The following is a 55,713-nucleotide window of genomic DNA, read 5'->3' on the forward strand; positions in this document are numbered from 1 at the left end:
AAGAGGTCGGTCTCGAAGGCTCCTGGACCGCGGTCGACTCCGCGGCGCAGCGTCCGGCCCGCACCGCCGGCACGATCGTCAAGGACGAGGGCGAGGGCGGCAAGCAGCTGGCCGAGTTCCTGGCCGGCCAGAAGTTCATCTAAGAACTTCAGCCCCCTTAGTAGCCCCCAGACACTTCGCAATCGCAGGAGAGCAGTCCCATGGCTGAAGTTCTCGTCTACGTCGACCACGTGGACGGCGCCGTCCGCAAGCCCACCCTCGAGCTGCTGACGCTGGCCCGCCGCATCGGCGAGCCCGTCGCCGTCGCCCTCGGCGCCGGTGCCGAGGCCACCGCCGCCGTGCTCGCCGAGCACGGTGCGGTCAAGGTCCTCACCGCCGACGCCCCCGAGTTCACCGAGTACCTCGTCGTACCGAAGGTGGACGCGCTCCAGGCCGCGTACGACGCCGTCTCCCCGGCCGCCGTGCTCGTCCCGTCCTCCGCCGAGGGCAAGGAGATCGCCGCCCGCCTCGCCGTGCGCATCGGCTCGGGCATCATCACGGACGCCATCGACCTGGAGGCCGGTGACGAGGGTCCGGTCGCGACGCAGGCCGCCTTCGCCGCGTCGTTCACCACCAAGTCCCGCGTCTCCAAGGGCACCCCGGTCATCACCGTGAAGCCGAACTCGGCCCCGGTCGAGGCCGCTCCGGCCGCCGGCGCCGTCGAGGCGCTCGCCGTCACCTTCGGCGCCCTGGCCACCGGCACCAAGGTCACCTCGCGCACCCCGCGCGAGTCGACCGGCCGTCCGGAGCTGACCGAGGCCGCGATCGTCGTCTCCGGCGGCCGTGGCGTCAACGGCGCGGAGAACTTCCACATCATCGAGGACCTCGCGGACTCCCTCGGTGCGGCGGTCGGCGCCTCCCGCGCCGCCGTGGACGCCGGCTGGTACCCGCACTCCAACCAGGTCGGCCAGACCGGCAAGTCGGTCTCCCCGCAGCTGTACATCGCCTCCGGCATCTCCGGCGCGATCCAGCACCGCGCCGGCATGCAGACCTCGAAGACCATCGTGGCCATCAACAAGGACGCCGAGGCCCCGATCTTCGACCTGGTCGACTACGGCGTGGTCGGCGACCTCTTCGAGGTCGTCCCGCAGCTGACCGGCGAGATCAAGGCGCGCAAGGGCTAACCCCCGGGTCACTCGCTGACCTGCGTACTCTCCGCCTCCGGGGCCGTGTGGTGATTGTCACCGCACGGCCCCGAGTCGTTTGTCCAGGACGGCGGAGGCACCATTGACGGAGCGGAACCCCGTGGCTAAATTCTGCTATGCGGATCTAAGCTTCCGTGAAGCGGAAAAGAGGAGAGTGCACGATGGGTCAGCAGGAGAAGGTGGCGACGAGCCTCGCAGGCGCGGTCAGCGAGGGCATCAGCGCCTCCCTGGCGCCGGTGGACGCGGAACTCGCGCGTCACTACCCGGGCGACCCCGGCACCCGTCAGCCCATCCACACCGTCTACGTGCCCGGTGACGTCTTCGCCGCCGACACCATCCGCTCCTGGGGCGACCAGGCCCTGGCGGCCCTCGACGAGCACGCCCCGGACGCCGCCACCTTCGCCAAGGTGCTCGGCATCTCCGACGAACTGGCCGTTCCCGTCTACGACCGCGTCCGCGCCAAGCTCGCCTCCGAGCCCATCGAGGACCTCCGCGTGGACTTCGAGGACGGCTTCGGCGTCCGCTCCGACGAGGAGGAGGACCAGGCCGCGGCGCGCGCCGCCCGCCTCGTCTCGGAGGCCTTCGCCAACGGCACCAACGCCCCGTACATGGGCATCCGCATGAAGTGCATGGAGTCCAACGTCCGCGACCGCGGCATCCGCACCACGGACGTCTTCCTCTCCGGCCTCCTGGAGCACGGCGGCCTCCCCGAGGGCCTCGTGCTGACCCTCCCCAAGGTCACCTACGCCGAGCAGGTCAGCGCCTTCGTCAAGCTGCTGGAGGCCTTCGAGACCAGCCGCGGCCTGCGCCCCGGCCGGATCGGCTTCGAGATCCAGATCGAGACCAGCCAGTCCATCCTGGCCTCGGACGGCACCGCCACCGTCGCCCGGATGATCGAGGCCGCCAAGGGCCGCGCCACCGGCCTGCACTACGGCACCTTCGACTACAGCGCCTGCGTCGGTGTCTCGGCCGCGTACCAGGCCAGCGACCACCCGGCGGCCGACCACGCCAAGGCGATCATGCAGGTCGCGGCCGCCGGCACCGGCGTACGCGTGTCCGACGGCTCGACGAACGTCCTGCCGATCGGCACCACCGACAAGGTCCACGAGGCCTGGAAGCTCCACTACGGCCTCACCCGCCGCGCCCTGGCCCGCGCCTACTACCAGGGCTGGGACATGCACCCCGGCCACCTCCCGACCCGCTACGCCGCGGTGTTCACGTTCTACCGCGAGGGCCTGGAAGCCGCGGCGGCGCGCCTCAAGGCGTACGTGGCCAAGATCGAGGGCGACGTGATGGACGAGCCCGCCACCGCGAAGGCCCTGGCCGGCTACCTGGTCCGCGGCCTGGACTGCGGCGCGGTCGGCGCCGACGAGGTCACCGCCCTGACGGGCCTGACCCGCGCCGAACTCGACGCCTTCGCCATCCCCCGCCGCTCGGCCACCCTGACGGCGACCGCCTGACCGCCCGCCGCCGGGGATGCCGAGCGTGCGGGACAAGCCCCGCAGGCTCGCGGACATCGCGCAGAAGTGCGACCGCTTCGTCAACGCGGCCGGCGTTCCGACCTCGACGGGGCCGGCGGGACGCCCCTCCGGCAGGCGGAGCGGGTCGCCTGCGCCCGTTCCCTGCGCGACCGGCCCGGTGAGGGGGAACGGCCGCAGCCGCCGGACGCGCCCGGTGCCGCACTCGCCCGGCGTCTGACGACGTTGCCGGACCTGGAGCCTCCAGGAGGCGCCCGCACTGGCCGGCCAGGCGGTCCTCCTGGGGATCGACCACGCCCTGGCGCCGCTGCTCGGGGCTCAGTAGACCGGCGGGAGTTCGCCCGAGCCGCGGGGGATCAGGCGGGTGGGGAGTTCGAAGCGGGACGGGGGCAGGGTGGCGCCGGCCAGCCGCTGGAAGAGCCGGTCGGTGGCCACCCGGCCCAGGGCCGCCGCGTCCTGGGCCACCACCGTGACCCCCGGGCGCAGCAGGTCGGCCAGCTCGAAGTCGTCGAAGCCGACCAGCGCCACCGGGCGCGGGCGCTCGGCCAGGACGCGGACCACCGTCACGGTCACCCGGTTGTTGCCCGCGAAGACCGCCGTCACCGCATCGGGTCCCTCCAGCATCGACCGCGTCGCCGCCGTCACCCGGCCGGGGGCCGTCGCGCCGAGCGACACCCACGCCTCGGCCACCGGCAGGCCCGCCCGGCCCATGGCCTCGCGGTAGCCGCGCAGACGTTCCGTGGCGGTGTGGATGCGGGGGTTGTCGCCGATGAACCCGATCCGCCGGTGCCCGCCGGCGATCAGGTGGGCCACCCCGCCCAGGGCGCCGCCGAAGTTGTCGGAGAGGACGACGTCCGCCTCGATCCGGCCGGCCGGACGGTCCACGAACACCGTGGCCACGCCCGCGCGGATCTCGGGCTCCAGGTAGCGGTGGTCCTCCCCGGCCGGGATCACGATCAGCCCGTCCACGCGGCGGGCGCACAGCGCGAGCGCCAACTCCTTCTCGCGGTCCGGGTCCTCGGCGCTGGAGCCGTTGATGAGCAGGGCGCCGTGCGTCCGGGCCACCTCCTCCACGGCACGGTTGAGGGGACCGTAGAAGGGGTCGGCGAGGTCCTCCAGGACCAGGCCCACGGTCGCGGTGCGGCCCTTGCGCAGCACGCGCGCGCTGTCGTTGCGGCGGAAGCCGAGGGCCTCGATGGCCTCCCGGACCCGCTGCTCCGTGTCGGGGGTGACCCCCGGCTCGCCGTTGACGACCCGTGAGACCGTCTTCAGGCCCACGCCCGCCCGGGCCGCCACGTCCTTCATGGTCGGCCGGTTGCCGTAGCGGGGCTCGGACGGCTGGCGGGTCTGCGGCACGGCGGGGAACCTCCGGAAGTGACGGCGGCGGGGCTTCGATCCCGCCGCTGACCCTGAGGATAAGCACTCGGCCGGTGAGCGGGTTTCCGTGGCAGGGTGGTGCGGGCAAGCCTCAGGGGGCTTCGGAGGCGAGCCATGGGGAGAGGGGTAGACGTGATTGTCTGGATCAACGGCACGTTCGGTGCCGGGAAGACCAGCACGGCGCGCGAACTGGCCGGGCTCCTGCCCGACGGCACCCTGTACGACCCGGAGGTCGTGGGCGACGCGCTGCGTCGGCTCCTGCCGCACAAACGCCTGGCCGAGGTCTGCGACTACCAGGACCTGCCGAGCTGGCGGCGGCTCGTCGTGGACGCGGCCGCGGCGATGCTCGCGGAGCTGGGCGGGGTGCTGGTGGTGCCGATGACACTGCTGCGCCAGGAGTACCGCGACGAGATCTTCGGTGGCCTGGCCGCGCGCCGGATACCGGTGCGACACGTGCTCCTGGCCCCGGCGGAAACGATCCTGCGGGAGCGCATCGCGCGGCGTCAGGAGGCGGAGCCCGAACCGGCGGACCCCCGGGACAAGACCTGGGCGTACGACCACATCCCGGTGTACAGGCAGGCGCTGGGCTGGCTCACCGCCGACGCGCACGTCATCGACAACGGCCCGCTGACGGTACGGGAGACCGCCGAGCGGATCGCCGAGGCCGTCCGCAGCGACGCGGCGGGGATCTGCGACATCGTGCAGACCCCGGAGCCGACGCGGGAGACGGTGGCCGCGGGGGTGCTGCTCTTCGACGACCAGGACCGGGTGCTCCTGGTGGATCCGACGTACAAGCCGGGCTGGGAGTTCCCCGGCGGCGTGGTCGAGGCGGGAGAGGCGCCGGCGTGCGGGGGCGTACGGGAGGTCGAGGAGGAGCTGGGCCTGACGCTGGACCGGGTCCCGGGGCTGCTCGTGGTCGACTGGGAGCCGCCCCGCTCACCCGCCTACGGTGGCCTGCGGCTGCTGTTCGACGGCGGCCGGCTGACGGAGGCGGACACGGCGCGCCTGCGGCTGCCGGGACCGGAGCTGCGCGCCTGGCGGTTCGTCACCGAGACCGAGGCCGCCGGGCTGTTGCCTCCGCAGCGCTACGAGCGGCTGCGCTGGGCCCTGCGCGCCCGCGAGCGGGGCCACCCGCTGTACCTGGAAGCGGGCCGCCCGACACCGTGACACCGGGCCGCCCGCCCCGGTCGGCGGGGCGTGAACCGCGGCCCCGGCGACCGGCCCCGGCGACCGGCGCCGGCGCGGATGGAGGTCCGTGCGCGGCCGCGGTTCGGTCCCGTTCACCCGGTCAGGCCCGCTCCGTCCGGCACGCCCGCGGCCCGTCGGCCGGCGAGGGAGCGGCCGTACGCGGCGAGGGCGAGGGCGGTCGTGATCAGGGCGGTGGCGACCGCGAAGGTGGTCCGCGTTCCGGTGGCGACGGCTTCCGGGCCCGCCGTCGAGACGTCCGCCGCCGACGAGGCGAGGGCGAACACGGCGCCCATGACCGAGGCTCCGGTGACGAGCCCGAGGTTGCGCGACAGGTTGAGCAGGCCGGAGACGACGCCCCGCCGGTCCGGGTGGACCTCCGCCATGACGGCGGTGTTGTTGGCCGTCTGGAACACCGCGTAGCCGAGGGTGACGACCGCGAGCGGGCCCACGTAGCCGGGTATGCCCAACCGGGCGGGCAGCAACGACAGGAGGCCGGCGCCGGCCGCCATGGTGATGAGCCCGGCGAACGTCGTCCGCCGCGCGCCGAACCGGTCCACGAGGCGGCCGGCCGGCACACCGGCCGTCGCGGCGACCAACGGCCCCGCCGACAGGACGAGTCCGACGAGCGCCGTGCCGAGCCCGAGCGTGCGCGAGAGGTAGAACGGGCCGACCACCAGCGTCGACATCATCACCGTGGAGACGAGCGCGCTCATGGCGAGGCTCGTGCTCAGCACCGGATCGCGGAACGCCGCCGGCCGGATCAGCGGCGAGGCCGCCCGCGCCTCGACGCGTACGAAGACCACGGCCCCGCAGCCGGCGCCCGCCAGCAGGAGGAGCGTGAGCGGGCCGAAGGAGCCGCCGCCCCGGGTCAGGGCGAGCGCGTACGCGCCCAGGGTCGCCGCCAGCAGCAGGGTGCCCAGCCGGTCGAAGCGGGCCCGCCCCGCCCGGGACTCGCGACGGTCGGCGGGCAGGTGCCGCCGCGCCAGGAGGAACGTGAGGACGCCGAGCGGCACGTTGACGAGGAAGACCGCCCGCCAGCCGGGTCCGGCGAGCAGCACTCCGCCCAGCGACGGGCCCAGGGCGGTGCCGATCGCCGAGGTGGTGCCGAGCAGCCCCATGGCCCGGCCGGTGGCCTCCTCGGGGACCGTCTCGCCGACGAAGGCCATGGTCAGGGCCATCATGACGGCCGCTCCCAGGCCCTGCGCCGCCCGGGCGGCGATCAGCAGCCACAGGCCGGGCGCGACCCCGCACAGGACCGAGGCCCCGGTGAACAGCAGGATGCCCGCCAGCAACAGCCGCCGCCGCCCGATGAGGTCACCGAGCCGTCCGACGCTGACGATCAGGGTGGTGACGGCGAGCAGGTATGCGAGGACGATCCACTGCACTGCCTGGAAGGAGGCGTCGAACGCCTGCGCGAGGGCCGGTAGGGCGACGTTGGCGATGCCGGCGCCGAGCGAGGACAGCAGCATGGACAGGCCGAGGCCCGCGAGTGCCCACAGCGCCGCGTGCCGTGGCGGCTCCGGCTTCATCGGGCCGGACGCGTTCCGGCGAAGACCGTGGCGGCCGACAACAGGAAGACGTCGGGGCGCCGCCGGAGGCCCTCCGGCGCGGCCGGGTCGAGCAGGCGGTCGAGGGTCTCCATGTCCGGAGCGTCCAGGGAACCGTCCGACGCGTCCCGCAGCCGCGTCAGCTGGGAGTGCAGGAAGTCCCGGCCCGGCTCGCCCAGGGGGGCGGGCAGGTCGAGCAGGGTGGTGAAGGCCCTCGTGCCGGTCAGCCCGGCGCGGCGGAGCATCGCCGGCCAGTCCTCGACCACGGGGACGCTGCCGGGCAGACCGGCCCGCATGGCCTGGTACCGGTCCTCCTGCAGGGCGTCGAGCCGGGTCTGCAGCCCCGGCCTGCCGAAGCCGAGGTCGCGGGGGAGGAAGCGCATCGGCAGGCCGCCCTCGGCCACGGCGAGCATCCCGCCGGGGCGCAGCACGCGGACCAGGGCGTCCAGGGCGCCCTGTTGGTCGCCGAGGTGGTGCACGGCCTTGCTGCTCCAGACCAGGTCCGCCGTGCCGAGGGCGTCGTCGGCCAGGCCCTCGGGCAGCCGGGCGTGGCGGACGCTCACCCGGCCGGCGAGGCCGAGGCGCTCGGCGCGCGCCAGGGCGCGGTCGAGCAGCGCGGGCGTGCCGTCGACGGCCACGACCTCGGCGTCCGGGAAGGCCTCGGCGAACACGCAGGTCATGACGCCGGGCCCGCTGCCGATGTCGAGGACGCGCCGGACCTGACGGTCGGGACCGACGAGTTCGCGCAGGCGGGCCGCGGTGCTGCGGTGGGCCGGGAGGTGCAGCTCGCCACCGGTCTCCAGGTGGGTGGCCAGGAGCTCCCAGTCGAGGTCGTCGGCGACGGTGTTGTGGGTGTGGCCGTGGGTGTGGCCCTGGGTGTGGGAGCCGCCGTGCCGGTGGGCGTGGCCCGGGGCGTGGCCCGGGGCGTGGCCGGGGTGGTCGTGGTGCTGTCCGGGATCCTTCGGTGCGTTCATGCCGAGGAGGGTGCGTCCGGCGGAACGGATCCGGCAACTCCTGTTGCCGATTCCGGGAAACCGGGGTGGAATGCCCGCATGGACACACCGGCCCCGTACCAGACGGTCCTCGACGAGGTGGCTCCCCGGCTCAAGCGGCTGCGCGCCCAGCGCGGCCTCACCCTGGCGGCGCTCTCCGAGGCGACCGGCATCTCCAAGAGCACCCTGTCCCGCCTGGAGGCCGGGCAGCGCCGTCCGAGCCTGGAGCTGCTGCTCCCGCTCGCCGGCGCGTACCGGGTCCCCCTCGACGACCTCGTCGGGGCGCCCGAGGTGGGGGACCCCCGGGTCCGGCTGAAGCCCCACCCGCTGCCCAACGGCGGTACGTTCGTCCCCTTGACCCGGAGTCCGGGCCCCCTCCAGGCCTACAAAATGATCATCACGGACCGGGGCCCCGAACCCGACCACCGCACGCACGAGGGCTACGAGTGGCTCTACGTGCTCAACGGCCGGCTGCGGCTCGTCCTCGCCGACCACGACCTCGTCCTCGGGCCCGGCGAGGCCGCCGAGTTCGACACCCGCCTGCCCCACTGGTTCAGCAGCGCGGACGGGCGGCCCGTCGAGATCCTGAGCCTCTTCGGGAGGCAGGGCGAGCGCATGCACGTACGGGCCAAACCCCAGGACCAGGCCCAAGACCAGGCCCAAGACCAGGCCCAGGACTGACGCCGCGCCGGCAGTGTCCGGCCTGTCCGGCCCGCTCGGTCCGCCCCCCGGGGCGCCCGCTCAGTCCGCGTGCGCAGGGGCCTGCGCCGCCGCCCGGAGGGTGGGCGCCGTGTCCGTCACCCAGGGGTCGCCGTGGCCGAAGCAGGCCACCGCCGGGTCCAGGGCGGCGAGGCGCCGGAAGGAGGCGAGCGCCTCATCGGGGTCCACGTTGATCACGCCCAGCATCACCTGTCCCACCCCCGCGATGCTGTCGCCGGTGAACAGCACTCCGTGGCGCGGCAGATGGACGCCGATGCTGCCCGGGGTGTGGCCGGGGGCGTGGACCACGACCGCCCCGTCGCCGAACGGCAGCACCTCCCCGTCCCGGAGTTCCCGGTCGACCGGGGTCGGCGGGGCCTCGGGGACCGTGAGGCCGTTCACGTGGATCGGGACCTCCCAGTCCAGCACGACCGGCTCGGGAACCGGCCGGTCACCGCGGATGACCGGGGCGTCCAACCGGTGCGCCGCCACCTCGGCGCCCCAGCGGGCGGCGAGTTCACCGGCCGCGCCGACGTGGTCGCGGTGGCAGTGCGTGAGGACGATCAGCCCCAGGCGTTCGGGCGCGAGACCGAGGGACCGTATCGCCCCCTCGATGGCGTCGGCGTGCCCGGCGTGCCCGGCGTCGATCAGCGTCAGGGCACCCTCGTCCTGCCAGAGGTAGGCCTGCCCGATGGGGAAGCGCAGCATGTGGAGCCGGTTCGGGATGACTTCGACGAGTTCCATGCCGCGAACGTACACACCCGGCCCCGGCCCCCGCACGGGACTTCGCCGGGAGCGGAGTACGCGCAGAGCGCAGGGTCCACGGGAACCCGGGGCTGCAGGCGTCCGGGCATCGAGGCGTCCGGGCGTCCGGGAGGGCCGCCCGGCCCGTGTGTCCACGGGCCGGGCCGGTGCCCGCGGGAATCAGACGCGCTTGGACTCCGCGTAGTTGACGAGGAAGAGGGCCTCGGCCACCGACAGGCGCTCCAGCTCCTCCGGGGAGACGCTCTCGTTCACGGCGTGGATCTGGGCCTCCGGCTCGCTCAGGCCGATCAGCAGCATCTCCGCCTCCGGGTACAGCGACGTCAGCGTGTTGCAGAGCGGGATCGACCCGCCCATGCCGCTGACCTGCATCTCCTGGCCGGGGTACGCGACCTGCATGGCCGCGGCCATCGATGCGTACGCCGGGCTGGAGGTGTCCGCCCGGAACGGCTGCCCCTGACCCACGACTTCGAGCTCCAGCTTCGCCTGCCACGGGGTGTGCGCGATCAGGTGCGCCTCCAGCAGCTTGATGGCCTCGGCGGTGTCCACGCCCGGCGGCACGCGCAGGCTGATCAGCGCACCGGCGCTCGCGTGCACCGAGGGGGTGGCACCGACCACCGACGGGCAGTCGATGCCGAGCACGGTGACGGCCGGACGGGCCCACAGCCGGTCCGCGATCGTGCCCTCGCCGATCAGGCCGACCCCGTCCAGCACCTTCGCGTCGGCCCGGAAGTCCGCCTCCGGGTACTGGAGGCCCTCCCACACCGCGTCCGAGGCCAGTCCGTCGACGGTCGTCGAACCGTCCGCCGAGCGCAGCGAGTCCAGCAGGCGGATCAGCGCGGCCAGTGCGTCGGGGGCGACGCCGCCGAACATGCCCGAGTGCAGGTTGCCGCCCAGCGTGTCGATCTTCACCTTGACCAGCGTCATGCCGCGCAGGGTGGCCGTCACCGTGGGCAGGCCCAGGCGGAAGTTGCCCGCGTCGCCGATGACGATGGTGTCGGCGGCCAGCAGCTCCGGGTGCGCCTCGGCGTACTGCTGGAGGCCGCCGGTGCCCTGCTCCTCCGAGCCCTCGACGATCACCTTCACGCCGACCGGCACGCCGCCGTTCGCCTTCAGCGCACGCAGCGCCAGCAGGTGCATGATGAAGCCGCCCTTGCAGTCCGCCGCGCCGCGTCCGTACCAGCGGCCGTCGCGCTCGGTCAGTTCGAACGCGGGGGAGACCCAGGCGTCGTCGTCCAGCGGGGGCTGCACGTCGTAGTGGGCGTACAGCAGGACGGTCGGGGCGCCCTCGGGGCCGGGCAGGTAGCCGTACACCGACTGGGTGCCGTCGGGGGTGTCGAGCAGGGCCACGTCCTGGAAGCCCTCGGCGCGCAGGGCGTCGGCCACCCAGTTCGCGGCGCCCTCGCTCTCGCTCTTGGGGAACTGGGCCCAGTCCGCGACCGACTGGAAGGCCACCAGCTCGGCGAGCTCCGCCTTGGCGCGGGGCATCAGCGAGGCGATGGTCTCGGCGATCGGATTCTGGGACATGGGCACGCTCCTCGTGGGTGCGACGTTGGTGTAGGTGCCGGGGTGCGGCGAAAGTAAGGCGAAAGACAGTGCCGATCCTCGCACAGAGGGGCGGGAGGCACTCTCGCCGTAGGATTTCCACGGCATCGGAGCAACCGCGTGATCAGGAGCAGCAGCACATCGTGAGCAGCGACGACGACGTACACGGCGCAGGCGCAGGGCAGGTCGCTCGGGGGGCGGACGCAGGGACGGACGCCGGGGCGGCGACAGGGGCGGACACAGGGGCGGACACGGGGGCCCGGAAGGGTCAGGGGGACGGGACGGCCGCGGGTGCGGCCGAGGTGACGGTGGGGGTGACGTCGGAGACGGTCGCGGCAGCGGCGGCGGACGAGGACGCGGTTGCCGGCGGGGCCGCCGGGGAGGTCCCCGTACCGGTCCACGTGCCGGCTCCCGTGCCGGCCCCCGACGGGCTTCCCGAGACAGCCGCTTCCGGGGCGGCACCCGAGGGCACCGGCGAGGTGTGGGACGTCGTCGTGGTCGGCGCGGGACCGGCCGGCGCCTCGGCGGCCTACGCGGCGGCCACCGCGGGGCGCCGCGTCCTGCTGCTGGAGAAGGCCGAACTGCCCCGGTACAAGACCTGCGGCGGCGGCATCATCGGCCCCTCGCGCGACGCCCTCCCGCCGGGCTTCGTCCTGCCCTTCAAGGACCGCATCCACGCGGTCACCTTCTCCTACGACGGGAAGCTGGCCCGCACCCGGCGCTCGAAGGGCATGCTCTTCGGGCTCATCAACCGGCCGGAGTTCGACGCGGCGCTGGTCGCGGAGGCCGAGAAGGCCGGCGCGACGCTCCGTACGGGTACGGCCGTGTCCCGCGTCGAGCAGCACGGCGCGGCGGTGCCCGACCGGCGCACGGTCGCTGTGGTCCTGGCCGACGGCGAGACGGTGCTCGCCCGTGCCGTGGTCGGCGCGGACGGCAGCGCCAGCCGGATCGGCGCCCACGTGGGGGTCGAGATGGACCAGGTCGACCTCGGCCTGGAGGCGGAGATCCCCGTCCCGCAGACTGTGGCCGACGACTGGAAGGGCCGCGTCCTCATCGACTGGGGTCCGCTGCCCGGCAGTTACGGATGGGTCTTCCCCAAGGGCGACACCCTCACCGTCGGGGTCATCTCGGCGAAGGGCGAGGGCGCCGCGACCAAGCGGTACCTGGACGACTTCATCGCCCGGCTGGGGCTGGCCGGCTTCGAACCGGCCGTCTCCTCCGGGCACCTGACCCGCTGCCGCAAGCCCGGTTCGCCGCTCTCGCGCGGCCGGGTGCTGGTGGCGGGGGACGCGGCCGGACTCCTGGAACCGTGGACCCGTGAGGGCATCTCCTTCGCGCTGCGCTCGGGGCGGCTCGCGGGGGAGTGGGCCGTCAAGATCTCGGAGGCACAGGACGCGGTGGACGCGCGCCGCCAGGCGCTCAACTACGCCTTCGCGGTCAAGGCCGGGCTGGGCGTGGAGATGGGCGTCGGCAAGCGGATGCTGAGCCTGTTCGAGTCCCGCCCCGGGATGTTCCACGCGGCGCTCACGGGTCTGCGGCCCGCGTGGCTGGCCTTCGCCCGCATCACGCGGGGGTCGACGACGCTGGGCGACCTGGTGCGTACGTACCCGCTCGCGCGAAAGGCGCTGCACCTGCTGGACGCCCGCCAGGCCCGCACCGGCCGCGGCTGACAGACACGGCTCCCTCCGTCCCTGCGGGCCGACCGGCCGTCTCCCGGGGATCACCTCGCGGCCCGGACGTGCGGGCCGCGAGGCGGAGGGCCGCCTGGCCGATGGTCGCCCGGTGGATGGCCGTAGTCGTAGTTGTGGTCGCCGTGGTCGCCGTGGTCGCCGCCGTCCTCGTCCGCGGGGAAGGGGGGCGTCCCCGACCCGTCCCGACAACACGCCTAGTGGGCCGCGCGGCAGGCTCCGTTCGAGTCGTTCGTGGAGATGCCGGCCTGCTGGAGGCTCGCGACGCAGCTGGTCTGGTTGCCGATGGATCCCTGGTAGCAGGCCTGGGAGGTGTCGGCCGTCGCCGACTTGCCGTGCGATACGAGGTACTGCTGACAGTCCTGGACGCTGGCGGAGGCGGCCGGGGCCGCGAAGAAGGCGCCGCCGGCGGCGAGGACCAGGCCGGCGAGGATGCTGGGGATACGAGCCGAACGACGCATGCGGATGCACCTGCTCTCTCGGTCGGTCACGCGATCCGAGGGTGCGCCGGACCGCGGGCGGGGGCGGCGCGGAGCGGGCGCTCGGGGGGCGACCGGCTCGACGCATCGGTCACCCCCGCCCTTTCGACGCTAGAGCACCGCACCGGCACCCGCACCACGGCCGAACGGGGGCCCGGGCCGCCCCTGCCCCCGCCGTTCTCGGCGCGGCGCGCGGCCGGTCGGCCCCGCGGGGTGGGGCGCTGGGGCGGTGGTGCCGGGCGGGAGGTCTCCGGCCTGGTCGTCGCGCGTCCGTCCGGGGGCGGGCGGCCGGCCGTGTGGGCCTCGGGGCGGCCCCGCCGCGCTCGGGGTGGCGTACGGGTGGCGTGCCGGGCGGCCCCGGGTGCGTGAGCGCGTGGTGGGGCGGGATCCGGGGAGCGCGGGGCGGTCTGCTCGGCGGTGGCGTGCGCTGCTGCGTGAGTCCGTTTGGTGGGTGGGCGTCAGGTTCCGGTGGCCGGCCGGGTGTCGGCGCCGCGAGGCGGACGGCCGGTGGGCCGGCCGGGTGCCGCCGGTGTGGGCCGCGTGTCCGGCGGGCGGGATGCCGGGGGCGTCGGCCGGGCAGGGGGACCGGGGGCCGTCGTATGCCCGCCGTTCGGGTGGGGGAGCGGCGGGTCGGCCGTTCCCGGGGGTCAGTTCGACACCGTGATGCGGAAGACCGGGTGGTCCCCGGCAGCCGCCTGGAGCTCGGCGTCGGAGGACTTCGCGGTGACGCCCTGGAAGAACCGGTTGACCTCCCAGCCCCACTTCTCCAGGTAGGCGCGCAGTACGACGGCCTTCTGCGCCGGGTCCGTGAGCTCCGTGACGGTGAAGGTCCGGATCTTGCGGCCCACGCGCAGCTCGCCGCCGCCCGCCACCCGCATGTTGCGGACCCACTGGGAGTGGCCCCGGGCCGAGACCAGGTACTGGGCGCCGTCGTGGGTGTGCGGGTTGACCGGGATCCGCTGCATCTCGCCGGACTTGCGGCCGCGCACCGAGAGCTCGGCCGTTCCGGCCAGGCTGATGCCGAGCCGGGCGAGCCGGCCGAAGAGGGCGTTGAAGCGGATGCCGAGCGGGCTGGCCTGGACGTAGTAGGGGGCGGACGCGTTCACGGGAACCTCCGGAGCGGATTGGGAGAGCGGTGCTCTCGCTTGAGACCAGTGTGCACGGATCGCCGCACCAAAACAAGAGCAGTGCTCTCGCAAGTGAGCGCCGCTCACGTTTTTGTGCACTGCTCCATATGCATGGCACACTGACCTGCATGAGCACTGTGCGAGGAGCCAGGGAACGGGCCCGCCTTGAGGTCACCGCCGCCATCAAGGACGAGGCGCGCCGCAGACTCGCCGCCGAGGGCGCCGCCAAGCTCTCGCTGCGCGCCGTCGCCCGCGAGCTGGGCATGGTATCCTCCGCCCTCTACCGCTACTTCCCGAGCCGCGACGAACTGCTGACCGCCCTGATCATCGACGCCTACGACAGCGTCGGCGTCGCGGCCGAAACGGCCGGCGCGGCTTCCCTCGCCGCGGGTGCCCCGCCCCGCGCCCGCTGGATCGCCGTCTGTGAAGCGGTGCGCGCCTGGGCGCTCGCGCACCCGCACGAATACGCGTTGATCTACGGTTCCCCGGTCCCCGGCTACAGCGCCCCCGCGGACACCATCGGCCCCGCCTCCCGGGTCGCCAACGTCCTCATCGGCATCCTCCGCTCCGCCTGCGAGGGCCGCGGCCTGTCCCTGCCGCCGCTGCCCCCCGCCCTGCGCTCCGAAGCGGACCGGATGACCGCCGATTTCGCCGAGGGGCTGCCCCCCGAGGTGACCGCCGCCCTGGTCGCGGCCTGGGCGCAGCTCGTCGGTCTGATCTCCTTCGAGCTGTTCGGCCAGTTCAACCGGGTCGTCGAGGAACGGGACGTGTTCTTCGCGCACGCCGTCGACCGGCTGGCGCACGAGGTGGGACTGCCCGTCGCCTGACGGGGCGCGCGCCGGCGGGGCGCGCGTCGACGGGGCGCCTCCCGCCCGCCGGCGCGGGTTCGGATGATGAGGTGACAGATCGCTTTTCTGTTCCTCCCGTCAATGTGGGTGGTTCGCCCTTCACCGACTTGCCGCGCGTCTACTGTTCCTCGGGTCGCCCCCCTGCCCGCCGGAGGAACAGCCCATGGCCCGCGCCCGCGCCGTGAAGGCCCTGTACGCCGTTCTGGTGACCTGGCTGCTCACCGCCCCGGCACCCGCCCCGTCCGCTGCGCCCGTCCCGGCCGAGGCGGCCCGTGCCGACCGTGCCGACCGGGCGGCCCGCGCCGACCGGGGCCCGTCACCGCACCCCGCGCCCTCCAGACCCGGCGGGGCGGAACCGGACATGGCTTCCGCCCCCTCGCCCGCCTCCGTACCCGCCCCCGCGGTCACGCCGGTACCCCGCCGTCCCGGCGTCCGCGGTCTGGAGATCGCCGTGCCCGCCTACGTCTGGGCGGACGACCCGGTACTGGCCGACCTCGCCGCCACCGGCCCGGCCCCCTCCGTGGTCGTCCTCAACCCGGGCAACGGGGACGCCCCCTTCGACGCCCCGTGGCAGGCCCGCGCGGACGCCCTGCGCGCCGGGACCACGGCCACGGGCGAGAAGACCAAGGTCCTCGGCTACGTCCACACCGACCACGGCAGCCGGGACCCCGCCGCCGTCAAGGCGTCCGTCGACAACTACCTCAAGCCCTCCGGCAACGGGGACGGGCGCCTCCACGTGGACGGCATCTTCTTCGACGTCGTCAGCCGCGACTGCGGCCCCGGCAACGCCACTCGCGACCGCTACGCCGCCCTGCGCCGCTACGTCCAGGACACGATGCACGCCGCCGACCCGGACGCCGCCGAACTGGTCGTCGACAACCCCGGCACGGCCATCGCCGACTGCTACCTCGAACCCGGCCACCGCACCGCCGACGTCTTCGTCACCTTCGAGGACACGTACGCGGCGTACACCTCGGGCGGCTGGCGGGGCGGCAACGTGTTCGACCCGCTCGGCGGATACCGCGCGGGCACCGAACTCGACCCGAGCGGGACCGCGTTCTGGCACCTCGTCCACGACGTCCCCGACGCCGCGGCCATGCGCACCACCCTGCGCACCGCCTTCGAACGCGGCGCCGGCTACGCCTATGCCACCAGCGCGGTCATGCCCAACCCCTGGAACGCCGCTCCCGAGTGGACGTACGGCCTCCAGACCGGTTACGCGGCCACCCTCGGCTGAACCGGCCCGACGGCCCCGCCCTGGTTCGCCCCCGCCCCACCCCGCCCGACGTCCGGACGTCCCGACGTCCTACGGCGCGTCGGCCCCGCCGGCCCGCGCCGAGGCGTCCCCGAAGTACCCCACCGCGAAGTCCGCGAAGCTCCGGGCGCCCGGGGACGCGTAGGCGCCCCCGGCCCGGACGAGGCGCAGTTCCCGGCGGGCCTCGGGCGAGGCCAGCCGGGCCCAGGCCACGATGTCCCGGGTGCCGGACTCCCGGGCGAGGGCCGGCACCAGCGCCACTCCGAGCCCGGCGGCGACCAGGTCCAGAACCGCTCCCGGCTCGTCCCCCTCGCACACGACCGTCGGCCGCACCCCGGCGCGCTCGAACAGCCCGTCGGCCAGTACCCGTTGCCAGTGCCCCCGCCCCGGGGTGACGAACGGCTCCCCGGCCAGCTCCGTCACCGCCACCCGCTCCCGCCCGGCCAGCCGGTGCCCGCGGGGCACCGCGAGCAGCACCTCCTCGGTGAGCAGCACCACCGACTCCAGAGCGGACGCGGCGAGCGGCTGCGAGGCGAAGCAGAAGTCCGCCTCCCGGGTCCGCAGCAGGCGCGCCATCGTCTCCGCGGACGCCTGCCGCAGCCGGACGTCGACCCCGGGACGGGCCGCCCGGAAACGGGCCAGCAGCCCGGTGAGGGTCAGCAGGGTCTCGCTCGCCACCGTCACGCTGCCGCCCCCGCCCCCTCGCGCGGCGTCCGCCAACTCGCGCCGCCCGTCCTCCAGTTCGGCGAGCGCCCGGTCCACCCGCAGCAGGAAGGCCGCTCCGTGCCGGTTGAGTTGGATCCGGCGGCCCCGCCGGTCGAAGAGCGGCACCCCCAGTTCGGCCTCCAGCCGCGCGATCGTCCGGCTCACCGACGGCTGGGCGGTGCGCAGTTCGTCCGCCGCCCGGCTGATGTGCTCGTACCGCGCGACGACCTGGAAGCACCGCAACGACAGCAGGTCCACCGACCGCCCCTTTCATAACCCTGCGAGCACGTTCTCATGGCGGAACCGGTCTTGGACGACATGAGCGAGCGCCTCCTAACCTCCGAGGACGACCCCGCCCCTCCCACAGGACCCCAGAAGAAAGGGGCAGCACCGTCATGTCCGGATCCCCGCGACCGCACAGCGAGAGCTACGTGGACGCCCTCCTCGCCGTCCTCGCCCGCCCGGAGCTCCCGCCCGCGCGGACCGTGCTCACCACCGCCGACCGGACCGTCGACGCCCGCTCCCTCCGCACCGGCATCCACCGGGCCGCACGGCTGCTGGCGGCCCACGGCGTCACCCGCGCGAGCACGGTCGCCCTGCTCACCGGGAACCACCCCGAGACCCTCATCGCCCGCTACGGGGCCAACCTGCTCGGTGCCAGGGTGGTGCACCTGAGCCCCACCGCGCCGGCCGCGGCGCGGGCCCGGATCCTGGAGGCCACCGCCGCGGTCCTGCTCCTGGTGGACCCCGCCACGCGGGAATTGCCGACCGGGACCCCCGAGCCCCTCCGGCTGACCCTGGAACCCGGCCTGTTCACCGACGACCGGCCCGGCCGGCTCCCGGACCGGCACACCGTACTGACCCCGGCCGCGGTCCGCCCCGAGGACGACTGGTGCCTGCGCTTCACCGGCGGAACCACCGGTCCGCCCAAGCTGGTCCGGCTGGCACACGGCCCCTACCGGAGGATCCTGGCCGCGCACGCCGCCCACATCCCCTCCGGCGCCCCGGCCCGGTTCCTCGCCTGCACCACCCTCGCGCACCTGGCCGGCATCGTCTCCGACGCCACCCTGCTCGCCGGTGGCTCCGTCGTCCTGCAGGAGGGCTTCGAGCCGGCCGCGGTCCTGGCGGCCGTCGAGCGGCACCGGGTGACCGACCTCTGGCTCCTGCCGCCGCTCCTCCACGAGCTGCTGGACCACCCGGACCTCGCCACCACCGACGTCCGCGCCCTGCGCCGCCTCTTCTACGGGGGCACGCCCGCGTCCGCCGCGCGGCTGCGCCGGGCCGCGGAGGTCTTCGGCCCCGTCCTGCACGGCTCGTACGGGCAGACCGAGACGGGCCCGATCGCGGAGGTACTCCCGCACGAGCACGTCGTCACCGGCCCCGGCGGCCGCGTCACCGCCGGCCGGCCGCTGCCCGGCGTCGACATCGAGATCCGGGACCCGTCCGGCGCCGTGCTCCCTCCCGGGGGTACGGGGGAGGTCCACGTCCGCACGCCCACGGCGATGTCCGGCTACTGGGGGCGCCCCGAACCGGCCGCGGAGGTGGTCCGCGACGGCTGGGCGGCCACCGGGGACCTGGGACTCCTCGACGGCCAGGGCTACCTCCACCTCGTCGACCGGCTGAAGGAGACGGTCATCGTCGTGGGCGCCCATCTCCATCCGGCGGAGGTGGAGGAGGTCCTGCACGCGCACCCGGCCGTCGCCCGCTGCGCGGCCTTCGGGATCCGCGCGGCGGACGGGAACGAGGAACTCCACGTCGCGGTCGTCCCCACCCCGGGCCGGGCCCCGGACGCCGCCCGGCTGCTCGCGGACTTCGTGACCGCCCGCCTGGGCACGGCGTACGAACCGGCCGCGATCCACGTCATGGACCGGCTGCCGCTCACCGAGGCGGGCAAACCGGACAAGGTCCGCCTGCGGAGCCGGTTCGGGGGAGGGGCGGAGGAACAGGCCCGGCACGCCCCCGGCCCGGTCGGCTGACCCCGCGGCACGCCGGACGGATGATCATCCGGTGGGTACGCGGAGCCGGGGGAGCGAGGGGGCCGGGGCGGGTCCGCCGCGTCCTGCGGCCGGCCGGTCCGCCGTCCCCCGACCCACCGCGGGCCGCCGCGCAACCGACGTCAGGCAGGTCTGGGAGTGCACCCGGGACAGGGGCCGGTGAAGGGCGGGCGCTTGCGCGGGGAGTACTCCGCGGCCGGCATCAGCCGGCACGCGCCGTCCGCCCGGTCGATGAACACCGGTGCCCCGACCGACACCCCGCCGACCGGGGCGATCTCGAACACGTACCCGTCCTCACGGGACGCCCACTCGTTCCATTTCAGCGTCCAGCCGTCGTCCGTCCATCCCCGGATCCGACCGCGCAGAAAGACGCGCGCGAGTCGCTCGGCCTCCTCGACCGTCACGTCCCCCACGTCCCCCACCCCTGCCGTCAGCTCCTTCGCCGCGTCGGTCCAGCCGTCCCCGCCCCCGGCGGCCTCACGCTCCATGGCCGGAATCGGCCGGGCCCTCCCCGAACGGCCCGTCCTTCGCGAAGGCCAGCTCGGCGAAGCGCTCCCCGATCCGGCGGTGGCCGGCCGGGTCCGGGTGCAGGCCGTCCGGCAGTGGGAACTCGGCGAAGTCGGCCTCCCCGTAGAGGGAGCGGCCGTCGATGTAGTGCAGGTGCGGGTCGTCCGCGGCGCGCTCGGCGGTGATGCGGGCGAGCTCGCGGCGGACGACGGTGAGCGTGAGCCGTCCGGCGGCGACCTCCGCCGGATCTCCCAGGGCCCGCAGGTTCAGCTTCCCGTCGCGCAGGTCCGGGGCGAGCGGCCCCGGGGTGTCCTCCTGGAGCGGGCACAGGACGGGCGAGACGACCAGCAGCGGAGTGTCGGGGTGTCCCTCGCGGATGGTGTCGAGGAAGCCGTGCACCGCCGGTCCGAAGGCACGCAGCCGCATCAGATCGGTGTTGACGATGTTGATGCCGATCTTCACGCTGATCAGGTCGGCGGGGGTGTCCCGCAGGGCGCGCGCGGTGAACGGGTCGAGGAGGGCGTTGCCGCCCAGCCCCAGGTTGACCAGCTCCACACCGCCCAGCGAGGCGGCCAGCGCCGGCCAGATCGTCGTAGGGCCCGCCGCGTTGGAGCCGTGGCTGATGGAACTGCCGTGGTGCAGCCACACCCGGCGGCCGTGATCCCGCGGCGGCTCGACGGGAGCATCGCCGCGCAGCGCGATCAGCTCGATGACCTCGTTGTACGGCAGCCAGATCTCGACGTCCTTGAGCCGCGCGGGCAGCCCGTCGAAGCGGACGGTTCCGACCGGACCGGGCACGAGTTCCGCGGAGCCGGTGGCCATGTCGACCATCAGGACGTTGCCGCCGTTCGAGGTGGCCCGGCCGGCCGGGTGGCCGTCCACGAGCAGTTCGTACACGCCGTCGGGGCGGGGCGGAACGTTCCGGTAGCCGTTCTTGGTGCGGAGCGCGTCGAGTTCGACGGCGGTGGCCCGCGTGCGGAAGGCCAGCCGGACCCCGGAGGGCTGCGTCTCGACGGTGGCGAGGTAGGCGTCGGGGAACTGCCGGCGGGCCCGTGCCGGCAGCCGGTGCGGCAGCACGCCGCGCGCGGTGCGTTCCACCTCCAGGGCGCCGCGCAGCAGGTCCGCCCCGATCGGCGTGGTGGTCCATCCGGCCGCGCCCGGGGTGTGCGGATCATCGGTCGCGTCGTTGAGCTGGGAGTTCATGCCCACCACCCTGTCAACCGGGTTCCCGATCCGCACATACATTTTCGCGGCGCGTTCGCGCCCTTCCGAGGCCGGCCGCGGCCTCCCCTCCCGGGGGAGGCCGCTCCAGCCGTCAGACGCGGCCGGTCTCCTGCCAGAGCGCCGTCAGCGAGGCGTCGCCGCTCACCTCCGGGCCGGCCAGCGGGAGCCGGTTCCACAGGGCCGCGTACAGCCAGGACGCCGCACCGGTCAGCTCGCAGTCCACCGGGTCGCCGGTGTCGCCGCGCACCGTGCGCGCGGGCTCCTTCGACAGGTGCACCGTCCACACCGCACCGGTGTCCGCCGCCCGGATGCGCAGCACCTTCGGCTCCTCGGTACGCACCCGGCTGCGCGGCCGGGCGTGGAAGCCGGTCAGCAGCTCGTCCACCCCGTCCTCCGCGAACTCCGGGGTGACCGACGAGAAGCCCGGCCCCAGCGCGGACTCGGCGTCGAAGCGGTGCACGGTCGTCTCGTGCGCCTGCCGCCGGGCCCAGAACGCCAGCGCCGACGGCGGTGCGGTCGGCAGGAAGGTCCAGCACACCAGCTCCGCCGGGGCCGCGGCCAGCGCCCGCACCAGCTCCGCGTGCCCCTCCCGGAACCAGGCCAGCAGCTCGGTCCCCGACAGCTCCGGCGCGTCCGGGAACGGCACCGGCTCCACCAGGCCGTCCGCGACGAAGCCCGTCGCCCAGCGGTGCACCGCCCCGGTGTGCCGCAGCAGGTCGCCGACCCGCCACCCCGGACAGGTCGGCACCAGGGCCTCCGTGCCGGTCCGTCCGGCGGTGTCGGCCAGCAGCTCGCCCTCCCGGGCGAGGGTCTCCACGTATTCGGTGATCTTCATGCCGCGAGTGTGCCAGCGCACCCCGACAATGGAGGGGTGGTCGGTGAACTGTTCCCGCGCGAGCGGGCCGAGATCGCCCCCGGTGCCGTCCATCTGCCCGACTGGATCGGCCCCGGGCGCCAGGGCGAGCTGCTCGCCGCCTGCCGGGAGTGGGCGCGCCCGCCCGCCGGACTGCGCACCGTGCGCACCCCCGGCGGCGGGACGATGACCGCCCGGCAGGTGTGCCTGGGGCTGCACTGGTACCCGTACGGATACGCGCGGACGGCGGTCGACGGCGACGGGGCCCCCGTCAAACCGATGCCCGCATGGCTGGCCGCACTGGGCCGGGAGGCCGTCCTCGCCGCGTACGGCACACCGCTGCCGCCCGGGGAGGAGTACGACATCGCGCTGGTCAACCTCTACGCCGGCGACTCCCGGATGGGCATGCACCGGGACGCCGAGGAGCGGTCCGGGGCCCCGGTGGTCTCGCTCAGTCTCGGCGACTCCTGCCTCTTCCGCTTCGGCAACACCGTCTCGCGCACACGTCCGTTCCGGGACGTCGAGCTGCGCAGCGGGGACCTGTTCGTCTTCGGCGGACCGAGCCGGCGGGCCTTCCACGGCGTGCCGAAGGTCCTGCCCGGCACCGCGCCGCCCGGCCTGGGGCTGACCGGGAGGCTCAACATCACCCTGCGCGTCGGCGGCCTCGGGCCGTAGCCGGGCACCCGGTGCCTCCCGATCATGCGAGGATCCATGTCATGAACGGCAACGGGGCCCCGCCGCGGGTGGGGGATGTGACCACGGTGTCCACGACGTCCACGGCGGCCGGGGCCGCGGATACGGCGTCCACCGCTTCGGGGACCTCCGGGACTTCGGGGACCTCCGGGACATCGGCGGCCTCCGAGGCCTCGGCGGCCTCGGCGGCGTCCGCGAGGACCAGGCTGGAGCGGGGCCGGGGCGCGCTCGGCCCCGCGCTGGAGCTCGTCCACACCGGCCGGGCCCCGACCCGTGCGGTCCTGACGGCCGAGCTCGGCGTCACCCGCGCCACCGCGGGCGCGGTCGCCGCCGAGCTGGAGGCGCTCGGCCTGATCCGCGTCGACTCCCGCCCCGGCGGGGCGGGCGGGGCCCAGGGCCGTCCCTCGCACCGGCTGTCGGTCGACGAGAACGGGCCGGTGGCACTGGCCGCCCAGGTGCACCCGGACGGGTTCCGGGCGGCGCTGGTGGGCCTCGGCGGGCGGATCGTGGCCACCGCGCCCGGCAAGGTCACGGTCTCCGCCGACCCGGCGCAGGTCCTCGGCGCGGTCGTCGACGCCGGCGCCGCGCTGCTGGCCGAGTCCGGGCGGCGCTGCGTCGGCGCCGGCCTGGCCGTGCCCTCCGCGGTCGCGGAGCCCGAGGGCACCGCCCTGAACCCGCTGCACCTGGCCTGGCCGGCCGGTGCTCCCGTACGGGCCATCTTCGCGGAGCGCGTCAAGGCGGCCGGGATCGACGGACCGGCCCTGACCGGCAACGACGTCAACCTCGCCGCGCTCGCCGAGCACCGGCACGGCGCGGGCCGCAGCGCCCAGCACCTGCTCTGCGTGGCGACCGGGCACCGTGGCGTCGGCGGGGCGCTGGTCCTGGACGGCCGGCTGCACAGCGGGAGCGCGGGGCTGGCCCTGGAGGTCGGCCACCTCACCGTCAACCCGGAGGGGCGGGCCTGCCACTGCGGCAGCCGGGGCTGCCTGGACGTGGAGGCCGACCCGCTGGCCTTCCTCACCGCCGCGGGCCGCATCCCCGGCCCCGAGGTGTCCCTGCTCCAGCAGGCCCGTGACCTGTTGCGCGCCGAGTACGCGGACCCGGGCGTGCGGGCCGCCGCCGAGGAGCTCATCGACCGGCTCGGGCTCGGGCTCGCGGGGCTGGTCAACATCCTGAACCCGGACCGGATCATCCTCGGCGGACTGCACCGGGAGCTGCTGCACGCCGACCCGGAGCGGCTGCGCGCGGTCGTCGCCGACCGCAGCCTGTGGGGGCGCAGCGGCGGCGTGCCGATCCTGCCGTGCACCCTCGACCACAACAGCCTGGTCGGGGCGGCGGAGCTGGCGTGGCAGCCGGTGCTGGACGACCCGCTGGGGGCCTTGGGCGCGGCTGCCTGAGGCGGTGGCCCGGAGGGCTTACCAGGCGGGATTCCCGAGACGGGCTTCCGAGCGGGCGGCCCGAGGCGGTGGCCCCGGGGGTGGCCCGCGGCAGGGTGCCGTGAGGCGGCCCCAGGCGGTGGCGCCGGGCGGCGGTCCGGTGGTGGGCCGGGGACGGGCCCGGGTGCCCTCGGGGTGCGGCGGGGCGGGCGTCCGGGCCGGGTCCGCGGGTGTGCGGCCGGGGGCGTCACCCGGGCCCGGTGCCGACCGGGACCGGTACCGGCACGGCGACCGGGACGGCCTGCGCGTCCACGGCGGTGAGCACCGCCCGCGCGGGTTCCCGTACCGGCTTGTTCACGCCGATACGGACCGTGCCCATGGGCACCGCCGGCGCGGGGGCGGCCCGTAGAGAGAACCACACCACCTTGCCGGGGCCGTCCGGCAGGAGCCGGGCCCCCCAGGCCTCGCTCACGGCCTCCACGAGCGCGAGCCCGCGCCCGCAGGTCTCCAGCTCATCGGCGGCCCGGACCACGGGCAGCCTCGGATCGCTGTCGGAGACGGAGACGGTCAGCCGCCCGAGGCGCAGTTCGATCTCGACCGTGCAGACCTTGTCGGGCTGCGCATGGCGGTGGACGTTGCTGAGCAGCTCCGTCACGCCGAGCGCAGCCCGGTCTATGAGCGGATCGAGCTGCCAGTGGCGCAGTTGCGCGGAGACGATTCTGCGGACCTGACCGATCCGCGCTGGCAAGGCCTGCAGTTCGACGACGCAGTGCCTGCGGGAATGACTGATCACGGCTGCGACTCCCCGACATCAGTGTTACGGGTGCTGCACCCTCGGTAGCGCACCACCAGGGTCACCCACGGTGGCCTCCGGTGCAACCGAACGCGACCGAAAGCGATCCGCATGGAAACCCAAAGTAACCATTTGTGCAGGTGGGAGGGGTACATTGCGAAAGCAGGGGGCCACGGAACCGACAAAGGAGCAAGGCGCATGAGCACCACCGGTACCACCGGTACGACGGACGCGAGCGTGGCCGCGAACAAGGCCGCGGGCGCGGTCATGACGACGGTCGACGTAGACCGGAGCGACGCGGAGTACCGCGTCTGGCTCAAGGAAGCCGTCCGCAAGGTCCAGGCGGACGCGAACCGCTCCGCCGACACCCACCTGCTGCGCTTCCCCCTCCCCGAGGCGTGGGGCATCGACCTGTACCTCAAGGACGAGTCCACGCACCCGACGGGCTCCCTCAAGCACAGACTCGCCCGCTCCCTGTTCCTGTACGCGCTCTGCAACGGCTGGATCCGCCCCGGCCGCCCGGTCATCGAGGCCTCCAGCGGCTCGACCGCCGTCTCCGAGGCCTACTTCGCCAAGCTGATCGGTGTCCCCTTCGTCGCGGTGATGCCGAAGACCACCAGCCCGGAGAAGTGCCGCCTCATCGAATTCCACGGCGGCACCTGCCACTTCGTCGACGACTCGATGAAGATGTACGAGGAGTCCGCCGACCTGGCCGCACGCACCGGCGGCCACTACATGGACCAGTTCACCTACGCGGAGCGGGCCACCGACTGGCGCGGCAACAACAACATCGCGGAGTCGATGTACCAGCAGCTCCGCCTGGAGCGGTACCCCGAACCGGCCTGGATCGTCGCGACGGCCGGCACCGGCGGCACCTCCGCCACCATCGCGCGCTACGTGCACTACATGCAGCACGACACCCGCATCTGCGTCCCCGACCCGGAGAACTCCTGTTTCTTCGACGGCTGGACCCTGGGCGACCCCCACGCGAGCAGCGACTGCGGCTCGCGCATCGAGGGTATCGGGCGGCCGCGGATGGAGCCGAGCTTCGTGCCGGGCGCCATCGACCGCATGATGAAGGTGCCGGACGCGGCGAGCGTCGCCGCGTGCCGCGCCCTGGAGCAGGCCATAGGGCGCAAGGCGGGCGGCTCCACCGGCACCGGACTGTGGAGCGCCCTGAAGATCATCTCCGAGATGGTCGCGGAGGGCCGCACGGGCAGCGTCGTCACCCTGCTCTGCGACCCGGGCGACCGCTACCTCGACAAGTACTACTCGGACGAATGGCTGGCCGCGCAGGGCCTCGACATCGCCCCGTACGCCGAGACGATCGAGACGCTCCTGCGGACGGGGGACTGGCGCGAGCCCACCGCCTGAGCCGGCGCGCGGTGAGGGCCCGCCCGGTGGCGGTCCGTCAGCCGCGGGTGCGGCCCGCCAGGCGGGCGTCGAGCGTGCGCACCGCGGTGCGGAAGGAGTGGCCGAGGGCCGGGCGGGAGGCGGCCAGCGCCAGCCGGAAGGCGGGCGGGCCGTCGGCGGCGAAGGTCCAGCGGACCAGGGTGCCCGGGGCGGCGTCGCCGGCGGTGACGGGCGCGGCGGGGGTGGCGTGGGCGGCAGGCGCGGCGGGGGTGGCAGGCTTGCCGGACGCGGACGCGGACGCGGGCGCGGTGCCGGGGGCGCGGTCCGCCGGGGTCAGGAGCCACTCCTCCAGCAGGGCGCGCACGGCGGGCACGTTGGTCTCGTCGACCCGGTAGGCGTAGCGCCGCCCGGGATCCGCTGCCATGACCGTCTCCCGGAAGCGGACCCCGCCCATCAGCCGGACCTCGCGGCCCCCGCCGCCGCGCGTGGGCCGGGCCAGCGTCACGGCCCGGAACCAGGACGGCCAGCCCGTCACCTCCTCCGCGAGCGCCCGGTACACGGCGTCGGGTGCGGCCGAGGCGCGGGCGGTGAACACCAGGCGCGTCGGAGCGTGTTCGGTGAAACCCAGCCCCACGGGGCGGAGTCGGCGGGTCATGTCGTTACCCCCTGCGCGGTGCGGGGCGCGGGGTGCGCCGCCGCCGCGCCACCATAACCGGCGGCCCGTCAGAAGTCTCCGGACGGCCGGGACATCGCCCGTCCCGGGCCGTGCAGGGCTCCGCACGTCCTTCACACGCACGGGGCCTGGGCAGGGACGCCCCGGGGCGGGATGCTGAAGGGGCCGCCCCGCGCGCACCAGCCCCTCACCTGCGGAGGCCCCATGCCGGACCCCGTCGCCGCCTCCCAACCGCCGCCCCCGGGCCCGCCGCCCGCGCTCGAACTGCTCGTCCACGGCGTGGGCGGAGCCTCCCCCGCGGAGCTGCTCCGGGACCCGTACCCCGTCCGGATCACCGGCGACTCGACCGCCGCCGTGTTCCGCCGCCCCGAGGACGCCGACGCCGAGGACCGTCCCGGACGCCACGGCGGCCGCCCCGTGCCCGAGGCCTACTGCTGGTCCCGCCTCACCTCCGGCAACGGAGCCCGGGCCCTGTGGCTGCTGCTCCTGCCGTTCATGGTCGCCAACCTCGCCCACTGGGCCCGGCCCGCCGCCGCCCCCGGCAAGGCGGCCGCGCGGGCCGTGCGCACGTACGGACTCCTCGTACGGGTCCTCGCCCTCAGCCTCACCGTCCTCCTCGTCGCGGCGGCCTGCGAGGTCGCGCTGGACCTCCTCGCCTGGCAGTGCGCGGGCAACACCGCCTGCTCCGGCTCCCGTTCCCCGCTCGGCGTCCTGCGGCCCGGCACCTGGTGGGGTCAGCCCGGACGCCGCCTCGCGGTCGGCGCCCTGGTCCCGGCCGCCCTGACCGGCCTGCTCTGGTACCTCTCGACCCGCACCTGGAGCGCCTACGAGTCCCAGCCGCCGCCCGCCGGCTCCGCCACCCCGGGCGCCCCCGCACCGGGGGAGGAGGAGGCGCCGCTGGGGCAGCCCGGGTTCTGGTACGGGCGGCGGATCGTGGCACGGCTGCGCGCCGCGCACACCGCCGCCGGACTCCTCACCGTGGCGGTGGCGGTCGCCGCCCCCGCCGTCCGCCACGACCGGGCCGCCACCGCCACGGCCCCCGCGCTCCAGGCCGCCGGGTGGGCCGTCCAGGCGCTGCTCGCCACCGGCGGCGCCATCGTCCTGTGGGTCGTCTGCCGGCGCGGCCGCACCGAGGCCCGGCCCGACCACCGGCTCGACCGGGCCGCGATCACCCTGCTGCCCGGCGGCGCCCTCGCCCTGCTCGCCACGGTCCTCCTCTACGCGGGCTGGTCCCGCCCCGGCTGGGTCTCGGCCGGGCGTCTCCCGGGGGACTTCGCGTTCGGGGTGCTCATGCTCGGCCAGGGCTGCTGCGCGCTGGCCCTCGCCTTCGTCGCCCACCGCCTGCACCGCGGCACCCCCCAGCCCGGCGCCGCCCTGCGGGGCCTCGGCGGCCCCGCCGTCGCCGTACTCGGCTGCGCCCTCGGCGGGGTCATGTCCGGCGGGGTCGCCCAGCGCGTCGCCGACTGGCTCGACGGGGGCGCCACACCGGGCGCGCCCGGGGCCGCGCTGCCCGGACCGCCCGTCCTGCTGTCCTGGCAGGCCGCCGTGCTGCCGCCGCTGCTGATCGCCCTGCTGCTGCCGGCCGCCTGGGCCGTCGCCCGCGCCGCCCTGCACCGGCGCCGGACGGCTGCGGGCCTCGCCGCCGAGTACCCGGGAGAGCCCGCCGACCCCGACCGCAGCCGCCGGATCGCCGGGGCGCGGGCGGCCGCCGCGCTCACCGACTCCGCGCCGTGGTTCGTGGGGGCCGTCGCCTGGATCACCCTGCTGCTGGGCACCGGCGCCCTCGCCGGAGCATGGATCAGCGGACGGGTCCCGGCCGAGGCCGCCCGGGGAGCCCACCCGCTGCTGGCCGGTGCCGCCCGCGCCGCCCAGGACACCGGGTCCTGGCTGATAGGGCTCGGCGTCGCCGCCTTCGTCGCGTGGGGCCGGCGCGCCTACCGCGACCCCGCCGCCCGCCGGACCGTCGGGATCCTCTGGGACGTCGGCACCTTCTGGCCGCGCGCCGCCCACCCCTTCGCCCCGCCCTGCTACGCCGAGCGGGCCGTCCCCGACCTGACCTGGCGGATGACCGGCTGGACCGCCCGTACCGGGGGCCGCCTCGTCATCTCCGGACACTCCCAGGGCAGCGTGCTCGCGGCGGCCGCCGTCTGGCAACTGCCGCCCGAAGTGCGCGGCCGCGTCGGGCTGCTGACCTACGGCTCACCGCTGGCCCGGCTCTACGGCCGCTGGTTCCCCGACTTCTTCGGCCCCGGCCGGCTGGCCGCCCTCCACCGCGACCTCGACTGCTGGCGCAACCTGTGGCGGGCCACCGACCCCATAGGAGGGCCCGTCGAGACCGGCGCCGCCGTCGGCGAACCCGTCGACCGGGGCCCCCTGCGCGACCCGCTCGCCTACGGGCGCAGCCCCCGGTACCCGCTGCCCGCGCCGATCCTCGGCCACGGCGACTACCAGGCCGATCCGGCCTTCACCGCCGAACGCGACGCACTCCTCGCGCGACTGGACGCCGCCGCGCGTGCCGACGTACACGACACCCGGGAGGTTCCCGGCCCGCGGATCAGCACGGTGCGGACAGAGCCGGCAGATCCGCCGGGAAGAGCAGGGTGAGCTCGTCCGTACTCGGCTCGGCCAGCTGCGCCACCCGCCCCGCGTGCCGTTCCACCATGGACTCGAAGGTCTGGCGCGCGGTGCGGCCGTTGCCGAACGCCGGACCCTTGGGCAGCTCCGTGAAGTACGTCAGCAGCGCCTCGCCCGTGCCCTCGCCCAGCCGGTACTCGTGCTCCTCCGCCTGCTGCTCCACGATCCGCAGCAGCTCCCGGGGCCCGTAGTCGCCGAAGGTGATGGTGCGGGAGAAACGCGACGCCACCCCCGGGTTGACGGTCAGGAAGCGCTCCATCTCCTCCGTGTACCCGGCGACGATCACGACCACGGCGTCCCGGTGGTCCTCCATCAGCTTCACCAGCGTGTCGATCGCCTCGCGCCCGAAGTCCCGCCCGGAGTCCTCCGGCGCGAGCGCGTACGCCTCGTCGATGAACAGCACCCCGCCGCGCGCCCGCTCGAAGGCCTCCTGCGTACGGATCGCGGTCGAGCCGATGTGCTCACCGACCAGGTCCACCCGGGACACCTCCACCAGGTGGCCGCGCTCCAGCACCCCGAGGGAGGCCAGGACCTCCCCGTACAGCCGGGCCACCGTCGTCTTGCCGGTGCCGGGGGAGCCCGTGAAGACCAGGTGCCTGCGCACCGAGGCCGCCTTCAGGCCCGCCCGCTGCCGTCGCCGCCCGACCTCGATCATGTCGGTGAGGGCCCGGACCTCGCGTTTCACGCTCTCCAGCCCGACCAGCGCGTCCAGCTGACCCAGCACCTCGCCCGAACCGCGGCCCGCTCCCGCGGCGGCCGCCGCGGGAGGCGCCGGGTCCGGGGGCCGCTGCCCGGGCACCTCGGCGGGCACTGCCGCCCGGTCCTGCACGGCCGACGCCGTTCGGATCCCCGGCTGCGCCCCGGCGAGCGTGTCGCCCGAGGCCGCCCGCGCGCCGAGCCGTGCCCCCAACTCGTCGCCGGTGCACCCCTCGGCGAGCGGGCCGTCCTCCGCGAACTCGTACCCGCCGCGTGCGCAGCGCTCGGTGTGGCAGCGGGTCAGAGTGGTCCGGCAGCCGTCGATGACGTGGAAGCCGAAACCGGAACTGCCGCTCACCCGGCAGGCCGTGAACGTGCCGCGGCCGCCCGCCGACACGTAGAAACCGGCCTCGGCGGCCGAACCGACGGTGCACCGCTCCACCACCGGGTCGGCGCCCTTGGTCACGATCACGCCGGACTGCACGTTCTCGATGGTGCAGTTGGCGAGGGTGCCGCCGCTGCCGTGGTCACGGAACCACGCCCCGGTGCCGGCCTCCCGGATGCGGCAGTCGTCGAGCTGCGCGTCGGCGCCGTCGCTGACGGAGACGGCCGTGTTGCGGACCTGCCAGAGGTCGCTGTCGACGACGTCCACGCGCGAACCCCGGTCCAGTACGAACAGGGCGTCCGGCACGTCGTGCACCCGGCAGGAGTCCAGGGAGACCGTGGCCCCGTCGCTGATCCACACCGCCGGGTAGTCACCCGTGCTGTCGTGGATCTCGCAGGACTCGGCATCGACCCGGGTACCGGGATCCCACACCGACAGGCCGTTGCGCCCGAACCGGCGGACCGTGCTGCGGCTGAGGGTCAGCACCGAACGGGACCGCAGGTCGACCGCGTTCTCCGGGATGTCGTGGATGTCGCAGCCGGCGAGGGTGAGCACGGCGTCGGTGTCGAGGGTGACCCCGTCGGCGGAGGTGCGGTGCACCGCGCAGTCCGTGAGGCGGGCCGCGGCGCGCGCCGCGATCTGCACCCCGGTGCCCTTGATCTCGTACACCTCGCAGCCCAGCGCCTCCAGGCCCGAGCCCTCCCCGGTCACGGCGATGCCCGCGCCCGTGGCGTGGTGGACGCGGCAGCGCTCCAGCCGCGGGTGCCCGCCGCGCACCGAGACGCCGGCCTGCCCGGCGGCCACCACCTCGCACTCCTCGAACACCCCGCCGCCGCCGTCCAGGACGGAGATGCCGACCCCGGCCGGATTCTCCACCGTGCACCGGCGCACCAGCGGCCGGGCCCCGCCGCGCACCTCGATGCCGGCCGAGGAGCGGGTGTGCACGCGCAGGTCGATCAGCTCCGGACAGCCGTCCTCGACCAGCAGCGCGGGCGCCGCCCGGTCCGCACCCTCCAGGTGGAGGTCCTGGACCACCGCCGATGCGCGCACCGTCAGCGCGACCCCGTCGAGCGGGGCGATCCGCACCGAGCCGGCCACGGCGCCCTCGGGCCCGCGCAGGGTGACGGCATGACGCAGGACCAGGTTCTCCCGGTAGGTGCCGGGGGCGATGGACAGGACGTCGCCGTCGCCCGCGGCGGCGAGCGCGGCGCTCAGCGTCGGATACTCACCGGAGCGCCGCCGCCACCGCGAGGCCCCGCCGTGCGTCACCTGGACCGTGCCCTGAGCCATCGCGCTGCCGTGCCCCCACCCTCGTACTCGTGTTGCAGAAGTTCCCGGAGCGGCCGGAGCCGTCCCCTGCGGCCGAAGCGGCCGGACCGGACTCCGGCTCCACGGTAGCGCGCGCGGGGCCGGTGAGTTGCCAGGTCAGCTGCCCGCGCCCGCCCGGCCCCAGTCGGGTCCGGCCGCGGCCCACGCTCGGTCCAGACGGGTGTACCGCCGATGCATGAGCCGGCGTACGACCAGCCGCCGGAGCGTCTCCGCCAGCGCGGCCGCCGTCAGCGCCGCGGCCAGCCCGGCCACGCCCGCGTGGAAGGAGGCGGCGGACGGGTCGAGGGGCTGCCCCACCAGCCGCCCCCGGATGTCGGTCCATATCCGGAACCGGTCGCCGGGAAGGGGCGGTTCCTCCGCCGCCGGGACCGTGCCCTCGTGGCTGCTGCCGTCGGGCGCGGTCCAGGAAGCCACGATCCGCGTCCGCTCCGGGGCCTGACGCCCCGCGCCCGGATCGGTGGCCGAGCCGGCGACCGGATCCGGCGTCGGCCGGACCACCACCGCCGGGACCAGGTACCGCTCGTGCCGCTGTTCGCGCGCGGCCCGCTGCAGCGTGCCGTCCACCTTCAGGCCCGCCGCGCAGCCGAGGGCCGGAGCCACCAGCAGTACGCACACGAGCGCGGCGAAGGCCACCCACGCCTCGAAGAGATCGGTCGGCCTGCGCAGCGGATTGCGCCGCCAACGCCACACACCCATTGCTGTCCGCACGGTCCCGGCTCCCCCTACTTGCGCCAGCCATCCGTCTGTCTGCGCGTCCCAGCCTTCCGCATGCCCGGCGGACGCGCATTCCGGGACGCGCGGGACCCGTGCCACCCGATCCGGTACGGACGGTCGCGGTGGGTGTTCACACGTCCTGTCTGTTCCAACGGCCCCGCCCCGCCCGTTGGTTCCATCGGGCACCCGGAGCCCCTCGAAGGTGTCATTCCACCCGCCGTGGTCAGCGGCGAGCGGGGCTCTGCCGGGTCCTGTGGGGCCGTGCGGGGCCACCGTGGGATCACTCCAGCACGCGCACCTCGTCGCCCACCCGCACCGTACCCAGGACCACCGGCACCAGCTGCCTCCCGAAGGCGAGGGACTTCCCGATCCGCCGGTGCACGGCCAGCGTCTTCAGCGGCTCCCGGCCGCGCTCCGCCGTCTCCTGGTCGGTGGTGGTGATGATGCAGCGCCCGCACTCGCGCACGCCGCGGAAGACGGCGTCACCGATCGCGATCCGCCGCCAGCCGTCCTCGGCCCACGGCTCAGCCGGGCCGCCGACCACCAGGTTCGGGCGGAACCGGTTCATGGGCAGGGGTCCCTCGTGGGCGTCGTCGCCCCCTGCGATCAGCTCGTTGAGGGCGTCGAGCGAGGCGGCCGTGGTCAGCAGCAGCGGATAGGCGTCGGCCAGGCTGACGGTCTCGCCGGGGAGCGCGTAGTCGGGGTCCACGGGACGGCGCACGGCCGGATCGTCGAGGTGGACCAGCCGCACGGGCTGCCCGAGGTAGGCGCTGAACCAGTCGGCGGCGGTGCTCGCCGCGACGACGGTGTCGATCTTCTTGCCGAACAGGACGACGGGCTCCAGCGGGCCCGGCTCCGGCACGTCCACCACCAGCTCCGCCATCCCGGGCCCGGACAGCGCGACCCGCCCGTCCGGCAGCGGACGGGCGGAGGCCAAGGCCAGTCGCGCCTGCTGGCGTTGGGTGATGACCGCGCCCGCCGTGTCGACCACCGCCCAGCGGCGGTCCCCGGACAAGCCCCAGGGCTCCACGGTCACCTCGTCGGGAGCAGTCCCCGCTACCGACTTGACGGGATGGACATGGAGCGACTGGACGTACAGATTCGACATGAGTGCATTTTGCCAGCCTTCCGTGCCGGAGCCCCAGCCCGTTTTCCGCGGGGCCCGGCGGCGGGGTGCCGGGTCAGTAGCCGCGCCCCTGGAACTGGCGGCCGTACGGATCCTCGTAGGAGGGGACCTGCGCGGGGGCCGCCACCGGACGGGGCGCCGCCGGGCGCATGGCCTCGTAGCCGGTGCCCATGGCGGCCGGGCGCGGCTGCTGCTGCGGCTGGGGCTGCTGGACGTACCCCGCGCGGGCCGCCATCGGCTGCTGCTGCGGGATGTACGGCGCGGGCGCGTTCTGGAGCGGCACCGGCATCGCCATCGGCATCTGCTGCTGGGGTGCGGCCTGCTGCTGGTACTGGTACCCGTACCCCGGGGACCCCTGCTGCTGCGGCGCGGACGGCGCGGACGGCAGGGCGGGAAGGGCGGACGGGAGGGCCGGCAGGTACCCACCGCTCGAATAGCCGGCACTGGGCGACTCGTAGGCGGCCGGAACGCGGATGGGGGCGATCTGCGGAGTGCCGCGTTCGGCTACGAGGGAGTCGTAGATGGGGGTGTCTTTGAAGGAGGGCGCGGAGTAGTAACCGCCGCCATAAGTGGAGCGGGGGGAGGTCATGGGACCTAAGTTAAGCCCACGACTTCACCGGGTCCATAGCGAGGTGTCGTCAACACCGCCCTGACCTGCATATTCCCAGGTCAGCGCCTCGGCTTTCACTTGAAGTTCACCTGCACGATTCGTCACTTGCACCCCGGCTTGTTCCTACTCGTACTCACCGGTTGGGTGTTGCACCTATCTGGTGCTGACGCACGGTCACAATGCGATGACCTCGGATGACGTTCCCTCAGCCGGCGCGCGGACCGGGTCCGCGTGCCGGAAGCCGGACGATTCAGGCATCACCGGGCCGGGCGTAGGTGCGCCCCTTCCACGCGGCCCCGCGCCCCCGGTAGTGCAGGACCGCCGAGTCGACGGTCATCAGCAGGTACAGCAGCGCGGTAAGCGGAAGCAGCGGGGCGAGCAGCGGCGACTGGCGGTAGTGGCGCAGCATCGGCAGGTAGGTGCCGGCCATCAGCAGCCAGGCCAGGCCCCCGGCCCAGGCCACGGCGGGCCGCCCGGCGGCGAGCCCCGCGCCGAGGGCGGCCGGGGGCACCAGGTAGACGAGGACCAGCCCGGCCACCGTCCCGGCCAGCAGCAGGGGCCGGTGGCGCAGTTGGGCGTACGCGCTGCGCGACACCATCCGCCACAGGTCGCCGAGGCCGGAGTACGGGCGCACGCTGTCCACCCGCTCCGCCAGCCCGAGCCAGATCCGGCCGCCGGCGCGGCGGACCGCGCCGGCGAGGGCGACGTCGTCGATGACGGCCTGATGGATCGAGTCGGGGATCCGGGCCCGGACGGCCGCCTCCGTGCGCAGCAGCACGCAGCCGCCAGCGGCCGCGGAGGTCCGGGCGCCGGGCCGGTTGATCCGGCGGAAGGGGTACAGCTGGGCGAAGAAGTACACGAACGCCGGCACGACGAGCCGCTCCCACACGTTCACCACGCGCAGGCGGGCCATCTGCGAGACGAGGTCGAGGTCGGCGGAGGTCGCGGCGGCGACCAGTTCGCGGAGGCTGTCGGGCTCGTGGGCGATGTCGGCGTCGGTGAGGAGCAGGAACTCCGGCCCGGGGCGGTGCGGGCCGTCTTCGCCGCCGCCTCCCGGGCCGCCCTGCGCGTGCCCGGTTCCGTGCCCGTGCCCGTTGACGTGTGCGCGGGTGTGCTCGGTGCGGACGTGGGCGATGCCGTGGCGCACGGCCCACAGCTTGCCCGTCCACCCGGGCGGGGGATCCCCCGGCGAGACCACGGTGAGGGGCAGGCCCGGCTGCCCGTCGGCCAGACGGGCGGCGAGGGCGGCGGTGCCGTCGCCGCTGCCGTCGTCGACGAGGACGATCCGGGCCTCGCCGGGATAGTCCTGGGCGAGGAGGGACGGAAGGCTGAAGGGGAGCACCTCGGCCTCGTCACGCGCGGGGACGATGATCGCGACGGAGGGCCAGCGGGCGGGGGCGGAGCGCGGGGGGAGACGGACGTCGGTGCGCCAGAACATGCCCTGGGCGAAGGTGAGCCAGAGCCAGGCGGCGAGGGAGGCGTACGCGGCGATGAGGAGGCCCATGTCCGCAGTGTGCCGAACCCCGCGGACCCTGTCGCGCACCCCGCCGGTACGGCGCTCCCCCGCGCGGCGGGGGGCGGCGGGAGCAGGGTCCGCCCGGGGCGCCGTCCAGGCCCCGTCCGCTTCGGGTGCCCTGGGTGGGGGGTGCGCTCGTCCACCTCGCCGGGGGCGTCCGGAGGGGGCCCGCCGCGGGCCGCGGCGGCGGGCCTTCGGCCGTGCGCGCCGTCCGGCTCCCGGCCGTCCCGGTGACCCCCGGGGCGTCGGGGCATCCCGTCCGCCTGAGGGTGTGCGGCCCGGACGGGGGCGCGGCGTCGATTAAGGTGACCAGGTGAAGATCGCCCTCATGGACTCCGGAATCGGCCTCCTCGCTGCGGCCGCCGTCACGCGTCGGCTGCGGCCCGACGCCGATCTGCTGCTGTCCTCGGATCCCGACGGGATGCCCTGGGGGCCGCGCACGCCCGCCGACCTGACCGAGCGCGCCCGCGGCGTCGCCCGGGCCGCCGCGGCCCTGGGTCCGGACGCGCTGATCGTCGCCTGCAACACCGCCTCCGTGCACTCCCTGGACACCCTGCGGGCCGACCTGGAGCCCGGCATCCCCGTCATCGGAACCGTGCCGGCGATCAAGCCCGCCGCCGTGGCCGGCGGGCGCGTGGCGATCTGGGCCACTCCCGCCACCACCGGCAGCCCGTACCAGCGCGGCCTGATCCGTGATTTCGCCGCCGGGGCCCGGGTCACCGAGGTGCCCTGCCCCGGACTCGCCGACGCCGTCGAGGCCGCGGACGAGGCCGCCATCGTCCGGACGGTCGCGGCCGCCGCGGCACTCACCCCGGTCGACGTCACCGACGTGGTCCTCGGCTGCACCCACTACGAGCTGGTCGAGGAAACCATCCGGGCCGCCCTCGCCGCGCGCACCGGCGGCGCCGAGCTGATCTACCACGGTTCCGCCGGGGCGGTCGCCGTCCAGGCCCTGCGCCGCATCGGCGCCGAGCCCGCACCCGGTCTGCCCCCCACCGGCCGGCTGACCGTCCTGCACAGCGGGAGGACGTCCGTGCTGTCGGCGGCGGCACTGAGCTACGCCGAGGGCCGGCTGCTCGCCGGGCGGGAACACGGCGCACCCGTCGCGGGCTGACCCCGCGACGGCCGGGCGGGAATCCCCGTTCCGCGGTGGCCCTGGCGCTCCCATACTGGGCCGGTGACCGCCTACGCCAAGCACCTGCCCACCGGGGCGACGCCGGCAAGTGACATCGGTACCTGGGGAGTCGAGGCGGCCGAGCGCTGGCGCGCGGCACGCGCCCCGGCCGTCTTCGCCCCCGGCGCCGGAAGCCGGATCCTCGGCCTCCTCGTCGTCCTCGCGCTCACCCTGATCCTCTGGAACGACGCACCCGGCCCACCGGCCGGGACGGCATGGCGGGCCTATCCCGACGCGGTGCTGCTCGCGGCGCTGCCGCTCTGGTACCGGTACCTGCCGGGGGCGACCGTCGTGTCCGCGACGCTGCTCGCGGTGGAGTCGGCCGTCACCCTTCCCGCACGCCCCGCCACCGACACCGCGGGCCGGACCGGGCTGTTCCTCGTCTGCCTGCTGTCGCTGTGGGCGCTGACCGGGGCGGCGCTGCGGCTGCGGGCCCGCCGCAGGCAGACCCTGCTCGCCCGCGCCGCGGCCGGCCCGGACCGTTTCCCGGTCCCCGTCCGGCTGCCGACCGGGCACGACCGGCGCGGCAACGGGCGCCTCCTGGGCGGTGCCTTCCTCTGCCTCGTCGGCGCGGGCATCCTCCTCGACGGGATCCTCGGCGACTTCGGCGCGCACGGCGGCCCCCACCCGTACGACGCCGTCGGCCAGCAGTGCTTCGCCCTGCCCCTGCTGGTCCTCGGGAGCACCCTGCTGGGCGCGGGCTGGAGCGCCGACCTGGCCGCGCGGCGCCTGCACCACGCACCGCAGCCCGTGCTGCTGGTCGGCGTACGGGCCGCCCCGTCGGGGCACTTCTGGCTCTACCCGGACGCCGACACGATCGCCGGGCGGCCGCTGATCCCGTACCGGCCGCGCCGCGAGGACACGCTCGGCTCCGTACGGCTGCTCGCGCGCGGGGCGCAGATATCCCTCCCGCGCGGACTGCACGACATAGACGCCCGCGCCGAGCCCTTCGAGGCCGTCCTGTACGGGGCCCCGTACGACGGCGCCGAGGTGGTCCTGGAGTACGCGGTCCACGGCGGAGCCGGCATCTCCGCATCCGTCACGGCGGCCGCCCTGCTGCCGCGCCGACGGCACGGGCTCGACCGGTGGATCCCGGCCGGCGTCTCCTACGAGAAGACCCTGGAACGGCGTCGGGAACGGGAGCGGGAGCGGTTCCGTACGGTCGACCCGCCCACGTGGCGCAAGCGGACCACCCGGGGCACGGCGGCCACCACCGGCGCGGGCGCCGCGGCCACCGGCGGCTGCGGAGGCGACGGCGGGGGCTGCGGGGGGAGCGGGTGCGGGGGCGGCTGCGGCGGGGGCTGCGGAGGGTGCGGCTGCGGCTGACCCCGACACGCGGCGAGCGGGGACGGACGGCCGGATCCGGCACCCCGTCAGGCCACCCCGGTCCGGTCCCGGGTCCCGGTCCGGCCACCGCCCTGGCGGTCCTGGGCCGGTCACCGCTCCGGTCCGGTCACGGCCGCGGTCCGGTCACGGCCCAGTCACCACGTCGGCCCAGTCACCACCTCGGCCCAGTCACCATCTCGGCCCAGTCACCGCCCCGGTCCGGTCACGGGCCTCCGGTCCCCGGGCCCCGCGTCCGCGAGTCGCCGGGCCAGGGCACGCAGGGCTTCGGCGTCCAGGACACGGTCCGGCACCCGGCCGCTGCCGTGCTGCCCCCGGTCCGGCCCCGCCCCGGGCAGCGGCACGTGGAGGGGGTCCGTCCACTCCCGGGGAACCGCGCGGGCCCCGTAGACCGCCCCGGCCAGCGCCCCGGTCACCGCGGCGACCGTGTCGGTGTCCCCGCCCAGGTCCACGGCGGCCCGTACGGCCGGCGCGAACCCGCTGGTCGTGCGCAGTGCCCACACCGCCGACCCCAGGCAGGGCCACACCGCCCCGTTGAACTCGGTGGCCAGGTCCGGATACCAGCCGGGGCCGAGCACGCGGGCGTACCGCTCGCGGTGCTCCGGGTGCACGGCGTCCAGCACCGCGGGCAGGGCGGCGAGCGGATCGGCCCCGTCCAGGGCCACCCGTACGAGCTCGTGCAGAACGGCGGTGCCCTCCCAGGCGGCCCGGTCGCCGTGGGTGAGGGCCGCGATCCGCCGGGCGGCGTCCATGGTGGCCTCGCGCCCGGCCGCGGCGAACCAGACGGCCGAGGTCGAGGCCCGCATCAGGGAACCGTTGCCCGCCGCCCGCGCGTTGACCCGGAAGTGCCGGGCGGCGGCCAGGTCCCAGGGGTCGCCGCTGCTCAGCACGTCCTCGGTCTGGAGGCCGATGTCCTTGGGTTCCCAGGCCGCCCAGTGCCGGAACCGCGCGAAGACGTCGGCGGGTTCCAGACCGTCGTGTTCGAGGAGCGATTCGCCGACCAGCACCGCCATCTGGGTGTCGTCCGTCGCCTCGCCCGGATCCCAGCCGCCGCCGCCACGCATCTCCTCGCCCCGCGCGCTCAGCGCGCCCGCCGGGCCGAATTCGTACGGAGCGCCGAGCGCGTCGCCCGCCGCCGAACCGAGCACGGCCCCCACGGCCCGGTCCAGCCAGTCCGGCCGCTCCAGCCAGTCCGGCCGTTCCGCCCGCGCGCCCCGTAGCCCCCGCCCTCGGTCCTGATCCATCCCACCACCCCACCACAGGCGCGGTACCGGGCACAGAGGGGACCCCGCCCGCTGCGCCGAGTGGCGCAGGGCCGGTGGTGCTCCGGCGGAACGTGGGTACGCTGCTGGACATGACGGTTCACCCCCCGGGTCCGCTGTGGACGGGACGGGCCTCCAACCGCGTCCAGTGGCTGCTCGCCGCGGCCGGCGCGGCGTGTCTCGCGCTCGGCATCGAGCTCGCCGTCGACAACGCCTGGACCTCCGGCATGGTGCCGCTGCTCATGTCGGTGATCGGCTGCCTCGCGGCCGGGCTGCTGATCCTCTACGGCACCCTCGCGTTCGTGCACGTGGCCGTCACCGTCGACTCCGAACGCCTCGACGTGCGCTGCGGCCACATGGGACTGCCGCGCCGCACGATCCGGCTCTGCGACGTCGTCGCCGCCGAGTTCCTGCCCAGCATCACCCCGCAGCAGTGGGGAGGCTGGGGCTACCGCTGGCGACCGGACAAGGGCACCGCGATCATCGTCCGGCGCGGCGAGGGCGTCGAGCTCGTGCTCGGCGACGGCAAGCTCTTCACGGTCACCGTCGATGACGCCGAGAACGCCGTCCGCGTCATCCGCACGCACCTGCGCGCGCTCGCCCGCTAGGCCGACGGCGACCGCGCCCGTTCCGCCACCCGTCCGCCCTGCCGCACCGCGCCCGGTGTCCGGTGTGCGGTGTCTCCTTACCGGCCCTTGGGACACGGGGACGTACACTCCGCCAGATGAGCAGCAGTGTCACCAGCGCCGCCGGGAGCGGGCCCTCGCAGCCCGCCGGACGAGCCGAAGCGGGTACCGAGACCACGGCCGGAGCCACGGCCGCAGCCGAGGCCGCGGCCGCCGCCGGCCCGGGGAAGCGGAAGGCGGGCTGGCTGCTGCGGGCCGCCCTCGCCGCCGTCGCCGGAGTGCTGCTCTACCTCAGCTTCCCGCCCCGCCCCCTGTGGTGGCTGGCCCCCTTCGCCCTCGCCCTGCTGGCCGGCTGCCTGCGCGGCCGCCGCGCCCGGGCGGGCTTCGGGCTCGGCTTCCTCTTCGGGCTCGGCTACCTGCTGCCGCTGCTCGTGTGGACCGGCGAGGGGGTCGGCCCCGTGCCCTGGCTGGCCCTCGTCACCCTCGAAGCCCTGCTGATCGGCCTGGCCGGCCTCGGCATCGCCCTCGTCGGCAAGCTCCCCGGCTGGCCCCTGTGGGCGGCGGCCGTCTGGGTCGCGGACGAGGCCCTGCGCGCCCGTGCCCCCTTCGGTGGCTTCTCCTGGGGCCGGCTCGCCTTCGGCCAGGCCGAGGGGGTCTTCACCCCGCTCGCCGCCGTCGGCGGCACCCCGCTGCTCTCCTTCGGCGTGGCGCTGTGCGGATTCGGGCTCTACGAGGTGGCCCGCATCGCCCGCCGCCATCCGGGCCGGACCACCGCCGCGCTCGCCGCGGTCGCCGTCGTCGCCCCGATCGGCGCGGCCCTCGCCGCCCGCCCGCTGGTCTCCGACGCCGCCGAGGACGGCACCGCCGTGGCCGCCGTCATCCAGGGCAACGTGCCCCGAGCCGGGTTCGACTTCAACGCCCAGCGCCGCCAGGTCCTGGACAACCACGCGAACCGCACCCTCCAGCTCGCCGAGGACGTCAAGGCGGGCCGGGTCGCCAAGCCCGACTTCGTGGTGTGGCCGGAGAACTCCTCCGACATCGACCCCTTCACACAGCCCGACGCCTACTCCGTGATCGACCGGGCGGTGAAGGCCATCGGCGTGCCCGTCGCGATCGGCTCCGTACTGGCCCCCGAAACCGGCCCGCTGCGCAACACGATGATCCTGTGGGACCCGGTCAAGGGCCCCACCGCCACCTACGACAAGCGCAAGATCCAGCCCTTCGGCGAGCGGATCCCGATGCGCTCCTTCGTCCGGCTCTTCAGCTCCGACGTGGACCGCGTCCGCCGCGACTTCGGCCCCGGCAAGGAGCCCGGGGTCTTCGGCATGGGGGGCAGCGGGATCGGCATGGTCACCTGCTACGAGGCCGCCTTCGACGACGCCGTCCGCTCCACCGTCACGGCCGGCGCCCAGGTCATCGCCGTCCCCAGCAACAACGCCACCTTCGGCCGGACCGAGATGACCTACCAGCAGCTCGCCATGGACCGGATCCGCGCGGTCGAGCACAGCCGCAGCGTCCTCGTCCCCGTCACCAGCGGGGTCAGCGCCGTCATCCGCCCCGACGGCTCGATCGTGTCGCAGACGAAGATGTTCACCGCCGACGCGCTCGTGGCCGAGATCCCGCTGCGTTCCACGCAGACCCCGGCCACCCGGATGGGCCCGCTGCCGGAGTACGCGCTGGTCCTGGTCGCCGCGGCCGGCCTGGGGACGGTCCTCTTCCGCCGCGTTCGCGCCCGCCGGGCCGCATGACGACGGTGACCGGCGAGCGGCCTCGTAAGGTCGGGGCATGACCACTCCCGAATTCATCCGCGCGATCCGGGCGGGCGCCGGGCAGCTGCTGCTCCTGCTGCCCGGGGTGACCGCCGTCGTCTTCGACGACCGGGGCCGGGTGCTGCTCGGCCGCCGCGCCGACACCGGCCGCTGGTCCGTCATCGGCGGGATCGCCGAGCCGGGGGAGCAGCCCGCCGACACGGCGGTGCGCGAGGTGTTCGAGGAGACGGCCGTGCGGTGCGTGCCGGAACGGGTCGTGCTCGTCCAGATGCTCGAACCGGTCACCTACCCGAACGGCGACGTCTGCCAGTTCCAGGACATCACCTTCCGCTGCCGCGCGACCGGCGGCGAGGCCCGCGCCGCCGACGGGGAGCTGCTGGAGGTCGCCTGGTGCGACCCGGAGGAGCTGCCGCCGCTGGAGCCCTTCGCGCTGGACCGCGTACGGCGCGCACGGCGCGAGGAGCCCACCTGGTTCGAGGCGCCCGCGGGCCCCGCGGAGCGGTAGCGGCTCAGCCCGCCGAGACGGCCGCCTCGCGGTAGAGCTCCAGGGCCTGGTCGCCCATCACCGCGCTGTAGGAGACCTCCGGGACCGTACCGCCCCCCTCGTAGCCGCCCAGGACCCCGGCCAGCGCGCCGTCCACCAGCCAGGGGCTGCCGCTGGTGCCGCCGCTCAGATCGGGGCAGTCGATGCGCCGCTGGGTCTCGGAGAACAGGCTCGTGGCGTTGGAGCAGCGCAGCGGGGCGTCCAGCGTGCTGGGATATCCGAGGATCGTCACCGTGACGTCGTCGGGCTGCTCCGTGACGACCGGGAACCCGCCGACGACGTCCTCGATCCGCGCCCCGTCCAACGGCGCGACGGTCGCGAAGGCGATGTCGTCGTCGGGGTCCTTGCCGTCGGTCCAGTCCCCGGCCACGTTCACACCGGTCAGCCGCCACACCCCGTACGGGGCCTTCCCGTCCCGGTAGCCCGGGGCGAACACGGTGGTGTCCGGGTGGTCGAGGCAGTGCGCGGCGGTGGCGATCACGTCGCGGTCGGCGCTGTGCACCACGGCGGCGGTGCAGAAGTGCCCGCCGTCGAGGGCGCCCGCGAACAGTGCGCCCACCCGGGCCACCGTCGCGTCGGGCAGGGCCGTGGCGGTCACGCCGAGCGGGGGAACGGCCGCAGCGTTCGGCATGTCCACGCTCAGCAGGGCGGCCATCGCGGTCACCGCGAGCAGGATCCGGGACGCCCGCCGGGCGCGGGGACGGCCGGCCTGTCGGAGGAGGATGCGTTGGATCATGCACCGAGCCTCCCCGGGGAAACTGTGTCCGGAGCCCGGTGCTCCGTATGAATCCGCTGTGAATCCCGGCGGGGGAGCGCCGCGGGATCCGGCCGCCGCGGAGTCTATGGACGCCGCGGTGGGTTTCCGGACCGGCTGTTGTGCACCTCGGAGCGTGATCGCCGGGGCCGCCCGCCCCTAGCCTCGCCGCAGGAGCACGAACGAGGGGCGGTACCCGGTGAACTGGCTCATCCACGACTACCGCGAGAGCGATCTCGCAGCGGTGGTCCACCTGATCGACACCACGGCGGAGCTCGGCCAGGAGTCCGTCTTCTCCCTCGCCGAGTGCATCGGCGCGCTCACCGACCGGCAGCCCTGCGTGGTCGCCGTCCACCAGGGCGTCCCGATCGGCGCGGCCCTCGCCTGCGTGACCGGGGAGCGCGCCTGGGTGATGCGCATCGCGATCGCCGCCGGCTGGCGCGGCCGGGGCCTGGCCAGCGCCCTGCTGGTCGAGCTGGAGCGGCGGCTGATCGCCGCCCGCGTCGGCCGGATCGCCTACGTCCTGCCCGAGGAGGACCTGCTCGGCGAGGGCCTGCTGAACGCGGGCTACACCCGCCAGCCCGCGGTCGCCTACTTCGAGAAGACCGAGCCGCTGCACGGACCGGCCGCCGGCCTCCTCGACGACCTCGGCGGCCGGTTCCTCCAGAGCGACCTGTGGGACCGGGTCGCCGGCATGGAGAAGGAGAAGGACCTCATCGAGCGGCGCGTGGTGCTGCCGCTCGCCGAGCCGGAACGGGCCGCCTCGCACGGGGTGCGGGCCCCGCGGGCCATCACCCTCTTCGGGCCGCCCGGCACCGGGAAGACCACCTTCGCCCGCGCCATCGCCTCCCGCCTGGGCTGGCCCTTCGTGGAACTGCTGCCCTCGCGCCTCGCCGACGAGGGCAACCTGTCGGCCGCGCTGCGCGACGCCTTCGCCCGGATCGCCGAGCTGGAGCGGGTGCTCGTCTTCATCGACGAGGTCGAGGAGATCGCCCCCGTGCGCACCGAGCCCGCGCAGCCCGGCGGGATCCACGGGGTGACCAACGAACTGCTCAAGCTGATACCCGGCTTCCGGGAGGGCGACGAGCGGCTGTTGGTCTGCGCCACCAACTCCATCCGCTCCCTCGACCCGGCCTTCCTGCGGCCGGGCCGCTTCGACTACCTGATCCCGATCGGCACCCCCGACGCCGGGGCGCGCGCCGCGATCTGGTCGCGGTACACGGCGGGCCGCGCGGGCGTGGACGTGGCGGCGCTGGTGGAGGCGAGCGAGCTGTTCACCCCCGCCGACATCGAGCACGCGGCCCGGACCGCGGCGCAGGTGTCCTTCGAACGGGACCTGGAGGCGGCGGTGGCGCGGGGGCTGGGGGCCGCCCCGCCCGGGGCGACGACGGCGGACTACCTGGCGGCGATAGCGCAGTGCCGTCCGACGGTCACCCCGGCGATGACGGGCGAGTTCCAGGCGGACATCGCCGCCCACGCCCGCTCCTGAACTCCGTCCCCCGGTTGCGGCGGGGGACGGCCATCCGTGACACCGGTCGGCGATACCGGGGCGACCGACACCGCGTCCGGTACGCGAAACGGCCCGCAGCCCCTCCCCAAAGCGGCTGCGGGCCTCCCGCGCGGACTGGGCATCCGTGCGGGACGGCCGCGTTCCGGTTGGGGTGTTCGCCGGCTGGAGCGCGGCACGCAGGGGTGCCCGAGGGCGTCCTGTACGTCCTCGCCCACCCCTTGAGTCAACCAGCGGGCCCCCGTCCCCGGCTTCGGCCGGACGGCCAGGTCAGACCCGGCCGGAAGGACGGCTCCCGCGCCGCTCCCCACCCGGCCACCCGTTCCGGCGCGCCCCCCGGCGCCCCCACGTCCCGGCGTTCCGGCCCGGCGCCGTCCGGCCGTCCGCTACGGGCGGCAGCTGTACGTGAAGTCCACCGCGGCGGAGCGCTCGACGGGCGAGACCAGCTGGAGTTCCGCCCGCGCCGCGTAACGCCCGGTGCCCCGGAAGGTCCACAGCAGGTGCAGCGTGGCCTCCTCGCGCCCGCGCGGCACCCGCTCCGTCAGCTCCTCCGAGCGCGTGCCGTCGCTGCGGACCCAGCGGTAGGTGAGGGTCCCGGGCCGCCCGTCGGTGTGTACGACGGCCACCACATCGGCGGCCCGGTCGCAGCCGGGACCCGCCGGGTCGGTGGTGACCGCCACGTCCCGGACGGCGACACCGGGCCCGAACCGCTGCCAGCCCAGATACGCCAGCACCAGCGCGAGCACCACGGCGGCGAGGGCGTACCGCCGCCAGCCCCCGCCCCGGCGCCGGACCGGCGCGGGCGCCGCGGGCCGCAGCGGGAACGGCGCCGGCATCGCCGCCGTCACACCCGGCCCGAAGCGCAGCACGGAACCCTCGACCCGGTCGGGGGCCGCGTCCTCGGGCGACGGCGGCCCGGTGAACCAGTGGCTGCCGAGGACGGTGGCGCTGTAGTCGTCGTCGCCCTGCGGGGCGCGGGGATCGCTCATCGTGGGGGCTCCTGGTCCTGGCAGCGCACCAGCGGCTTCGAGTCGTACGCCGGACCGCTCCCGGCGGCCGGCTCGGTGGTGACGCGGACGCCGCCGTAGCAGCCGTACCCGCGCGGGAAGGTGTGGGAGCGGACGACCTGGGCCGGGGAGCCGGCCTTGACGAAGAAGGTGTCGGTGCCGTCGGGCACCGTGTAGGCCCCCTGGGCGGAGCCCAGGTACCACTGCAGGACCACCTTGACGGCCCCCCTCCCCGCGGCGGACACGGAGACGGCGGCGTCGCCCCGGTAGACACCGGTCTTGAGGGAGACGTCCACGGCGGTCACCCGCAGGGTGGGGGTCGGCGTGGGCGTGGGCGTGGGCGTCGGGGACCAGGACACGGTTGGCTTCCCCGTCGGGGTCGGCGTGGGGCTCGGGCTCGCCGAGGGGGAGGCCGTCGGCGTCGGGGACCACGAAGGGCTCGGCTGGGCCGACGGGCCCGGGGAGGCGCCGGGGGAGGCGGAGACGGAGCCCGACGGGGACGCGGACGGACCCGGGGCGGGCGGCGCGGACCCCGGCGGGGCCGGGCTCGTGGTGGCGAGGGCGCTCAGCGCGGACGCCCCGGACGGGCCGGCGCCCACGGCGTCGGTGGTCAGCACCAGCGCGGCCCCCAGGACCAGGGCCAGCCCGGCCGCGAACCAGCCGGCGCGCCCCGGGGCCCAGCCGGCGCCCTGCCCGATCGAGGTCGTGGCCACGGCGGTGGTGCCCGCCGCGGCGGCGCCCGCCGAGGGGAACAGCAGCGGCAGCAGGGCGGCCAGCGCGGCGAGCTTGCGCTGCCCGCGCTCCTCCCAGCCCGGCCCGTACGCGGTGAGCGCCAGCTCCTCCAGCTCCGCGACGAAGGCCTCGGCGTTCTCCGGCCGCCGGTCCGGCCGTTTGGCCAGGCCGCGCCGGATCAGCGGGCGCACCGGTTCCGGGGCCTCCGTCTCCGGCACCGGCGCCTCGATGTGCTGGACGGCGAGCTCCGCGAGGTTGGTGCCGTCGTACGGCTTGCGCCCGGTCAGGAACTCGAAGAAGGTCGCGGTGGCCGCGTACACGTCGGCGGTCGGCGAGGCGGGTTCGCCCTGCCACTGTTCGGGCGCCATGTAGGCGGGGGTGCCGGCCACGCCCGGGGTGGTGCCGCGGCCCGTCGCGATCCCGAAGTCGACCAGTTTCGAGGAGCCGTCCGGAGCGACCAGCACGTTCTCCGGCTTGTAGTCCCGGTGGACGACACCCGCCCGGTGGGCCGCGGCCAGCCCCAGGAGGGAGCCCTTCAGCACGACCAGGGCCGCCTCCGGCTCCGCCCGCCCGGACTCCCTCAGGACCGCCCGCAGGGAGATCCCGTCGACCAGCTCCATCACGATCGCGGCGCCGTCCGGCGCCTCCACGTACTCGTAGAGGCCCACCACGTAGGGGGAGCCGAGACCGCCGAGCAGCCGTGCCTCCGCCCGGAACTCCCGGACGAAGGCCGGGTCCCGGCGCAGCCGCTCCGACAGGTACTTCACCGCGACCGCCGTGCCGGTGGCCGCGTGCACCGCGAGCACCACCCGGCCGCTGGCGCCCGCACCGAGCTCGCGGACCTCGCTGTAGCCGGGCACCGTCCAGCCGTTGTCCATCGTCCGCCCCCGTCCGTGGCGTCACCGGCCTCCGAGGGGGCCGGCCGGTCGTCCCCCGACCGGCACCCTCCAGGACACGGTTTCCGCCACGGCCGGTTCCCAACCCCGCCGGGTGTCCGGGACGCGGACACCCGGCGGGGATCAGGCGGCGGCCGAGACCGCGCCGATCATGGTGTGCAGCCGGTCGGCGGCGGCCCGTCCGAAGGCCGGGTCGTTGATGTGGGTGTCGTAGTCGTAGAGGCGGGCCGCGCTCCCGCGCAGGCCGTCGCGCAGCGTCGAGAACAGGGCCCCGTCCGCACGGGGGTCGTGGTACGGGCCGCCCGGCGCGCCGAGCGTGGACAGTCCGCGCAGGGGCAGGCAGACCGCCGTCGGCCCCGTCGACGCCCGCAGTTTCGCCGCGACCCGGCGGCCCAGCTCCGCGCATTCGGACTCGGTCGTACGGATCACCGTGATCGAGGGGTTGTGGACACGGATCCTGCGGTAGCGGGCCCGTTCGGGCAGGGTCTCCAGCGGCCCGAACTTCACCATGTCCAGCGCGCCCAGGCTCACCACCTGCGGGATCCCCGCCCGCCCGGCCGCGCTGAGCCGGTCGGGTCCCGCCGTGAGGATGCCGCCGCACAGGTCGTCGGCGAGCTCGCTGAGGGTCAGGTCCAGCACCCCGGCGAAGATCCCCTGCCCGGCCAGGGTCTCCAGGGTCCGCCCGCCCGTACCGCTGGAGTGGAAGACCAGTACCTCGTAGCCGAGTTCGGTCAGCCGTTCCCGGGCCGCGTCCACACCGGTCGTCGTCACCCCCGCCATGCTCGCCGCGACCAGCGGCCGGGCACCCGCCCCCAGCCGGGCCGGGCGGCGCAGCTCCATGGAGGCGCGCTGGAACGCCCTGGACATCCCGGCGACCGCTTCCACGGCGTTCGCCAGCACCGGCGCCGAGATGCTGTTGATCCCGGCGATGTCCACGACGCTGTACATCATCGTGATGTCCGCGGACCCGACGTACGGGGCCACGTCCCCGGACGCCATCGAGGAGACCATCACCTTCGGCACGCCGAGCGGCAGCGCCCGCATGGCGCGCGTCGCGATCGAGGTGCCCCCGCTGCCCCCGATCGCGAGCACCCCGTGCAGCCGCCCCTCGGCGTGCAGGCGCAGGAGGGCCGCCTCGGCGCCCCGGGCCATCGTGGCCACGGCCGAGCCCCGGTCGGCGGCGGCCCGCAGGTCGGACAGTTCCGTGCCCGCCGCGCGGGCCACCGCTTCGCGCGGCACGTCCGCGTCCCCCCGGGGCTCTCCCATGATCCCCGTGTCGACCAGGACCACCTCGACGCCGGCGCGCAGCAGCCTCTCGCGCAGCCAGCCGTACTCGACACCCTTGGTGTCCAGGGTTCCCACCAGCACGACGCTCGTCATATGTGCAATGTCCACGCAGGTGGGGTTTGTTGGCAAGTAAAGGTCGAGTCAACCCTCCAGTAGCACCAACAGGCGCTCCAGGAAAGGGAGTTGAGGCATCATCAGCTTGTTTCGCGCCATCGGCGGGGCGAACCAGGCCACCCGGTCCAGCTCCGGGAACTCCTGCTCCCGCCCGGAGTGCGGAGGCCACTCCATCGTGAACGTCCCGGGCACCGTCAGCGCCGGATCGAGGTCCGCCTCGACCGCCCAGATGGTCACCAGCTTCCCGCTGGTCAGCCGTACCTCGCCGAGCGGCAGGTAGTCGCCCTCCGGCGGCGCCAGCCCGAGCTCCTCCGTGAACTCCCGGCGGGCCGCGTCCCGGGGCGCCTCGTCCGGCCCGTACTCGCCCTTGGGGATCGCCCAGCCGCCGGCGTCCCGCCCCGCCCACAGGGGACCGCCCATGTGGCCGAGCAGGACCTCCACGCCCCCGCCGCCGGTGCGGCGGAACAACAGCAGGCCGGCGCTGCGCTTGTGCCTCTTCGGCTCCGTCATGGCTTCATGTATGCCCCGCCGGCCGGCCTTCAGTGCGCGTGCGGGCCCTCCCGGTGCACCGGGCCGTGCGCGTCCGCGCAGTGCGGGTCACGGCCGCCCGGCTCCCCGCCCGCCCGGCCGACCGACAGCAGCGCCTCCTGGACGTGGTCCACCTGGAGCGTGGTGTGAGTGATCCCGTACTCCTTCTCCAGCAGCCGCTCCAGCTCCCGGCGCACCGCGTGGCAGTCGCCCTCCGGTTCCACCAGTACGTGCGCGGACAGCGCGGCCTGCCCCGAGGTGATCGTCCAGATGTGCAGGTCGTGGACCTCCGTCACCGGCGGGTGTCCGACGAGACGGTCGCCGACCGCGTCCGGGTCCAGGTGCGCCGGGGCCGCCTCCAGGAAGATCCGCCCCGACTCGCGCACCAGCCCGTAACCCGCCTTCACCATCAGCACCACCACCACGAGCGTGGCGATCGCGTCCGCCTGCACGAAACCGGTCGTGAGCACGATCAGGCCGGCCACGGCCGTCCCGATGAAGGCGTACAGGTCGTTCAGGACGTGCTGGTAGGCGCCCTCCACGGCCAGCGAGGACCGGTTCGCCCGCGAGATGCACCAGGCCGCCGCCACGTTGACGACGATGCCGGCCAGCGCCGTCACCAGCACCAGACCGCCCTCCACCTGCGGCGGGTCGATCAGCCGCCGCACCGCCTCGTACGCCAGCCAGGCCGCCAGCAGCAGCAGGGTCAGCCCGTTGGCCTGGGCGGAGAGGATCTCGGCCCGCTTGAGGCCGAACGTGAAACCGCCGCGCGCCGGGCGCGCCGCCAGCCGCATCGCGATCAGCGCGAGGACGATCGAGACGGCGTCGGTCAGCATGTGCGCCGCGTCCGAGATCAGGGCCAGGGACTGGGCCATCACGCCGACGACCACCTCGACGGCCATGAAGCCGCCGATCAGCGCGAGCGCGATCGCCAGCCAGCGGCGGTCCGCGTCCGGGTCGACCCCGTGACTGTGCCCGGCGTGGCCGTGGCCGTGGTCGGGCCCCCGGTCGTGGTCGTGCGCGTGGTCGTGCCCGGTCATGGCGTCCCTCGTTCGTTCGGTTCCGACGCGTGAAGTGAAGCGCACCTCGGCGGGATCGGCAAAGGCTGCAACGGGGACCGTTGTCATTCTCCATAAGACCCCTCTGACCTGCGGTGATGCTGCCCGCGCCGGGACCGGTCGATCGTGGGAGGATCTGTGCATGGCCCAGCGCTCCGGAGCGGACACCGCGCCCGAACTCGTCCTGGAGACCGCCGGGGGCTCGACCGAGATGAGCCCGTCCCGGACCTATCACGTCGGCCGGGACCCCCTCTGCGAGATCTGCCTCGACGACGCCCGCGTCTCCTGGCACCACGCGGTCCTGTGCCCCGACGGGGACCACTGGACCGTCCGTGACGAGGACAGCACCAACGGCACCTGGGCCGACGGCCACCGCATCCGCGAATGGAGCGTCGGCCCCGGCAGCGAGTTGCGCTTCGGCAGCGCCCAGGACGGCCCGCGCGCCGTCCTCTCCATCCGCACGCCCCCGGCCCCGCCCCCGCCCCCGCCCGCGGCCGTCCCGTCCGTCGCCCCCGTAGCCCACCCGGAGCGCACCGGCACCTTCCGCCGGCCCACCACCGTCCGCCCGCTGGCCGCCCGTACCGCCCTGCGCATCGGCCGCGACCCCGCCAACGACCTCGTCGTCGACGACCTCGTCGTCTCCCGCCGGCACGCCGAACTGCGCGCCCTCGCCGACGGCACCTACGAGATCGCCGACCTCGGCAGCCACAACGGCACCTACCTCAACGGCACCCCCGTCGAACGGGCCCGGATCGCCGAGGGGGACATCGTCGGCATCGGCCACTCGGCCTTCTGCCTCGTCGGCGACCAGCTCCAGGAGTACGTCGACAGCGGCGAGGTCTCCCTCGACGTGCAGGACCTCGCCGTCGCCGTCGACCACGGCCGCAAGACCCTCCTCGACGACGTCTCCTTCCCCGTCGGCGGAAAATGCCTGCTCGCCGTCGTCGGACCCAGCGGCGCCGGCAAGTCCACCCTGCTCGGCGCCCTGACCGGACTGCGCCCAGCCGACCACGGCACCGTCCTCTACGACGGCCGCGACCTCTACCGCGACTACGCCGAACTGCGCAGCCGCATCGGACTCGTCCCCCAGGACGACATCCTGCACGCCCAGCTCACCGTCCGCCGCGCCCTCACCTACGCCGCCGAACTGCGCTTCCCGCAGGACACCGCCAAGACCGAACGCCAGGCCCGCGTGGACGAGGTGATCGGCGAACTCGGCCTCGGACAGCGCGCGGACCAGCCCATCCACAGCCTCTCGGGCGGCCAGCGCAAACGGGTCTCCGTCGCCCTGGAACTGCTGACCAAGCCGTCCCTGCTCTTCCTCGACGAACCCACCTCCGGCCTCGACCCCGGCATGGACCGGTCCGTCATGCACATGCTGCGCGGCCTCGCAGACGACGGCCGCACCGTCATCGTCGTCACCCACAGCGTGCTCAGCCTGGACGTGTGCGACCGGCTGCTGGTGCTCGCCCCCGGCGGCCGTGTCGCCTGGTACGGGCCGCCCGGCGAGACCCTCGGCTTCTTCGGCTTCGACCAGTGGCCCGAGGCCTTCGAGGCCTTCGAGAACGAGCGGGACCGCGACTGGGCCGGCCAGTACGCCGCCTCCCCGCAGTACCGCGCCTACGGGGCCGGGGCAGCCCACAGACCCCGTGGTCCCCGCGGAGCCCCGGACGGGCAGTCCGGCCAGGGCCCGGCGGGCTTCGCCCCCGCGCCGCCCAAGGCGCAGAGCTGGGGATCCCAGCTCTCCACCCTGGTCCGCCGCTACGCCGCCGCGCTCGGCGCCGACCGCACCTTCCTCGCCATCATGATCGCCCTGCCGTTCGTGATGGGCGCCATGGCCCGCGCCCTGGCCGGCAGCGCCCTCACCCAGGAGACGGCGATCAACGCCCTGCTCATCCTGTGCGTCGGCGGCGTCCTGACCGGAGCCGCCAACGCCGTCCGGGAGCTGGTCAAGGAACGGGTCATCTACCAGCGGGAACGCGCCGTCGGACTGTCCCGGTCCGCCTATCTGATGTCCAAGGTGGTGGTGCTGGGCACGATCACCGTGGCCCAGGCCGTCGTCCTGACCCTCGTGGGCCTCTTCGGCGTGCGGCTCGGACCGCCGGGCGCCACCGGGGTGTTCCTGCCGCCGCTCGTCGAGATCACCCTCGCCGTCGCCCTGCTGTCCTTCACCGCGATGACGCTCGGCCTGCTCGTGTCCGCCCTGGTGAACAAGGAGGAGGTCACCATGCCGCTGCTGGTCCTCCTCGCCATCGTCCAGGTGGTCTTCTGCGGGGCGCTGCTCCAGCTCGACGGGGTGCCGGTGATCGAGCAGCTCGCCTGGTTCGTCCCCTCCCGCTGGGCGCTCGGCGCGATGGCCGGCACCATCGACCTCGCCCGGATCGTGCCCGGCCCGCTCACCGACGACCCCCTCTTCGCGCACTCCGCCGGGGTCTGGCTCCTCAACATGGGCATGCTGGTGGCCCTGTCCGTCCTGTTCTGCGTACTGGTCGCGCGGCTGCTGCGGCGGCACGAGCCCGCGATCATGCGGAAGTAGGGCCGGCCGATGACCGCCCCGGACGCCCCCGGCGCCGTGTTCCGGCCCACGCACGTGGTCCCGCCCGACGGGCTGCCCGCCTGGGAGGCGCCCGACGCGACCCGGCCGACCACCGCCCTGGACGCCTTCCTCCCCGTACGCCTGCTGTCCCGGAGCGGGGAGTGGGGAGAGGTCCTGTGCGCCAACGGCTGGTCCGCCTGGGTCGACGGCCGGCTGCTGGTGGCCGTGCCGCAGCCGCCGCCCACGGGCGGCCGGCCCACCGTACCGGCGGAGGACCCGGGGCCGCTGCTCGCCGGGGCGGCCGACGCCCTCGACCGCTACCGGCGGGCCGTCCGCGAACTCGCCGCGGACCGGGCGGACACCGGCGCGTTCCGGGAGGCCGTACGGGGCCTGCGGGCCGGGATCGTCATCGACGGGGAGTCCGCGTGGCTCTACGACGCCGCGGCGGACCAGTGGACGTACGCGGACGGGAGCCGCCTGGCCCCCTACGCGGTCGTCACGGGACCGGTCGCCCCTCCCGCGCCGCAGCCCCGGGACCCGCGGCCGCGGGAGTCCGGCCCCGCCCCGGGCACCGGCGCGGCGGAACCGGCCCACGAGCCCACCAGGGTCGTGGACCGGCCCCCGCCCGAACCGGGCGGGCGCTGATGGGAGCCGCCGACCCGCGGGCCGGGCGGGCGTCCGGACCCGCCGGCAGGCGGATCGCCGGCTACCTGCTGGAGGACGAGATCGGGCGCGGCGGCATGGCCGTCGTCTACCGGGCCCGGGACCTGCGGCTGGACCGCACGGTGGCGCTGAAGGTACTGGCCCCCGAACTGGCCCGCAACGACACCTTCCGGCAGCGCTTCGCCCACGAGTCCAGGGTGGCGGCGGCCATCGACCACCCGCACATCGTGCCGGTGTTCGAGGCCGGTGAGGCGGACGGGCTGCTGTACATCGCCATGCGGTACGTCCCCGGACAGGACCTGCGGGCGCTCCTCGACCGCACCGGGCCGCTGTCCGTGGCGGCGGCGGCCCGGATCGCGGGCCAGCTGGCCTCGGCACTCGACGCCGCCCACGCCCACGACCTGGTCCACCGGGACGTCAAACCCGGCAACGTCCTGGTCGCCGAGGGCACGGACGGCGAACACCCCGAGCACGTGTACCTGACCGACTTCGGCCTCACGAAGAAGTCCCTCTCGCTGACCGGGTTCACGACCGTCGGCCAGTTCGTCGGGACACTGGACTACGTCGCCCCGGAGCAGATCTCCGGGAAGCCGGTGGACGGCCGCTGCGACGTGTACGGGCTGGGCTGCGTGGTCTACGAGATGCTGACCGGGGGCCCGCCGTTCCGCCGCGACGACGACCTCGCCCTGCTCTGGGCGCACCAGTACGATCCGCCGCCCCCGCCGTCCTCGCACCGCCCGGAACTGCCGCCCGCCGTCGACTCCGTACTCGCCAAGGCCCTCGCGAAGGCCCCCGAGGACCGCTGGGGAACCTGCCTGGCCTTCACCACGGCCCTCCGCGCCACGGCCGGCCGTCCACCGGTGGCCGCCCCCGCCTGCCCGCCGCCCCCGCACTGGGCCCTGCCCGTGTTCCGCGGCCCCTCCGAGCGCGCGTAGCCCCACTGGGCGCGCGTAGCCCCACCGGGCTCCCGGGCCGCGGCGGCCCGGCGGTCACGGCCTCACGGTGCCGCCGGGGCCCGCCCGCCCCGGCGGCGCCGGACGGGGCGGGACAGGAGCGCGCCGAGGAAGCCCGCCACGGCGCCCCAGAGGAGGGCGAGTCCCGTCGTGCGCCACAGGTGCGGGGTGAGTTCGGCGGTGCCCGCGAGGCCGGCCACGTCGCCGATGCCCAGGAGGGACAGACCGAACCGGACCTCGACCCGGGCGAGCAGGCACACCGTCAGGGTGGCCAGCGCGAGCGCCACCGCCAGGTGGAGGGCGTGCCGGTGGGGCCGCACGTGCGCGGGGGAGCGTACGGCGGCCAGCACCCCGGTGCCGAGCAGCAGGACGGCCGCCACCGGCACCAGCCACCAGGCCCGCGGGTCGTGCTCCGCGAGCGAGGCCACGTCGACGGTCGACGCCTCGGAGCCGCGCAGGACCCGGTCCAGCACCTGCGGCACCGGCAGGCCGAACGGCCCCTCCACCCGGCCCTGCCACGCACCGCCGAAGCCCACGGTGAGGGCCGGCCAGGCCAGGTTGGGCAGGCCGAGCAGGAGCACGGCCAGGGTCCGGGCGGCGTGGCCCCGGGTGGCGGCCGTCACCAGGCCGACGGCCAGGCCCAGCCCGACGTACGCGACGAGCAGGACGGCGGTGGCGTGGGCGGCCGGGCGCACCGCCGCGTGGAAGCGGACCAGGGCCGCCGGGAGCGGCGCTCGCCGCGAGACCAGCAGGGTGATCAGCTGCAGGCCCAGGATCCACAGCAGCCCGAAGAGGAGCGTGGCGGGCAGGTCGGCCCGGAAGCCCACCGACGGTGCGCCGCCGAGCAGCTCGCCGAGGTCCCCGAGCGGTGAGTCCCCGGGGGAGAGCCCGAAGTCCTGCCGGGCCAGGAGGCCGGACAGGGTGAGCAGGAGCAGCCACAGGACGGTCAGCCGGGCGGCCCGCAAGAGCAGTTCCCGGGGCGTGACCACCGCCCGGCCCCGCAGCGGACGCAGGAAGAGGAAGCCCGTGGTGAGCGCACCGGCCAGGCTGACCGACAGGGGCATCACCGACAGGCTCACCTCCGCCCCGGCCAGCGGGCCCGCCTCGGCGGAGCCCCCGACCGCGCCGCCCGCGGCCATCACCACGACGGCGGCGAGCACCCGGGGGAAGGCGCCCCCCGGCAGATCGCCCGCTCCCGCGCAGGCGAGCCCGGCCGCGGCCACCGCGGTCATCACCGCGAAGCCCGCCAGGGCGGCGACGAGCGCGTCGCGCCAGGCCCCGGGGGAGGCGTGCGCGGAGGTCCTGACGGAGGAGCGGATCACCCGCTCACCGTGGCACCCCCGGCTTGCGGGCACCACCGGGAGCACACACACAATGGTCCGTAGGAGTGTACGAACACCTATGAACCGGAATCAACAGGAGCTTTCGGGAATTCCGCCGCCGGGAGAGAAGAGCCCGTGACCACGCAGCCCTCCGGCGAACGGCCGCCGCAGCCCCACCAGCCGTCACCGCCGGACGCGTCATCGTCCGGGCCCTCGTCCGGGCGCCCCACCGGGCCCCCTTCCGGACCGCTCTCCGGAGGGGCGGCGCCGGGTCCCCCCGGACCGCC

Annotated in this window: 49 protein-coding genes (2 of these 49 only partly in view); 23 read left to right on the plus strand and 26 right to left on the minus strand. The window is 75.2% G+C overall.

Features of this window, described 5'->3' with window-relative positions; genetic code table 11:
* The 3 genes from ACZ5D2_RS14190 to ACZ5D2_RS14200 all read left to right on the plus strand — a co-directional run.
* Positions 1–143, plus strand: partial view of an electron transfer flavoprotein subunit beta/FixA family protein gene (locus ACZ5D2_RS14190; RefSeq protein WP_030232828.1) — the 3' end only. 643 nt of this gene lie to the left of the window's left edge; the window shows 143 of its 786 coding nt (coding positions 644–786); the start codon falls outside the window, past its left edge; the stop codon is at positions 141–143.
* A gap of 57 nt (positions 144–200) precedes the next feature.
* Complete coding sequence (locus ACZ5D2_RS14195; protein WP_266837143.1) at positions 201–1,163, plus strand: electron transfer flavoprotein subunit alpha/FixB family protein; 963 nt, start codon at positions 201–203, stop codon at positions 1,161–1,163.
* 182 nt (positions 1,164–1,345) lie between these two features.
* Positions 1,346–2,644, plus strand: coding sequence for a DUF6986 family protein (locus ACZ5D2_RS14200; RefSeq protein ID WP_384933471.1), 1,299 nt, complete (start codon positions 1,346–1,348; stop codon positions 2,642–2,644).
* Positions 2,645–2,980: 336 nt separating this feature from the next.
* Here the strand turns inward: ACZ5D2_RS14200 and ACZ5D2_RS14205 are convergent, their stop codons facing one another.
* The gene (locus ACZ5D2_RS14205; protein WP_371681367.1) at positions 2,981–3,967 is read right to left on the minus strand and encodes a LacI family DNA-binding transcriptional regulator; all 987 of its coding nucleotides are present in this window, start codon (positions 3,965–3,967) and stop codon (positions 2,981–2,983) included.
* A 204-nt stretch (positions 3,968–4,171) separates the two neighbouring features.
* Here ACZ5D2_RS14205 and ACZ5D2_RS14210 point away from each other — a divergent pair, with 204 nt between their 5' ends.
* Complete coding sequence (locus tag ACZ5D2_RS14210) at positions 4,172–5,206, plus strand: NUDIX hydrolase (protein WP_371680024.1); 1,035 nt, start codon at positions 4,172–4,174, stop codon at positions 5,204–5,206.
* Between the two features lie 113 nt (positions 5,207–5,319).
* Here ACZ5D2_RS14210 and ACZ5D2_RS14215 read toward each other — a convergent pair whose 3' ends face one another.
* Positions 5,320–6,756 carry an MFS transporter gene (locus tag ACZ5D2_RS14215; protein WP_468929190.1) on the minus strand — a complete coding sequence of 479 codons (1,437 nt, stop codon included), beginning with the start codon at positions 6,754–6,756 and terminating at the stop codon, positions 5,320–5,322.
* A complete protein-coding gene (locus ACZ5D2_RS14220; RefSeq protein ID WP_468929192.1) occupies positions 6,753–7,748 on the minus strand; it encodes a class I SAM-dependent methyltransferase in 996 nt (331 codons plus the stop codon). The genes ACZ5D2_RS14215 and ACZ5D2_RS14220 overlap by 4 nt, the downstream gene beginning before the upstream one ends.
* A 78-nt stretch (positions 7,749–7,826) precedes the next feature.
* Between ACZ5D2_RS14220 and ACZ5D2_RS14225 the strand changes: the two genes are divergently transcribed.
* A complete protein-coding gene (locus ACZ5D2_RS14225; protein WP_468929195.1) occupies positions 7,827–8,447 on the plus strand; it encodes a helix-turn-helix domain-containing protein in 621 nt (206 codons plus the stop codon).
* Between the two features lie 60 nt (positions 8,448–8,507).
* Here the strand turns inward: ACZ5D2_RS14225 and ACZ5D2_RS14230 are convergent, their stop codons facing one another.
* A complete protein-coding gene (locus ACZ5D2_RS14230) occupies positions 8,508–9,209 on the minus strand; it encodes an MBL fold metallo-hydrolase (RefSeq protein ID WP_371680028.1) in 702 nt (233 codons plus the stop codon).
* Between the two features lie 180 nt (positions 9,210–9,389).
* Positions 9,390–10,754: a dipeptidase gene (locus ACZ5D2_RS14235; RefSeq protein ID WP_371680030.1), complete on the minus strand. Its 1,365-nt coding sequence runs from the start codon at positions 10,752–10,754 to the stop codon at positions 9,390–9,392.
* Between the two features lie 497 nt (positions 10,755–11,251).
* Between ACZ5D2_RS14235 and ACZ5D2_RS14240 the strand changes: the two genes are divergently transcribed.
* A complete protein-coding gene (locus tag ACZ5D2_RS14240) occupies positions 11,252–12,442 on the plus strand; it encodes a geranylgeranyl reductase family protein (protein ID WP_371681368.1) in 1,191 nt (396 codons plus the stop codon).
* A gap of 215 nt (positions 12,443–12,657) precedes the next feature.
* On the opposite strand, the gene ACZ5D2_RS14245 is transcribed toward ACZ5D2_RS14240, so the two are convergent.
* Positions 12,658–12,921: a hypothetical protein gene (locus ACZ5D2_RS14245; protein WP_371680031.1), complete on the minus strand. Its 264-nt coding sequence runs from the start codon at positions 12,919–12,921 to the stop codon at positions 12,658–12,660.
* 665 nt (positions 12,922–13,586) lie between these two features.
* Complete coding sequence (locus tag ACZ5D2_RS14250) at positions 13,587–14,045, minus strand: nitroreductase/quinone reductase family protein (RefSeq protein WP_468929200.1); 459 nt, start codon at positions 14,043–14,045, stop codon at positions 13,587–13,589.
* A 149-nt stretch (positions 14,046–14,194) separates the two neighbouring features.
* On the opposite strand from ACZ5D2_RS14250, the gene ACZ5D2_RS14255 reads away from it, so the two are divergent.
* Positions 14,195–14,893 (plus strand): TetR/AcrR family transcriptional regulator, encoded by a 699-nt coding sequence (locus tag ACZ5D2_RS14255; RefSeq protein WP_468929203.1) that lies wholly within the window; start codon positions 14,195–14,197, stop codon positions 14,891–14,893.
* 184 nt (positions 14,894–15,077) lie between these two features.
* Positions 15,078–16,151 carry a spherulation-specific family 4 protein gene (locus ACZ5D2_RS14260; protein WP_371680034.1) on the plus strand — a complete coding sequence of 358 codons (1,074 nt, stop codon included), beginning with the start codon at positions 15,078–15,080 and terminating at the stop codon, positions 16,149–16,151.
* A gap of 69 nt (positions 16,152–16,220) precedes the next feature.
* Here ACZ5D2_RS14260 and ACZ5D2_RS14265 read toward each other — a convergent pair whose 3' ends face one another.
* Complete coding sequence (locus tag ACZ5D2_RS14265) at positions 16,221–17,132, minus strand: LysR family transcriptional regulator (RefSeq protein ID WP_371680035.1); 912 nt, start codon at positions 17,130–17,132, stop codon at positions 16,221–16,223.
* A 137-nt stretch (positions 17,133–17,269) separates the two neighbouring features.
* Between ACZ5D2_RS14265 and ACZ5D2_RS14270 the strand changes: the two genes are divergently transcribed.
* Entirely contained in the window at positions 17,270–18,850 is a 1,581-nt protein-coding gene (locus tag ACZ5D2_RS14270; RefSeq protein WP_468929207.1) for a class I adenylate-forming enzyme family protein, read from the plus strand.
* A 140-nt stretch (positions 18,851–18,990) separates the two neighbouring features.
* Here ACZ5D2_RS14270 and ACZ5D2_RS14275 read toward each other — a convergent pair whose 3' ends face one another.
* The 3 genes from ACZ5D2_RS14275 to ACZ5D2_RS14285 form a co-directional block, all read right to left on the minus strand.
* Entirely contained in the window at positions 18,991–19,356 is a 366-nt protein-coding gene (locus tag ACZ5D2_RS14275) for a hypothetical protein (protein ID WP_468929210.1), read from the minus strand.
* A complete protein-coding gene (locus tag ACZ5D2_RS14280) occupies positions 19,346–20,578 on the minus strand; it encodes a GDSL-type esterase/lipase family protein (RefSeq protein WP_468929213.1) in 1,233 nt (410 codons plus the stop codon). Before ACZ5D2_RS14280 ends, ACZ5D2_RS14275 begins: the two co-directional genes overlap by 11 nt.
* A gap of 112 nt (positions 20,579–20,690) precedes the next feature.
* Positions 20,691–21,434 carry a maleylpyruvate isomerase family mycothiol-dependent enzyme gene (locus ACZ5D2_RS14285; RefSeq protein WP_468929216.1) on the minus strand — a complete coding sequence of 248 codons (744 nt, stop codon included), beginning with the start codon at positions 21,432–21,434 and terminating at the stop codon, positions 20,691–20,693.
* A gap of 36 nt (positions 21,435–21,470) precedes the next feature.
* On the opposite strand from ACZ5D2_RS14285, the gene ACZ5D2_RS14290 reads away from it, so the two are divergent.
* The gene (locus tag ACZ5D2_RS14290; protein ID WP_468929219.1) at positions 21,471–22,127 is read left to right on the plus strand and encodes an alpha-ketoglutarate-dependent dioxygenase AlkB family protein; all 657 of its coding nucleotides are present in this window, start codon (positions 21,471–21,473) and stop codon (positions 22,125–22,127) included.
* A gap of 41 nt (positions 22,128–22,168) precedes the next feature.
* Positions 22,169–23,542, plus strand: coding sequence for an ROK family protein (locus ACZ5D2_RS14295; protein WP_371680041.1), 1,374 nt, complete (start codon positions 22,169–22,171; stop codon positions 23,540–23,542).
* A 226-nt stretch (positions 23,543–23,768) separates the two neighbouring features.
* Here the strand turns inward: ACZ5D2_RS14295 and ACZ5D2_RS14300 are convergent, their stop codons facing one another.
* Positions 23,769–24,314, minus strand: coding sequence for an ATP-binding protein (locus tag ACZ5D2_RS14300; RefSeq protein ID WP_468929222.1), 546 nt, complete (start codon positions 24,312–24,314; stop codon positions 23,769–23,771).
* 198 nt (positions 24,315–24,512) lie between these two features.
* On the opposite strand from ACZ5D2_RS14300, the gene ACZ5D2_RS14305 reads away from it, so the two are divergent.
* Entirely contained in the window at positions 24,513–25,688 is a 1,176-nt protein-coding gene (locus ACZ5D2_RS14305; RefSeq protein ID WP_371680043.1) for a PLP-dependent cysteine synthase family protein, read from the plus strand.
* Positions 25,689–25,725: 37 nt separating this feature from the next.
* On the opposite strand, the gene ACZ5D2_RS14310 is transcribed toward ACZ5D2_RS14305, so the two are convergent.
* The gene (locus ACZ5D2_RS14310; protein ID WP_468929225.1) at positions 25,726–26,322 is read right to left on the minus strand and encodes an SRPBCC family protein; all 597 of its coding nucleotides are present in this window, start codon (positions 26,320–26,322) and stop codon (positions 25,726–25,728) included.
* Positions 26,323–26,544: 222 nt separating this feature from the next.
* On the opposite strand from ACZ5D2_RS14310, the gene ACZ5D2_RS14315 reads away from it, so the two are divergent.
* A complete protein-coding gene (locus tag ACZ5D2_RS14315) occupies positions 26,545–28,944 on the plus strand; it encodes a hypothetical protein (protein WP_468929228.1) in 2,400 nt (799 codons plus the stop codon).
* On the opposite strand, the gene ACZ5D2_RS14320 is transcribed toward ACZ5D2_RS14315, so the two are convergent.
* The 5 genes from ACZ5D2_RS14320 to ACZ5D2_RS14340 all read right to left on the minus strand — a co-directional run bounded on the left by ACZ5D2_RS14320 (position 28,895) and on the right by ACZ5D2_RS14340 (position 35,338).
* On the minus strand, positions 28,895–31,345 hold the full coding sequence (locus ACZ5D2_RS14320) for a right-handed parallel beta-helix repeat-containing protein (protein ID WP_371680047.1): 2,451 nt from the start codon (positions 31,343–31,345) through the stop codon (positions 28,895–28,897). The genes ACZ5D2_RS14315 and ACZ5D2_RS14320 overlap by 50 nt on opposite strands.
* Positions 31,346–31,480: 135 nt before the next feature.
* On the minus strand, positions 31,481–32,092 hold the full coding sequence (locus ACZ5D2_RS14325) for an Rv1733c family protein (protein ID WP_371680048.1): 612 nt from the start codon (positions 32,090–32,092) through the stop codon (positions 31,481–31,483).
* 286 nt (positions 32,093–32,378) lie between these two features.
* The gene (locus ACZ5D2_RS14330; protein ID WP_371680049.1) at positions 32,379–33,206 is read right to left on the minus strand and encodes an MOSC domain-containing protein; all 828 of its coding nucleotides are present in this window, start codon (positions 33,204–33,206) and stop codon (positions 32,379–32,381) included.
* Positions 33,207–33,279: 73 nt separating this feature from the next.
* Entirely contained in the window at positions 33,280–33,813 is a 534-nt protein-coding gene (locus ACZ5D2_RS14335; RefSeq protein WP_266837093.1) for a DUF6643 family protein, read from the minus strand.
* A gap of 271 nt (positions 33,814–34,084) precedes the next feature.
* Entirely contained in the window at positions 34,085–35,338 is a 1,254-nt protein-coding gene (locus tag ACZ5D2_RS14340) for a glycosyltransferase (RefSeq protein ID WP_468929233.1), read from the minus strand.
* Positions 35,339–35,663: 325 nt separating this feature from the next.
* Between ACZ5D2_RS14340 and ACZ5D2_RS14345 the strand changes: the two genes are divergently transcribed.
* Both ACZ5D2_RS14345 and ACZ5D2_RS14350 read left to right on the plus strand, forming a co-directional pair.
* Entirely contained in the window at positions 35,664–36,464 is an 801-nt protein-coding gene (locus ACZ5D2_RS14345; RefSeq protein WP_371680051.1) for a glutamate racemase, read from the plus strand.
* Between the two features lie 63 nt (positions 36,465–36,527).
* A complete protein-coding gene (locus ACZ5D2_RS14350) occupies positions 36,528–37,850 on the plus strand; it encodes a hypothetical protein (RefSeq protein WP_468929236.1) in 1,323 nt (440 codons plus the stop codon).
* A gap of 206 nt (positions 37,851–38,056) precedes the next feature.
* On the opposite strand, the gene ACZ5D2_RS14355 is transcribed toward ACZ5D2_RS14350, so the two are convergent.
* The gene (locus ACZ5D2_RS14355; protein ID WP_468929239.1) at positions 38,057–39,112 is read right to left on the minus strand and encodes an ADP-ribosylglycohydrolase family protein; all 1,056 of its coding nucleotides are present in this window, start codon (positions 39,110–39,112) and stop codon (positions 38,057–38,059) included.
* A gap of 110 nt (positions 39,113–39,222) precedes the next feature.
* Between ACZ5D2_RS14355 and ACZ5D2_RS14360 the strand changes: the two genes are divergently transcribed.
* The 3 genes from ACZ5D2_RS14360 (at position 39,223) to ACZ5D2_RS14370 (ending at position 42,030) form a co-directional block, all read left to right on the plus strand.
* On the plus strand, positions 39,223–39,738 hold the full coding sequence (locus ACZ5D2_RS14360) for a hypothetical protein (protein ID WP_371680054.1): 516 nt from the start codon (positions 39,223–39,225) through the stop codon (positions 39,736–39,738).
* Positions 39,739–39,854: 116 nt separating this feature from the next.
* Positions 39,855–41,504 carry an apolipoprotein N-acyltransferase gene (gene lnt / locus ACZ5D2_RS14365; RefSeq protein ID WP_371680055.1) on the plus strand — a complete coding sequence of 550 codons (1,650 nt, stop codon included), beginning with the start codon at positions 39,855–39,857 and terminating at the stop codon, positions 41,502–41,504.
* 37 nt (positions 41,505–41,541) lie between these two features.
* Complete coding sequence (locus ACZ5D2_RS14370; protein ID WP_371680056.1) at positions 41,542–42,030, plus strand: NUDIX hydrolase; 489 nt, start codon at positions 41,542–41,544, stop codon at positions 42,028–42,030.
* Positions 42,031–42,034: 4 nt separating this feature from the next.
* On the opposite strand, the gene ACZ5D2_RS14375 is transcribed toward ACZ5D2_RS14370, so the two are convergent.
* Positions 42,035–42,805 (minus strand): trypsin-like serine peptidase, encoded by a 771-nt coding sequence (locus ACZ5D2_RS14375; RefSeq protein ID WP_371680058.1) that lies wholly within the window; start codon positions 42,803–42,805, stop codon positions 42,035–42,037.
* A 217-nt stretch (positions 42,806–43,022) separates the two neighbouring features.
* Here ACZ5D2_RS14375 and ACZ5D2_RS14380 point away from each other — a divergent pair, with 217 nt between their 5' ends.
* Entirely contained in the window at positions 43,023–44,312 is a 1,290-nt protein-coding gene (locus tag ACZ5D2_RS14380) for an ATP-binding protein (protein WP_371680059.1), read from the plus strand.
* Positions 44,313–44,716: 404 nt separating this feature from the next.
* Here the strand turns inward: ACZ5D2_RS14380 and ACZ5D2_RS14385 are convergent, their stop codons facing one another.
* The 5 genes from ACZ5D2_RS14385 to ACZ5D2_RS14405 form a co-directional block, all read right to left on the minus strand.
* The gene (locus ACZ5D2_RS14385) at positions 44,717–45,319 is read right to left on the minus strand and encodes a hypothetical protein (RefSeq protein ID WP_371680060.1); all 603 of its coding nucleotides are present in this window, start codon (positions 45,317–45,319) and stop codon (positions 44,717–44,719) included.
* Positions 45,316–46,947: a serine/threonine-protein kinase gene (locus tag ACZ5D2_RS14390; RefSeq protein WP_371680061.1), complete on the minus strand. Its 1,632-nt coding sequence runs from the start codon at positions 46,945–46,947 to the stop codon at positions 45,316–45,318. Before ACZ5D2_RS14390 ends, ACZ5D2_RS14385 begins: the two co-directional genes overlap by 4 nt.
* A 141-nt stretch (positions 46,948–47,088) precedes the next feature.
* Positions 47,089–48,345, minus strand: coding sequence for a Tm-1-like ATP-binding domain-containing protein (locus tag ACZ5D2_RS14395; protein WP_371680063.1), 1,257 nt, complete (start codon positions 48,343–48,345; stop codon positions 47,089–47,091).
* Positions 48,346–48,393: 48 nt separating this feature from the next.
* The gene (locus ACZ5D2_RS14400; RefSeq protein ID WP_371680065.1) at positions 48,394–48,876 is read right to left on the minus strand and encodes an NUDIX hydrolase; all 483 of its coding nucleotides are present in this window, start codon (positions 48,874–48,876) and stop codon (positions 48,394–48,396) included.
* A gap of 29 nt (positions 48,877–48,905) precedes the next feature.
* Positions 48,906–49,934 carry a cation diffusion facilitator family transporter gene (locus ACZ5D2_RS14405; RefSeq protein WP_371680066.1) on the minus strand — a complete coding sequence of 343 codons (1,029 nt, stop codon included), beginning with the start codon at positions 49,932–49,934 and terminating at the stop codon, positions 48,906–48,908.
* 160 nt (positions 49,935–50,094) lie between these two features.
* On the opposite strand from ACZ5D2_RS14405, the gene ACZ5D2_RS14410 reads away from it, so the two are divergent.
* From ACZ5D2_RS14410 to ACZ5D2_RS14420, 3 genes are read left to right on the plus strand one after another with little or no spacing between them, the layout of a single operon-like run.
* Positions 50,095–52,488 carry an FHA domain-containing protein gene (locus tag ACZ5D2_RS14410; protein WP_468929248.1) on the plus strand — a complete coding sequence of 798 codons (2,394 nt, stop codon included), beginning with the start codon at positions 50,095–50,097 and terminating at the stop codon, positions 52,486–52,488.
* Between the two features lie 9 nt (positions 52,489–52,497).
* The gene (locus ACZ5D2_RS14415) at positions 52,498–53,133 is read left to right on the plus strand and encodes a hypothetical protein (protein WP_371680069.1); all 636 of its coding nucleotides are present in this window, start codon (positions 52,498–52,500) and stop codon (positions 53,131–53,133) included.
* On the plus strand, positions 53,133–54,086 hold the full coding sequence (locus ACZ5D2_RS14420) for a serine/threonine-protein kinase (protein ID WP_371680070.1): 954 nt from the start codon (positions 53,133–53,135) through the stop codon (positions 54,084–54,086). The genes ACZ5D2_RS14415 and ACZ5D2_RS14420 overlap by 1 nt, the downstream gene beginning before the upstream one ends.
* Positions 54,087–54,148: 62 nt before the next feature.
* Here ACZ5D2_RS14420 and ACZ5D2_RS14425 read toward each other — a convergent pair whose 3' ends face one another.
* Positions 54,149–55,426: a streptophobe family protein gene (locus ACZ5D2_RS14425; protein ID WP_371680071.1), complete on the minus strand. Its 1,278-nt coding sequence runs from the start codon at positions 55,424–55,426 to the stop codon at positions 54,149–54,151.
* Between the two features lie 135 nt (positions 55,427–55,561).
* Here ACZ5D2_RS14425 and ACZ5D2_RS14430 point away from each other — a divergent pair, with 135 nt between their 5' ends.
* Positions 55,562–55,713 carry the 5' portion of a DUF6777 domain-containing protein gene (locus tag ACZ5D2_RS14430; RefSeq protein WP_468929252.1) on the plus strand. Its footprint extends 1,213 nt past the window's final position, so only the first 152 of its 1,365 coding nucleotides appear in the window; its start codon is at positions 55,562–55,564; its stop codon lies beyond the right edge, outside the window.

Source organism: Streptomyces sp. NPDC031479, assembly GCF_055581065.1.

Coding starts and splice junctions, on each gene's coding strand:
- ACZ5D2_RS14195 (WP_266837143.1), top strand. CDS start 201: ATGGCTGAAGTTCTCGTCTACGTCGACCACGTGGACGGCGCCGTCCGC.
- ACZ5D2_RS14200 (WP_384933471.1), top strand. CDS start 1,346: ATGGGTCAGCAGGAGAAGGTGGCGACGAGCCTCGCAGGCGCGGTCAGC.
- ACZ5D2_RS14205 (WP_371681367.1), bottom strand. CDS start 3,967: ATGAAGGACGTGGCGGCCCGGGCGGGCGTGGGCCTGAAGACGGTCTCA.
- ACZ5D2_RS14215 (WP_468929190.1), bottom strand. CDS start 6,756: ATGAAGCCGGAGCCGCCACGGCACGCGGCGCTGTGGGCACTCGCGGGC.
- ACZ5D2_RS14220 (WP_468929192.1), bottom strand. CDS start 7,748: ATGAACGCACCGAAGGATCCCGGACAGCACCACGACCACCCCGGCCAC.
- ACZ5D2_RS14225 (WP_468929195.1), top strand. CDS start 7,827: ATGGACACACCGGCCCCGTACCAGACGGTCCTCGACGAGGTGGCTCCC.
- ACZ5D2_RS14230 (WP_371680028.1), bottom strand. CDS start 9,209: ATGGAACTCGTCGAAGTCATCCCGAACCGGCTCCACATGCTGCGCTTC.
- ACZ5D2_RS14235 (WP_371680030.1), bottom strand. CDS start 10,754: ATGTCCCAGAATCCGATCGCCGAGACCATCGCCTCGCTGATGCCCCGC.
- ACZ5D2_RS14245 (WP_371680031.1), bottom strand. CDS start 12,921: ATGCGTCGTTCGGCTCGTATCCCCAGCATCCTCGCCGGCCTGGTCCTC.
- ACZ5D2_RS14255 (WP_468929203.1), top strand. CDS start 14,195: ATGAGCACTGTGCGAGGAGCCAGGGAACGGGCCCGCCTTGAGGTCACC.
- ACZ5D2_RS14260 (WP_371680034.1), top strand. CDS start 15,078: ATGGCCCGCGCCCGCGCCGTGAAGGCCCTGTACGCCGTTCTGGTGACC.
- ACZ5D2_RS14270 (WP_468929207.1), top strand. CDS start 17,270: ATGTCCGGATCCCCGCGACCGCACAGCGAGAGCTACGTGGACGCCCTC.
- ACZ5D2_RS14275 (WP_468929210.1), bottom strand. CDS start 19,356: ATGGAGCGTGAGGCCGCCGGGGGCGGGGACGGCTGGACCGACGCGGCG.
- ACZ5D2_RS14280 (WP_468929213.1), bottom strand. CDS start 20,578: ATGAACTCCCAGCTCAACGACGCGACCGATGATCCGCACACCCCGGGC.
- ACZ5D2_RS14285 (WP_468929216.1), bottom strand. CDS start 21,434: ATGAAGATCACCGAATACGTGGAGACCCTCGCCCGGGAGGGCGAGCTG.
- ACZ5D2_RS14295 (WP_371680041.1), top strand. CDS start 22,169: ATGAACGGCAACGGGGCCCCGCCGCGGGTGGGGGATGTGACCACGGTG.
- ACZ5D2_RS14305 (WP_371680043.1), top strand. CDS start 24,513: ATGAGCACCACCGGTACCACCGGTACGACGGACGCGAGCGTGGCCGCG.
- ACZ5D2_RS14310 (WP_468929225.1), bottom strand. CDS start 26,322: ATGACCCGCCGACTCCGCCCCGTGGGGCTGGGTTTCACCGAACACGCT.
- ACZ5D2_RS14315 (WP_468929228.1), top strand. CDS start 26,545: ATGCCGGACCCCGTCGCCGCCTCCCAACCGCCGCCCCCGGGCCCGCCG.
- ACZ5D2_RS14320 (WP_371680047.1), bottom strand. CDS start 31,345: ATGGCTCAGGGCACGGTCCAGGTGACGCACGGCGGGGCCTCGCGGTGG.
- ACZ5D2_RS14330 (WP_371680049.1), bottom strand. CDS start 33,206: ATGTCGAATCTGTACGTCCAGTCGCTCCATGTCCATCCCGTCAAGTCG.
- ACZ5D2_RS14335 (WP_266837093.1), bottom strand. CDS start 33,813: ATGACCTCCCCCCGCTCCACTTATGGCGGCGGTTACTACTCCGCGCCC.
- ACZ5D2_RS14340 (WP_468929233.1), bottom strand. CDS start 35,338: ATGGGCCTCCTCATCGCCGCGTACGCCTCCCTCGCCGCCTGGCTCTGG.
- ACZ5D2_RS14355 (WP_468929239.1), bottom strand. CDS start 39,112: ATGGATCAGGACCGAGGGCGGGGGCTACGGGGCGCGCGGGCGGAACGG.
- ACZ5D2_RS14360 (WP_371680054.1), top strand. CDS start 39,223: ATGACGGTTCACCCCCCGGGTCCGCTGTGGACGGGACGGGCCTCCAAC.
- lnt (WP_371680055.1), top strand. CDS start 39,855: ATGAGCAGCAGTGTCACCAGCGCCGCCGGGAGCGGGCCCTCGCAGCCC.
- ACZ5D2_RS14370 (WP_371680056.1), top strand. CDS start 41,542: ATGACCACTCCCGAATTCATCCGCGCGATCCGGGCGGGCGCCGGGCAG.
- ACZ5D2_RS14375 (WP_371680058.1), bottom strand. CDS start 42,805: ATGATCCAACGCATCCTCCTCCGACAGGCCGGCCGTCCCCGCGCCCGG.
- ACZ5D2_RS14385 (WP_371680060.1), bottom strand. CDS start 45,319: ATGAGCGATCCCCGCGCCCCGCAGGGCGACGACGACTACAGCGCCACC.
- ACZ5D2_RS14390 (WP_371680061.1), bottom strand. CDS start 46,947: ATGGACAACGGCTGGACGGTGCCCGGCTACAGCGAGGTCCGCGAGCTC.
- ACZ5D2_RS14395 (WP_371680063.1), bottom strand. CDS start 48,345: ATGACGAGCGTCGTGCTGGTGGGAACCCTGGACACCAAGGGTGTCGAG.
- ACZ5D2_RS14400 (WP_371680065.1), bottom strand. CDS start 48,876: ATGACGGAGCCGAAGAGGCACAAGCGCAGCGCCGGCCTGCTGTTGTTC.
- ACZ5D2_RS14405 (WP_371680066.1), bottom strand. CDS start 49,934: ATGACCGGGCACGACCACGCGCACGACCACGACCGGGGGCCCGACCAC.
- ACZ5D2_RS14410 (WP_468929248.1), top strand. CDS start 50,095: ATGGCCCAGCGCTCCGGAGCGGACACCGCGCCCGAACTCGTCCTGGAG.
- ACZ5D2_RS14415 (WP_371680069.1), top strand. CDS start 52,498: ATGACCGCCCCGGACGCCCCCGGCGCCGTGTTCCGGCCCACGCACGTG.
- ACZ5D2_RS14420 (WP_371680070.1), top strand. CDS start 53,133: ATGGGAGCCGCCGACCCGCGGGCCGGGCGGGCGTCCGGACCCGCCGGC.